The 57,671-nt window shown below is 41.2% G+C and carries 61 protein-coding genes, 1 tRNA gene and 1 pseudogene (1 of these 63 running past the window's edge); 54 read left to right on the top strand and 9 right to left on the bottom strand.

From position 1 onward, the window contains the following. The 3 genes in view from E0E32_RS00485 to rsmI are tightly spaced (each overlapping or abutting the next) and all read left to right on the top strand, a layout consistent with a single transcriptional unit that may run on beyond the window. Positions 1–90 carry the end of a tRNA1(Val) (adenine(37)-N6)-methyltransferase gene (locus tag E0E32_RS00485; RefSeq protein WP_066185740.1) on the top strand. 654 nt of this gene lie to the left of the window's left edge, so 90 of the gene's 744 nt are visible here — the last part of the coding sequence; its start codon lies off the left edge, out of view; its stop codon occupies positions 88–90. Beyond that, a complete protein-coding gene (locus tag E0E32_RS00480) occupies positions 77–379 on the top strand; it encodes a GIY-YIG nuclease family protein (protein WP_066185737.1) in 303 nt (100 codons plus the stop codon). Before E0E32_RS00485 ends, E0E32_RS00480 begins: the two co-directional genes overlap by 14 nt. Further along, positions 324–1,214 (top strand): 16S rRNA (cytidine(1402)-2'-O)-methyltransferase, encoded by an 891-nt coding sequence (gene rsmI / locus E0E32_RS00475; RefSeq protein ID WP_350308610.1) that lies wholly within the window; start codon positions 324–326, stop codon positions 1,212–1,214. Before E0E32_RS00480 ends, rsmI begins: the two co-directional genes overlap by 56 nt. 93 nt (positions 1,215–1,307) lie before the next feature. Here the strand turns inward: rsmI and abrB are convergent, their stop codons facing one another. Beyond that, positions 1,308–1,583, bottom strand: a complete 276-nt coding sequence (gene abrB / locus E0E32_RS00470; protein WP_066185731.1) for a transition state genes transcriptional regulator AbrB — start codon at positions 1,581–1,583, stop codon at positions 1,308–1,310. Between the two features lie 244 nt (positions 1,584–1,827). Between abrB and E0E32_RS00465 the strand changes: the two genes are divergently transcribed. From E0E32_RS00465 to E0E32_RS00365, 21 genes are all read left to right on the top strand, one after another. After that, a complete protein-coding gene (locus E0E32_RS00465) occupies positions 1,828–2,172 on the top strand; it encodes a hypothetical protein (protein WP_130858624.1) in 345 nt (114 codons plus the stop codon). 284 nt (positions 2,173–2,456) lie between these two features. After that, the gene (metG, locus tag E0E32_RS00460; protein WP_130858623.1) at positions 2,457–4,454 is read left to right on the top strand and encodes a methionine--tRNA ligase; all 1,998 of its coding nucleotides are present in this window, start codon (positions 2,457–2,459) and stop codon (positions 4,452–4,454) included. 69 nt (positions 4,455–4,523) lie between these two features. Next, positions 4,524–5,294 carry a TatD family hydrolase gene (locus E0E32_RS00455; RefSeq protein ID WP_130858622.1) on the top strand — a complete coding sequence of 257 codons (771 nt, stop codon included), beginning with the start codon at positions 4,524–4,526 and terminating at the stop codon, positions 5,292–5,294. Positions 5,295–5,487: 193 nt separating this feature from the next. Continuing rightward, positions 5,488–6,831: a ubiquitin-like domain-containing protein gene (locus E0E32_RS00450; protein ID WP_066185722.1), complete on the top strand. Its 1,344-nt coding sequence runs from the start codon at positions 5,488–5,490 to the stop codon at positions 6,829–6,831. A 380-nt stretch (positions 6,832–7,211) separates the two neighbouring features. After that, positions 7,212–7,973 carry a ribonuclease M5 gene (rnmV, locus tag E0E32_RS00445; RefSeq protein ID WP_350308609.1) on the top strand — a complete coding sequence of 254 codons (762 nt, stop codon included), beginning with the start codon at positions 7,212–7,214 and terminating at the stop codon, positions 7,971–7,973. Beyond that, positions 7,966–8,862, top strand: coding sequence for a 16S rRNA (adenine(1518)-N(6)/adenine(1519)-N(6))-dimethyltransferase RsmA (gene rsmA / locus E0E32_RS00440; protein WP_130858621.1), 897 nt, complete (start codon positions 7,966–7,968; stop codon positions 8,860–8,862). Before rnmV ends, rsmA begins: the two co-directional genes overlap by 8 nt. Positions 8,863–9,173: 311 nt before the next feature. Then, complete coding sequence (gene veg, locus E0E32_RS00435) at positions 9,174–9,434, top strand: biofilm formation stimulator Veg (protein WP_066185711.1); 261 nt, start codon at positions 9,174–9,176, stop codon at positions 9,432–9,434. Positions 9,435–9,631: 197 nt separating this feature from the next. Beyond that, positions 9,632–9,811 (top strand): small, acid-soluble spore protein, alpha/beta type, encoded by a 180-nt coding sequence (locus E0E32_RS00430; RefSeq protein WP_066185708.1) that lies wholly within the window; start codon positions 9,632–9,634, stop codon positions 9,809–9,811. 155 nt (positions 9,812–9,966) lie between these two features. Continuing rightward, positions 9,967–10,833 (top strand): 4-(cytidine 5'-diphospho)-2-C-methyl-D-erythritol kinase, encoded by an 867-nt coding sequence (ispE, locus tag E0E32_RS00425; RefSeq protein WP_066185706.1) that lies wholly within the window; start codon positions 9,967–9,969, stop codon positions 10,831–10,833. 58 nt (positions 10,834–10,891) lie between these two features. Then, positions 10,892–11,704: a pur operon repressor gene (gene purR / locus E0E32_RS00420; RefSeq protein WP_066185702.1), complete on the top strand. Its 813-nt coding sequence runs from the start codon at positions 10,892–10,894 to the stop codon at positions 11,702–11,704. Between the two features lie 149 nt (positions 11,705–11,853). Beyond that, positions 11,854–12,144, top strand: a complete 291-nt coding sequence (spoVG, locus tag E0E32_RS00415) for a septation regulator SpoVG (protein WP_066185701.1) — start codon at positions 11,854–11,856, stop codon at positions 12,142–12,144. Positions 12,145–12,466: 322 nt separating this feature from the next. Continuing rightward, positions 12,467–13,831 carry a bifunctional UDP-N-acetylglucosamine diphosphorylase/glucosamine-1-phosphate N-acetyltransferase GlmU gene (gene glmU / locus E0E32_RS00410; RefSeq protein ID WP_130858620.1) on the top strand — a complete coding sequence of 455 codons (1,365 nt, stop codon included), beginning with the start codon at positions 12,467–12,469 and terminating at the stop codon, positions 13,829–13,831. A gap of 22 nt (positions 13,832–13,853) precedes the next feature. Continuing rightward, the gene (locus tag E0E32_RS00405; RefSeq protein ID WP_207302256.1) at positions 13,854–14,801 is read left to right on the top strand and encodes a ribose-phosphate diphosphokinase; all 948 of its coding nucleotides are present in this window, start codon (positions 13,854–13,856) and stop codon (positions 14,799–14,801) included. 160 nt (positions 14,802–14,961) lie between these two features. Then, positions 14,962–15,594: a 50S ribosomal protein L25/general stress protein Ctc gene (locus E0E32_RS00400; protein WP_066185694.1), complete on the top strand. Its 633-nt coding sequence runs from the start codon at positions 14,962–14,964 to the stop codon at positions 15,592–15,594. A gap of 915 nt (positions 15,595–16,509) precedes the next feature. Continuing rightward, complete coding sequence (locus tag E0E32_RS00395; protein ID WP_066185692.1) at positions 16,510–17,286, top strand: ABC transporter ATP-binding protein; 777 nt, start codon at positions 16,510–16,512, stop codon at positions 17,284–17,286. Beyond that, on the top strand, positions 17,283–17,891 hold the full coding sequence (locus tag E0E32_RS00390) for a hypothetical protein (RefSeq protein WP_130858619.1): 609 nt from the start codon (positions 17,283–17,285) through the stop codon (positions 17,889–17,891). The genes E0E32_RS00395 and E0E32_RS00390 overlap by 4 nt, the downstream gene beginning before the upstream one ends. Positions 17,892–17,961: 70 nt before the next feature. Beyond that, positions 17,962–18,522, top strand: a complete 561-nt coding sequence (gene pth / locus E0E32_RS00385; protein WP_066185687.1) for an aminoacyl-tRNA hydrolase — start codon at positions 17,962–17,964, stop codon at positions 18,520–18,522. An 83-nt stretch (positions 18,523–18,605) separates the two neighbouring features. Beyond that, a complete protein-coding gene (gene fin, locus E0E32_RS00380; RefSeq protein ID WP_130858618.1) occupies positions 18,606–18,836 on the top strand; it encodes an anti-sigma-F factor Fin in 231 nt (76 codons plus the stop codon). Positions 18,837–18,986: 150 nt separating this feature from the next. Further along, complete coding sequence (gene mfd, locus E0E32_RS00375; RefSeq protein WP_130858617.1) at positions 18,987–22,520, top strand: transcription-repair coupling factor; 3,534 nt, start codon at positions 18,987–18,989, stop codon at positions 22,518–22,520. A 108-nt stretch (positions 22,521–22,628) separates the two neighbouring features. After that, positions 22,629–23,165, top strand: a complete 537-nt coding sequence (spoVT, locus tag E0E32_RS00370; RefSeq protein ID WP_066185679.1) for a stage V sporulation protein T — start codon at positions 22,629–22,631, stop codon at positions 23,163–23,165. Between the two features lie 205 nt (positions 23,166–23,370). After that, entirely contained in the window at positions 23,371–23,580 is a 210-nt protein-coding gene (locus E0E32_RS00365) for a hypothetical protein (protein ID WP_130858616.1), read from the top strand. Between the two features lie 83 nt (positions 23,581–23,663). Here E0E32_RS00365 and E0E32_RS00360 read toward each other — a convergent pair whose 3' ends face one another. Continuing rightward, positions 23,664–23,939, bottom strand: a complete 276-nt coding sequence (locus E0E32_RS00360; protein WP_066185674.1) for a hypothetical protein — start codon at positions 23,937–23,939, stop codon at positions 23,664–23,666. Between the two features lie 151 nt (positions 23,940–24,090). Between E0E32_RS00360 and E0E32_RS00355 the strand changes: the two genes are divergently transcribed. Next, positions 24,091–24,363, top strand: coding sequence for a YesK family protein (locus tag E0E32_RS00355; RefSeq protein ID WP_130858615.1), 273 nt, complete (start codon positions 24,091–24,093; stop codon positions 24,361–24,363). Positions 24,364–24,700: 337 nt separating this feature from the next. Here the strand turns inward: E0E32_RS00355 and E0E32_RS00350 are convergent, their stop codons facing one another. Then, positions 24,701–25,033, bottom strand: coding sequence for a hypothetical protein (locus tag E0E32_RS00350; protein ID WP_066185671.1), 333 nt, complete (start codon positions 25,031–25,033; stop codon positions 24,701–24,703). Positions 25,034–25,528: 495 nt separating this feature from the next. Between E0E32_RS00350 and E0E32_RS00345 the strand changes: the two genes are divergently transcribed. The 3 genes from E0E32_RS00345 (at position 25,529) to E0E32_RS00335 (ending at position 27,136) form a co-directional block, all read left to right on the top strand. Then, on the top strand, positions 25,529–25,954 hold the full coding sequence (locus E0E32_RS00345; RefSeq protein ID WP_066185668.1) for a hypothetical protein: 426 nt from the start codon (positions 25,529–25,531) through the stop codon (positions 25,952–25,954). Positions 25,955–25,997: 43 nt separating this feature from the next. Continuing rightward, a complete protein-coding gene (locus E0E32_RS00340) occupies positions 25,998–26,660 on the top strand; it encodes a hypothetical protein (protein ID WP_066185664.1) in 663 nt (220 codons plus the stop codon). Positions 26,661–26,734: 74 nt separating this feature from the next. After that, positions 26,735–27,136 carry a hypothetical protein gene (locus tag E0E32_RS00335; protein ID WP_130858614.1) on the top strand — a complete coding sequence of 134 codons (402 nt, stop codon included), beginning with the start codon at positions 26,735–26,737 and terminating at the stop codon, positions 27,134–27,136. Between the two features lie 614 nt (positions 27,137–27,750). Here E0E32_RS00335 and E0E32_RS21960 read toward each other — a convergent pair. Further along, positions 27,751–27,891, bottom strand: a complete 141-nt coding sequence (locus E0E32_RS21960) for a hypothetical protein (RefSeq protein ID WP_165444906.1) — start codon at positions 27,889–27,891, stop codon at positions 27,751–27,753. Positions 27,892–28,575: 684 nt separating this feature from the next. Further along, positions 28,576–28,797, bottom strand: coding sequence for a hypothetical protein (locus tag E0E32_RS00330; RefSeq protein WP_130858613.1), 222 nt, complete (start codon positions 28,795–28,797; stop codon positions 28,576–28,578). Positions 28,798–29,472: 675 nt separating this feature from the next. Here E0E32_RS00330 and E0E32_RS22530 point away from each other — a divergent pair. From E0E32_RS22530 to E0E32_RS00315, 3 genes and pseudogenes are all read left to right on the top strand, one after another. Continuing rightward, positions 29,473–29,556: pseudogene (locus E0E32_RS22530) on the top strand (ATP-binding cassette domain-containing protein); the annotation flags it as partial. 258 nt (positions 29,557–29,814) lie between these two features. Continuing rightward, the gene (locus E0E32_RS00320) at positions 29,815–30,048 is read left to right on the top strand and encodes an AbrB/MazE/SpoVT family DNA-binding domain-containing protein (RefSeq protein WP_165444905.1); all 234 of its coding nucleotides are present in this window, start codon (positions 29,815–29,817) and stop codon (positions 30,046–30,048) included. Then, the gene (locus E0E32_RS00315) at positions 30,048–30,407 is read left to right on the top strand and encodes a type II toxin-antitoxin system PemK/MazF family toxin (protein ID WP_066185643.1); all 360 of its coding nucleotides are present in this window, start codon (positions 30,048–30,050) and stop codon (positions 30,405–30,407) included. Before E0E32_RS00320 ends, E0E32_RS00315 begins: the two co-directional genes overlap by 1 nt. A gap of 467 nt (positions 30,408–30,874) precedes the next feature. Here the strand turns inward: E0E32_RS00315 and E0E32_RS00310 are convergent, their stop codons facing one another. Further along, a complete protein-coding gene (locus tag E0E32_RS00310; protein ID WP_207302255.1) occupies positions 30,875–31,141 on the bottom strand; it encodes a hypothetical protein in 267 nt (88 codons plus the stop codon). A gap of 115 nt (positions 31,142–31,256) precedes the next feature. After that, the gene (locus E0E32_RS00305) at positions 31,257–31,460 is read right to left on the bottom strand and encodes a glutaredoxin family protein (RefSeq protein WP_066185637.1); all 204 of its coding nucleotides are present in this window, start codon (positions 31,458–31,460) and stop codon (positions 31,257–31,259) included. Positions 31,461–31,585: 125 nt separating this feature from the next. Here E0E32_RS00305 and E0E32_RS00300 point away from each other — a divergent pair, with 125 nt between their 5' ends. Together E0E32_RS00300 and E0E32_RS00295 are read left to right on the top strand one after the other, a co-directional pair. Further along, on the top strand, positions 31,586–31,765 hold the full coding sequence (locus E0E32_RS00300; RefSeq protein WP_066185635.1) for a YvrJ family protein: 180 nt from the start codon (positions 31,586–31,588) through the stop codon (positions 31,763–31,765). Between the two features lie 95 nt (positions 31,766–31,860). Continuing rightward, positions 31,861–32,727 carry a YitT family protein gene (locus tag E0E32_RS00295; protein ID WP_066185775.1) on the top strand — a complete coding sequence of 289 codons (867 nt, stop codon included), beginning with the start codon at positions 31,861–31,863 and terminating at the stop codon, positions 32,725–32,727. A gap of 313 nt (positions 32,728–33,040) precedes the next feature. Here the strand turns inward: E0E32_RS00295 and E0E32_RS00290 are convergent, their stop codons facing one another. Beyond that, entirely contained in the window at positions 33,041–34,843 is a 1,803-nt protein-coding gene (locus tag E0E32_RS00290; RefSeq protein WP_066185633.1) for a cation:proton antiporter, read from the bottom strand. 207 nt (positions 34,844–35,050) lie between these two features. Between E0E32_RS00290 and E0E32_RS00285 the strand changes: the two genes are divergently transcribed. The 7 genes from E0E32_RS00285 to E0E32_RS00255 all read left to right on the top strand — a co-directional run bounded on the left by E0E32_RS00285 (position 35,051) and on the right by E0E32_RS00255 (position 40,143). Beyond that, positions 35,051–36,595 (top strand): putative polysaccharide biosynthesis protein, encoded by a 1,545-nt coding sequence (locus tag E0E32_RS00285; RefSeq protein WP_130858612.1) that lies wholly within the window; start codon positions 35,051–35,053, stop codon positions 36,593–36,595. Between the two features lie 16 nt (positions 36,596–36,611). Next, positions 36,612–38,063, top strand: coding sequence for a bifunctional methyltransferase/pyrophosphohydrolase YabN (yabN, locus tag E0E32_RS00280; RefSeq protein WP_130858611.1), 1,452 nt, complete (start codon positions 36,612–36,614; stop codon positions 38,061–38,063). A 12-nt stretch (positions 38,064–38,075) separates the two neighbouring features. Then, positions 38,076–38,333 (top strand): RNA-binding S4 domain-containing protein, encoded by a 258-nt coding sequence (locus tag E0E32_RS00275; RefSeq protein ID WP_130858610.1) that lies wholly within the window; start codon positions 38,076–38,078, stop codon positions 38,331–38,333. Between the two features lie 73 nt (positions 38,334–38,406). Then, positions 38,407–38,706: a sporulation protein YabP gene (yabP, locus tag E0E32_RS00270; RefSeq protein WP_066185621.1), complete on the top strand. Its 300-nt coding sequence runs from the start codon at positions 38,407–38,409 to the stop codon at positions 38,704–38,706. Continuing rightward, positions 38,703–39,257: a spore cortex biosynthesis protein YabQ gene (gene yabQ, locus E0E32_RS22785; protein WP_066185618.1), complete on the top strand. Its 555-nt coding sequence runs from the start codon at positions 38,703–38,705 to the stop codon at positions 39,255–39,257. Before yabP ends, yabQ begins: the two co-directional genes overlap by 4 nt. A 22-nt stretch (positions 39,258–39,279) precedes the next feature. After that, positions 39,280–39,657 (top strand): FtsB family cell division protein, encoded by a 378-nt coding sequence (locus tag E0E32_RS00260; protein ID WP_066185615.1) that lies wholly within the window; start codon positions 39,280–39,282, stop codon positions 39,655–39,657. Between the two features lie 75 nt (positions 39,658–39,732). Further along, positions 39,733–40,143: a S1 domain-containing RNA-binding protein gene (locus E0E32_RS00255; protein ID WP_066185612.1), complete on the top strand. Its 411-nt coding sequence runs from the start codon at positions 39,733–39,735 to the stop codon at positions 40,141–40,143. Between the two features lie 1,240 nt (positions 40,144–41,383). Here E0E32_RS00255 and E0E32_RS00250 read toward each other — a convergent pair. Further along, a tRNA-Met gene (locus tag E0E32_RS00250) sits at positions 41,384–41,457 on the bottom strand. Positions 41,458–41,909: 452 nt separating this feature from the next. Between E0E32_RS00250 and spoIIE the strand changes: the two genes are divergently transcribed. The 14 genes from spoIIE (at position 41,910) to lysS (ending at position 57,340) form a co-directional block, all read left to right on the top strand. Beyond that, positions 41,910–44,366: a stage II sporulation protein E gene (spoIIE, locus tag E0E32_RS00245; RefSeq protein ID WP_066185605.1), complete on the top strand. Its 2,457-nt coding sequence runs from the start codon at positions 41,910–41,912 to the stop codon at positions 44,364–44,366. Positions 44,367–44,441: 75 nt separating this feature from the next. Beyond that, entirely contained in the window at positions 44,442–45,176 is a 735-nt protein-coding gene (locus tag E0E32_RS00240; RefSeq protein ID WP_066185602.1) for a vWA domain-containing protein, read from the top strand. Then, entirely contained in the window at positions 45,148–46,065 is a 918-nt protein-coding gene (prkT, locus tag E0E32_RS00235) for a serine/threonine protein kinase PrkT (RefSeq protein ID WP_066185599.1), read from the top strand. Before E0E32_RS00240 ends, prkT begins: the two co-directional genes overlap by 29 nt. Before the next feature lie 125 nt (positions 46,066–46,190). Next, positions 46,191–47,615: a tRNA lysidine(34) synthetase TilS gene (gene tilS / locus E0E32_RS00230; RefSeq protein WP_165444904.1), complete on the top strand. Its 1,425-nt coding sequence runs from the start codon at positions 46,191–46,193 to the stop codon at positions 47,613–47,615. Beyond that, positions 47,608–48,153, top strand: coding sequence for a hypoxanthine phosphoribosyltransferase (gene hpt / locus E0E32_RS00225; protein ID WP_066185595.1), 546 nt, complete (start codon positions 47,608–47,610; stop codon positions 48,151–48,153). The genes tilS and hpt overlap by 8 nt, the downstream gene beginning before the upstream one ends. Positions 48,154–48,248: 95 nt before the next feature. Further along, a complete protein-coding gene (ftsH, locus tag E0E32_RS00220) occupies positions 48,249–50,276 on the top strand; it encodes an ATP-dependent zinc metalloprotease FtsH (protein WP_066185592.1) in 2,028 nt (675 codons plus the stop codon). A gap of 325 nt (positions 50,277–50,601) precedes the next feature. Continuing rightward, on the top strand, positions 50,602–51,384 hold the full coding sequence (locus tag E0E32_RS00215; protein ID WP_066185589.1) for a type III pantothenate kinase: 783 nt from the start codon (positions 50,602–50,604) through the stop codon (positions 51,382–51,384). 15 nt (positions 51,385–51,399) lie between these two features. Beyond that, positions 51,400–52,278, top strand: a complete 879-nt coding sequence (gene hslO, locus E0E32_RS00210) for an Hsp33 family molecular chaperone HslO (protein ID WP_066185586.1) — start codon at positions 51,400–51,402, stop codon at positions 52,276–52,278. 124 nt (positions 52,279–52,402) lie between these two features. Beyond that, positions 52,403–53,329, top strand: coding sequence for a cysteine synthase A (gene cysK, locus E0E32_RS00205; RefSeq protein WP_066185583.1), 927 nt, complete (start codon positions 52,403–52,405; stop codon positions 53,327–53,329). A gap of 450 nt (positions 53,330–53,779) precedes the next feature. Then, a complete protein-coding gene (gene folP, locus E0E32_RS00200; RefSeq protein ID WP_066185581.1) occupies positions 53,780–54,616 on the top strand; it encodes a dihydropteroate synthase in 837 nt (278 codons plus the stop codon). Next, complete coding sequence (gene folB, locus E0E32_RS00195) at positions 54,609–54,974, top strand: dihydroneopterin aldolase (protein WP_066185574.1); 366 nt, start codon at positions 54,609–54,611, stop codon at positions 54,972–54,974. The genes folP and folB overlap by 8 nt, the downstream gene beginning before the upstream one ends. Then, entirely contained in the window at positions 54,971–55,501 is a 531-nt protein-coding gene (folK, locus tag E0E32_RS00190; protein ID WP_066185570.1) for a 2-amino-4-hydroxy-6-hydroxymethyldihydropteridine diphosphokinase, read from the top strand. The genes folB and folK overlap by 4 nt, the downstream gene beginning before the upstream one ends. Then, positions 55,453–55,677 (top strand): helix-turn-helix domain-containing protein, encoded by a 225-nt coding sequence (locus E0E32_RS00185; RefSeq protein ID WP_066185568.1) that lies wholly within the window; start codon positions 55,453–55,455, stop codon positions 55,675–55,677. The genes folK and E0E32_RS00185 overlap by 49 nt, the downstream gene beginning before the upstream one ends. A 181-nt stretch (positions 55,678–55,858) precedes the next feature. Next, positions 55,859–57,340, top strand: a complete 1,482-nt coding sequence (gene lysS / locus E0E32_RS00180) for a lysine--tRNA ligase (protein WP_066185565.1) — start codon at positions 55,859–55,861, stop codon at positions 57,338–57,340. Positions 57,341–57,671: the final 331 nt, after the last annotated feature.

Raw genomic sequence — 57,671 nt, 5'->3', positions numbered from 1 at the left:
GATTTGCGAATGCTGCCACCGCTTTATATGTTTGATGAGCAAGGAAATTATACAAAGGAACTTGAGGGGATCATGTATGACAGACAGTAGCACACACTATGTATATATGCTCAAGTGTAAGGATCACACCTTATATACAGGATACACCAATAATATCAAACGGCGTTTAGCTATGCATGAGCAAGGAAAGGGCGCAAAATATACGAGGGGCAGGGCACCTTTTGAACTGCAATTTATCGAAACATGCCCCACAAAGTCGGAGGCATTACGCCTGGAGGCAAGCATCAAACGACTGTCTCGTAAAGAAAAAGAGCAAATGATCCATGAGCATAAAGAAAGGTATGGTGGCCATGCAAATCCAGAAGAGCTATCAAAATGACAGTGCAGGAGTATTATATATTGTTCCAACGCCAATTGGAAACTTAGAGGACATCACTTTCCGAGCGTTGCGTGTACTAGAAGAGGCAGATATCGTGCTAGCGGAGGATACTCGTAATACAGGAAAGCTGTTGCATCATTTTGATCTAAAGAAGCGGATGATCAGTTACCATGAACATAACAAGGCCACCAGACAGGATCAAATCCTTGCTATGTTAGCAGAAGGACAGACGCTTGTCCTGGTAAGTGATGCCGGAATGCCGGGTATCTCGGATCCGGGCTATGAAGTGATTCAAGCGGCTATTGATCAGGATGTTGCTGTTATCGTATTGCCGGGTGCCAATGCGGCGTTGCCGGCCCTAGTCGGATCTGGTTTATCTACCTCTTCCTTTTATTTTTATGGCTTCCTCCCCCGAAAGAACAAGGAGCGTGAACAGGCATTTGAATTGCTGGCAAGCCTGGATACGACTTTTATTCTGTATGAATCTCCCCATAGGATAACGCAAACGATGGAACAGCTAGCAGAACGATTTGGTAATCGCCAAGCTTCGATTGCAAGGGAGTTATCCAAAAAATACGAAGAATATTTGCGTGGTAATTTGCCGGAACTGGCTGCATGGATAAGCGATCACCCATTAAAAGGGGAATGTTGCATTGTTATCGAGGGCAAGCAAGAGCAGCAAGAAGTGGAGTGGTGGGAATCGCTCAGTGTAAAAGCGCATGTCGAACAGATGATGAAAGAGAGAGAATGCACCAGCAAAGAAGCGATCAAACAAGTGGCCAAAACACGACAATTACCGAAAAGGGATGTATATACGGCCTATCATATTCAATAGACATAGTAAAAGCACGGTCAAACATGATGACCGTGCTTTTTTGAATCTATAGATCTCATATCAGCTAATTGCTAGATATACCACATCGTTGAATTAATCAAGTTTTTTTTGAATTTCTTCTACAAGTTCCTTGGCACCTTCTGGACTAAGCACAAGTTTGCCATTTGCTAAAGTAAAGTTATCGTCAGAAATGTCGCCTGTAATTTGACAGGTCATATTTGGTTTGTATTTCTGAAGGATGATGCGTTCGTCATCCACGTAGATTTCAAGGGCATCTTTTTCTTCAATTCCAAGTGTACGGCGAAGTTCGATAGGAATAACGACACGGCCAAGTTCATCTACTTTTCTTACGATACCTGTTGATTTCATTAAAATTTCTCCCCTTTTGATATTTTTTCGGCATAATTCGACACCTACAGCGTTATAATACCATTAGTTCCCAGTAATGTCAAACGAAATAAGTATTTTTTTTCAAATTTTTTAAAATACTTTAAAAGTAAAGGGTTTCAAGAATGGAAATTAAAATATTATTCGACAAAAACTGTCGCCAATAATCGTTAACAGAAGCGTAAATATCGATAAATGATTAAAAAAGATGGATTGCCTGTTTGTGATGACGCCCAAAAAAGCAGGAAAACACAAAAAAGTGGCCGTCATAATCAAAATGACGCCCAAAAAAGTGAGAGGACACGAAAAAATGGCCGTCATAATCAAAATGACGCCCAAAAAAAGCGGAGAACACGAAAAAATGTCCGTCATAATCAAAATGACGCCCAAAAAAGCGAGAGAACACGGAAAAGTGGCCGTCATAATCAAAATGACGCCCAAAAAAGCGAGAGAACACGGAAAAAAGGTCGTCATACTTAGAACGACGGCTCAAGTATCTCTGAGACGTTTATCGTTTTCCTCCAGGCTACAGATTGTGGTCTTTACAGCACGTGCGGGTTTGTCAGGCTAACGCAGGTAACTGGCGAGGGTTTGCAAAATAATCACCATAGCTAAAAGTTGCTACCTATTCTGGATTAACGTCAAAGACCGACGGCATTTCTGCGTTTTTCTAAGATTAAATGATAAAATTCATGGATAAACTACTTTAATAATGGAAAAATGGTTGAAAAATCGCTACAATAAAAGCAGACTAATTTATATACAGAAAAGAAAGTAGCGAGCTTCAAACATCGAAGCTTTATTATGGTGCGCTTTTTTTATGTAAGAACTAAGAACGAATCGAGGAGGTAAAGCATGTCACAGGATAAGCAAGCATTTTATATCACTACACCGATTTATTATCCGAGTGGAAAATTACACATTGGAAATGCCTATACAACGATTGCATGCGATGTAATCGCCCGCTATAAGCGTCTGCAAGGATTTGATACCTTTTACTTAACAGGAACGGATGAGCACGGTCAAAAGATTGAAAAGAAAGCAACCGAGCTTGGCCAAACCCCGCAAGAATATGTGGACGAAATGGCTGAAAGCATTCAAGGTTTATGGAGACTACTTAACATTTCAAATGATCAATTTATTCGTACCACGGATGATTACCATGAAGAAGTGATCCAGAAAATCTTTGAAAAATTAAAAGATCAAGGCGATATTTATTTGGATCAGTATGCAGGCTGGTACTCTGTATCTGACGAGGAGTTCTTTACAGAGACTCAATTAGAAGAAGTTTATCGTGATGAAGATGGCAATGTTACGGGTGGCATTGCGCCGAGTGGAAATGAAGTGGAGTGGATCAAAGAAGAGTCGTATTTTTTACGTATGAGTAAATATGCGGATCGTCTGCTGCAGTATTATGAAGAGCATCCAGACTTTATCCAGCCCGAATCACGAAAAAATGAAATGATCAATAATTTTATCAAACCGGGCCTAGAAGACTTGGCGATCACCCGTACGACTTTTAGCTGGGGGATACCGGTTAAATCGGATCCTAAGCACATCGTATATGTTTGGATCGATGCCCTGTCCAATTATATTACGGCGTTAGGTTATGACCCTGATCTCGGCGGTTATGAAAATCAGTCAGAAAGATTTAAGAAATATTGGCCGGCTGATGTCCAGATGGTAGGGAAAGAGATTGTTCGTTTTCACACCATTTATTGGCCAATTATGTTGATGGCGTTAGACTTACCTATACCTAAGATGATTTTCGGACATGGCTGGTTATTGATGAAAGACGGTAAAATGTCTAAATCAAAAGGGAATGTCGTGTATCCAGAATTCTTAGTGGAACGCTATGGGATCGATCCACTCCGTTACTATCTCATGCGTGAAATGCCTTTTGGAAGTGATGGCGTCTTCACACCAGAAGATTTTATCTCGCGGATTAACTATGATTTGGCCAATGATTTAGGAAATCTATTGAATCGAACCGTTGCCATGATCAACAAATATTTTGACGGAACGGTTCCGGCATATCATGGGGATGTGACTACATTTGATCCATCGTTACGTGAACTGGCAGCAGAAACAGTGAACACATACGAGCAAGAAATGGATAGCATGCAATTTAACGCTGCCTTAGTCGCTGTGTGGAAATTCATTTCTCGTACCAATAAATATATTGACGAAACACAGCCTTGGATTTTAGCAAAAGAAGACGATAAGCGTGGTGAATTGGAGAGTGTCATGGTTCACTTGGCAGAAAGTTTACGTATAGTGGCCACACTTCTTCAGCCGATCTTCATAGAAACTTCTCGTAAGATTTTGGAACAATTAGGATTAGATCCAGAAGTAGATGCGACGTGGGATAGTTTGGCTTCGTTTGGTAAACTAAAATCAGGTACAAAAATCAATAAGCAAGCACCTATTTTTCCGCGCTTGGACGCTGAAGAAGAGGTACAGGCTATTAAAGATACGATGAAGGCACCGGTACAGCCTGAAGCATCAGTCGAACAAGAGACGAAAGAGGAAATCAGCTATGATCAATTTATGTCCATTGATTTGCGTGTAGCCGAGGTCGTCCAAGCAGAGAAAATGAAAAAGGCGGATAAGCTATTGCGTCTGCAATTAGACCTTGGTTCGGAAAAACGCCAAGTGATTTCAGGGATTGCCGAATATTACACACCAGAGTCACTGATTGGCAAAAAGGTGATTTGTGTTACCAATCTGAAACCTGTCAAATTACGTGGTGCATTATCAGAAGGCATGATTTTATCTGGTGAAGACGAAGATGGCTCCTTATCATTGGCCAGCGTGTCCTCTGACCTGCCAAATGGTTCGGTAGTAAAATAAAGTGGACAAACGCTTATCGAAACAGGATAAGCGTTTCCTCTTGTAGCAGGAAGAAAGGAAGGATACTCGATGTTATTTGATACACATGTGCACTTAAATGTCTCTCATTTTGATGAGGACAGAGAAGAAGTATTGAAGCGGGCAAAAGAAGCAGGTGTCGAATATATGGTTATCGTAGGGTTTGACCACGAAACGATTCCAAAAGCAATCAAGATGGCCGAGCAGTATGACCATATCTATGCAGCGGTAGGATGGCATCCGATTGATGCGATCGATATGACAGAGAAAGAATTAGTCTGGCTGGAAGAACTGGCCGATCATCCCAAGGTGGTAGCGCTTGGAGAAATGGGGCTGGATTACCACTGGGACAAATCCCCGAAAGATGTACAAAAAGCGGTATTCCGCAAGCAAATTCAATTGGCTAAAAAAGTACAGCTGCCGATCATTATTCACAATCGTGAAGCAACGGAGGATATTATCGGAGTGCTGCAGGAAGAACATGCGGAAGAAGTAGGCGGCATTATGCATTGTTATAATGATTCTGTTGATTATGTAGATACTTGTCTGGATATGGGTTTTTATATTTCATTAGGAGGACCTGTCACGTTTAAGAATGCGACTTTACCCAAAGAAGTGGCGAAATATGTACCGATGGATCGTTTGTTAATTGAAACAGATTGTCCATTTTTGGCTCCTCATCCAAATCGCGGTAAACGAAATGAACCGGCCTATGTTCGTTTAGTTGCGGAACAAATAGCTGATTTGCGTGGCGTAAGCTATGAGAAGTTAAGTGAGCAAACAACCGAGAATGCCAAGCGTTTCTTCGGCATAGAAGTGTGAAAAAAATAGGAAGTGTTTTGCTTTTTTGACCGGTGTTACATGATTGTAAATGAAATGAAATATATGTGTATATAGATAGCCAACCTCTTGATTTCAAAGGGGTTGGCCATTTTTATTAGGCAGAATAACCGTTTGACACTTGTGAAGGAACTTTATATAATACAACGGCGAGTAAAAGGAGGGGAATCTGTTCATGAAAAGATTTAGTATTCGTCGTTTTTTAAACAACACAGACTTCAAGCTTGCCTTATCTTTATTTGTTATTATCGGATTTATTTGTTTTTCCTTTTATGAATTATCCAAAGCAGAAGTCACCGTTGTGCAGGCAGACGAGAGTACCAGTATCCGCACACACGCTAATGTAGTGGAGGATGTACTGGATGAGCTATCCATTTCTATAGCAGAACATGATGACATTTCACATAGTCAAGATACATTAGTCGTCGATGGCATGCAAATTGAACATATACCGGCGAAAGAAGTTACCGTTACAATGGATGGAGAAGCGCAATCTTATTTTACAACGAGCGCAACCGTGGAAGAATTTTTAAATGAGCAAGGAATAGAAGTAGACGAAAAAGATAATCTATCCATTGCTTTGGATACACCGATTGATGATGATCTTGCCTGGTCAATCGATAAGGCATTTCAGGTAACCATCAATGATCAAGATATGCAGAAAGAAGTCTTGACATCACCTGGAAGCACGATCGAAGAGCTATTGGTAGAAGAAAGCATTGAATTAGGAAAATTAGATCGTGTAGAACCAGAAAAAGATGCCCTGATCGAAAGAGATCAAGGGATTAATATTGTGCGCGTAGAAAAAGTTACCGATGTAGTAGAAGAAAAGCAAGACTCCAAATTGGTAAAGCGTAGTGATGATTCTCTGGCAAAGGGGACTGAAGAAGTGGTCTCAGAAGGAAAGTCGGGAATCGTAGAGAAACATTATGAGGTTGTAATGGAGAATGGTGAGGAAGTCTCCCGCGAGCTAGTGAAAGAAGAAGTCACACAAGATAGTGAAGACAGGATTGTTGCTGTAGGAACCATGGAAGAGGCACCCGTTGAGGAAACGGAAGTACTAGCTGCTCAGACGGAAGAAGAATCGGCAAAACAAGAACCTAAACAAGAGAAACCAGAATCAAATGATGCAAAAGAGAAAAAGCAGGAACCAAAATCAGAACCAGTAACGACTGCCTCCGCTGAAAAAACGGAAAATGTTTCACGTGGAGGAAATGAAGAAGAAGGCAAAACACTTTACATGAAAGCAACGGCTTATAATTGGGATTGTGCTTCTTGTGATGGCCGCGGTTTAACAGCCACAGGTTATGATTTGAAGTCTAATCCTGAAGGTGTTGTGGCAGTAGATCCAAACGTGATTCCTTTAGGGACAAAGGTTTGGGTAGAAGGTTATGGCTATGCGATAGCCAGAGATACGGGCGGTAACATTAAAGGCAATAAGATTGATTTGCACATGTCTTCTCCGCAAAAAGCCGCTAGTTATGGTATGAAAAACGTTCAGGTAAAAATAATGGATTAAACGAATACCTCCAACGGTTAGCATAATCTAACTGTTGGAGGTTTTTGTTATCGGTAGAAAGCATATAACTCTGTGTATGGACCGATTTTGACTTGGAACAAATCGGCAGTCAGTATCAACTTTTGGTTAGTGGTAGGGTTTGTCCGGATTTGTTATAAGAAAGAGATGTTATCAAAATAAAGTCCATTTATGGTAAACTAAAAGAGGATGTTCAAAAAGACCAACAAAAATGACGCAGCGAATTTCTGCGTTGGCGATATAGGAACTTCTACTAAGACCGCCCACGTCCTGTAGGCAACGCAGAAGTCAACACAACCTGCGTGAGTCCGTTCCTCACGTATGAAAAGCATACGTTCCGGTACCGGGAGACTGCGCGCGCCTTGAACTTTCGACGTACAGGACGTACTAGTGTGGGCGTTGCAACAAATGGGTTCGGTGGGGCGAGTAATCGCAGTCCCAGGACGCCTGAGGTTTTAGCCAACGAGGTCCTATTTATCGGCATTTTTGAACACGCACTAAAATATGAATGTTTAGTGAGAAGTAATTGGAGGATAAACACAATGAGTGAGCCCCTGCTAAAAATAAAGGAAGTAATTGTAGTAGAAGGAAAGGATGACACCGCAAAATTGAAGCAGGTGTTTGAGGTGGATACGATCGAAACCAACGGCTCCGCGATTAATAAAGATACACTTGCTCAAATTGCCCACGCCAAAGATAAGCGCGGGGTGATTGTTTTTACAGATCCAGACTATCCTGGTCAGCGTATTAGGCAAATAATAAATCAGCATATCCCTGGTTGTAAACATGCCTTTCTAACAAGAGAAGAGGCAGCATCCAAAAGAAATAAAGATCATAGCCTTGGAATTGAACATGCTTCGTTTGCAACGCTTCGACAGGCATTAAGTCAGGTTTATGAATTAGATGAAGGACACACATCGAATCTTTCCCAAGCCGATTTGATGGACTATGGCCTGATTGGCGGACCTGGAGCTAAAGAAAGAAGGATTCAATTAAGCAAACAGCTAAGGATTGGGCATCCCAATGGGAAACAATTACTAAAAAGGTTACAAATGTTTAAAATAGACAAAGAAGAACTGGAACAAGTGATACAACAGATGATGCGGGGGGAGGCCAATGAGTGAGCAAAAGGCAATAGCAACACCGAAGCGTACGAAAGAGATTTTAGAGAAATACGGTTTTTCCTTTAAAAAAAGTTTAGGTCAGAATTTTCTCATCGATGTGAATATACTTCAAAATATCATTCAACATGCCAATATTTCCGAGGAAATAAATGCGATTGAAGTAGGTCCAGGCATTGGAGCTCTAACCGAACAATTGGCGATAGCGGCTCACAAGGTAGCGGCATTCGAAATAGATGGCCGCCTGGTACCTATCCTGAAGGATACGCTGTCAGCCTATTCGAATGTGCGAATTATTAATGAAGATATCTTAAAGGCTGATATCGCCAGTTTGTGGCAGGGTTATTTCCAAGATGATCGACCGGTAAAAGTGGTGGCTAACTTGCCTTATTATATTACCACACGAATTCTTATGCATTTACTGATGAGTCAGTTACCTTTCTCCAGTATAACCGTAATGATGCAGAAGGAAGTAGCAGAACGGATGGCAGCCCATGAAAACACCAAAGATTACGGCTCATTATCGATTGCTATCCAATATTATACCGTTGCTAGTGTGAAAATGACGGTGCCAACTACCGTTTTTATCCCGCAGCCGCGCGTAGATTCGGCTGTGTTGCATTTGGAAAAGCGTCAACAGCCACCCGTGGATCTCCGTGATGAGTCATTCTTCTTCGAGATAGTCCAGGCAAGCTTTCAGCAAAGACGTAAAACCCTCCGAAATAACCTGAATCGTCATTTCAAAGGAAAATTATCGAAGGAACAAGTGGAAGCTGGTTTTCAACATACAGCGATTGATGGAACAAGACGTGGGGAATCTTTAAGTATGCAGGAATTTGCCGATATCGCTAATTATTTTTATCAACAAATAAATAATATACCACCAAGCTAGGGAATAAGCGACCCCTAGCCTTTGTTTTATTATAAAATGAGTAAAAGGAAAGTGGAATTCATTACTCTTGAAAATAGTCCGATTTACGCAATCCGTCTTAGCGGTAGTTTGCCTGTACTAAGTAGAAAAATAAAACCAAATTTCAATTATTTCTTTTGATATACATAATTTTCTGGTAATAAGGAAAACTAATTAGCAAATATGCAAATTTTTTTGTTGACAGGTCATAAAAACTATTGTTATAATAAAAGATTTTTCATTGACTGTTGGACAAGGATATGGTATAATTATACTTAGTGAGGTGGAGTATATTGGCTAAAACATTAGTTGAGATTAAACAAGGCTTAGAAGGAAATGTGGGCAAACGTCTACGTATCAAAGCAAATGATGGAAGGAAAAAAATCGTTGAGCGTTGCGGCGTATTAGCGGAAATGTATCCTTCTGTTTTTATTGTGGAGCTTGACCAAGAAGAAAATGCATTTGAACGTGTGTCTTATAGCTATGCAGATATTCTTACCGAAACTGTGGAGTTAAGCTTTACGGAGAAACTAGAGGCGGTATCAGGGGAGTAGTAAAACAATTTACCGCTTCTGCAAGAAACCAGCTAAATAATATAAGTTAGTACAAAAGCTTTCGCTGTCATTCAATTCCTGATAGCGAAAGCTTTTGTACGTGATATGGTTTGGCAACCTTTTATTACCGAGTATCTATATGGACGTCTTGCATAAGCTATAAATGTCGTTGATACGACAGAAGGGGAGTCACTTCAATGGCTAGAAGACGCAGCATGATGTCTAATCAATTCAAAGAAGAACTTGCCAAGGAATTGGGCTTTTATGACACTGTTCAAAAAGAAGGCTGGGGCGGCATAACGACCAGAGATGCAGGGAATATGGTGAAAAGAGCTGTACAAATTGCAGAAGAAAGCATGAAAAAGGACAAAGTCTAAAGACTTTGTCCTTTTTGCGCACTTGATCCCTTTTGTGGTATCTTTAGGTAAGATGAATGAAGGTGAGTGGAAACGTGGATACACTTGCTGCTAATAATGATCTGCCGAGAAAGGCAGAGAAATGATTATTAATAAAACCAGAAGGTGAATCAATCATGTATATTTCTGAAAAGGCCCCTGCAAAAATTAATCTAACATTAGATGTCCTCTACAAAAGAGAGGATCAATATCACGAAATCGAGATGATTATGACCACTGTTGATTTATCAGATCGTCTGGAATTCCATTTACTGCAAGAAGATACCATCAAGGTGGTTAGTGAAAATCGCTTTGTACCAAATGATCAACGAAACTTGGCTTATCGAGCTGCTAAATTCCTGAAGGATCGTTATCACGTCAAACAAGGGGTGCGGATTGCCATTGATAAGCAGATACCGGTAGCTGCAGGCTTAGCAGGTGGAAGTAGTGATGCAGCGGCAACCTTACGAGGCTTGAATCGTTTATGGAATTTAGGAATCGGAACAAGCGAGTTAGCCTCATTAGGCGCAGAGATCGGTTCGGATGTTCCTTTCTGTGTATATAACACAACGGCTTTAGCGAAAGGAAGAGGGGAAAAGATTGAGGAGCTGCCACCGCCGCCACAATGCTGGGTTGTACTTGCCAAACCTGCGCAAGGTGTATCAACGCAATCTGTGTACCAATCATTGCAGCTAGATGAAATCGAGCATCCAGACACCGAAGGAATGATAACTGCTATCCAACAAGCCGATTACCAAGGAATTTGTCAGCGCCTAAAAAATGTTTTGGAAATTGTCACATTGCCTAAAAACCCAGAGGTAGAGCAAATCAAACAGCAGATGAAACAATCAGGTGCCGACGCCGTATTGATGAGCGGCAGCGGTCCGACGGTCTTCGGGCTGGTACAACAAGAGACTCGTGCCAACCGGATCTATAACAGTCTGCGTGGTTTTTGTGAGGAAGTATATATCGTGCGAATATTAGGGGTGGCAACAAACACTTGATTAAACACGTATAAAATGTTATATTTATCTCAAAATATTCGGATTTTGGGGTGTGGTAATGAAAAGAAGTGATCGTCTTGTCTCGATGACTAATTATTTGGTGGAGCATCCAATGGAATTAATCTCTCTTCCGTTTTTTTCTGAGAAGTGTGGGGCAGCTAAGTCATCGATAAGTGAGGATTTAGCCATTATTAATCGGGTGTTTCATATAGAGGGTATCGGGCAGCTGGAATCTAATTCTGGTGCATCTGGCGGGGTAAGGTATATGCCAAGGATAGGGAACGAGATAAGCGAATCCGTAGTCGCAACACTGTGTCAGCAATTGGAAGATCCAGAACGGATATTGCCTGGTGGATACCTATTTATGAGTGATATACTAGGTGACCCATCGACCATCCGAGAAATTGGCCGATTGTTTGCATCGCGGTTTGCCACGCTTAATATTGACTCAATTGTAACCGTGGCGACCAAAGGGATACCCCTTGCTTATGCTACTGCCTCTTACTTGAATGTACCCGTCATTATTGTCCGTCGTGATCCCAAAGTGACAGAAGGATCGACCGTTAGTATTAATTATGTCTCCGGTTCATCGAAAAAAATTCAAACCATGGTGTTATCCAAGCGCAGTTTACGCGCCGGTGAGAATGTGTGTATTATTGATGACTTTATGAAGGCAGGCGGAACGATTAATGGTATCAAAAGCTTATTGAAAGAGTTTGATGCCAAGGTGAAAGCGATTGGCGTATTGGCTGAGGCAGAGGATGAGGAAGAAGAACGAGTAGTTGATGACTATACATCTTTATTGCAAATTAAGAATGTTGATTCGAATAATCAACAGATCGAAGTGATTAAGGGAAATTACTTTCAATAGGAAAAGATGATGAATTTAACCACCAACCTTATATAAAAAACAATAAAAAAAGACAAAAGCTAAAAATTTTTAAAAATAAGCAGGAAATTAAAAACTTTTGTTGAATTAATGTATTACGTTCTTATATAGGGAAAAGGTGGTGAACCATAATGGAAATAACTGACGTTAGATTACGCCGCGTGAATACCGATGGAAGGATGCGAGCGATTGCCTCCATTACCTTGGACCATGAATTTGTGGTGCACGATATTCGTGTGATTGACGGAAATAATGGCAAGTTTGTAGCAATGCCTTCCAAGCGAACGCCTGATGGTGAGTTCCGTGATATTGCTCACCCGATCAATTCTGGTACAAGGGCAAAGATTCAAGAAGCTGTATTAGAAGCTTACGAACGTGCTGGGAGCACAGAAGTAACCTATGAAGAAGCAGGAGTTTCGTAGAAAAGGAAAAAAGTCTGATCATTCGATTGATTAGGCTTTTTTGTTTCTAGATAGGTGCATCCACCTGCATAACTTGCAGAGCCCATCATTGTAATTAGGCTCTTGGAACACCGGCTTAGCGCAAAAAATCTGCCCACTGTCTACTGGCAGCACCCCTCCATATTTTTCACATACTCGAATTTCCAACTATTCCTCCAGAATTTTTGAGCGGTCTTTATTGAAAATCACCTGTATTTCGTTTATATTCATAATTGGAGAGTTTTACACCTAAATGAATGATATAATAATACATGAGATAAAAGAATAGAACGGAGGAATCGGTTTGTCTAATCGATATGCAATCGTACTTGCAGCAGGTAAGGGTACCAGAATGAAATCGAAATTATATAAAGTGCTTCACCCTGTACTAGGAAAGCCAATGGTGCAGCATGTAGTGGATCAATTAAAGCCGTTGGGTCTTGAAGATATCATTACAGTAGTTGGATTTGGAGCTGAGAAAGTCCAAGAACAACTCGGTGATACGGCACAATTTGTGGTACAAGAGGAGCAGCTAGGGACAGGACATGCCGTTCAGCAGGCTGAGAAGTATCTTGGAGGCAAACAAGGCACGACCATTGTGGTTTGTGGAGACACGCCATTGCTGACAGAAGAGACGATTCAGGCGGCACTCGATCACCATGAATCAGAACAGGCAGCTGTGACAATTCTGACTGCTGTGGCAGATGACCCAACCGGATACGGTCGGATTGTACGTGATGATAGCGGACAGGTAAATAAAATCGTCGAACATAAAGATGCAACACCAGCTGAACAGGCTATTCAAGAGATCAATACGGGCACCTTTTGTTTTGATAATGAAATGTTGTTTGCAGCATTACAACAGGTGTCTAATGACAATTCTCAAGGGGAATACTATCTGCCGGATGTTATTCAAATCGCCCAGGAACAAAAGCAAAAAGTCGCGGCATTCCTGACAGATAATTTTGATGAGACAATTGGCGTGAATGATCGTGTGGCGTTGGCAAAGGCAGAGGTGCTGATGAAAAAGAGAGTGAATGAACACCATATGAGAAATGGTGTGACTATTATCGATCCTGCCAATACATATATCGGAGTGGATGTTGAAATTGCAGCAGATGTGGTAATCGAGCCAGGCACTGTTTTGAAAGGGAACACAAAAGTAGAAGCTGATGCAATTATCGGTCCTCACTCAGAAGTAAATGACAGTCATATTGGAGAAGGCACCGTGGTGCGCCATAGTTTGGCCAACGAGAGTTATATTGGAAAAAGGGTGCAAATTGGTCCATTTGCCCATATTCGGCCAGCAGCAGATATCGGTAATGACGTGAAAATAGGTAATTTTGTTGAAATTAAAAAAGCAAAAGTAGATAATAACAGTAAGGTTTCACACCTTAGTTATATTGGCGATGCGGAAATTGGTAGTGGTGTCAATGTAGGTTGTGGTACAATTACAGTGAACTATGATGGCAAGAATAAATTTAAAACGTTCATCGAAGACGATGCGTTTATCGGTTGTAATGCGAATTTAATTGCTCCTGTAAGAATTGGTAAGGGGGCACTTATAGCGGCAGGCTCTACCATCCATGAAGATGTACCTGGAAATGCATTATCGATTGGCCGAGCGAAACAAGTGAATAAAGAGGAATATGCAAAGAAATATAAATAAAGAAGCACATGGAGGTATCGAAATGTCCTATGAGGATTCATCCTTAAAAGTATTGACACTAAACTCAAATCCAAAATTGGCAGAAGAAATTGCCGCTAATATTGGGGTGGAATTAGGTAAAAGCTCGGTAACCAAGTTTAGTGATGGAGAAATTCAAATCAATATTGAAGAGAGTATACGTGGCTGTGACGTCTATGTGGTGCAGTCCACTTGTGAACCAGGCAATCAGCATATTATGGAATTGTTGATTATGATTGATGCGTTAAAGCGGGCCTCCGCAAAATCGATTAATATCGTCATCCCTTATTATGGCTATGCGCGACAAGATCGCAAAGCGCGTGCGCGTGAACCGATCACTGCAAAGCTAGTTGCCGACTTATTACAGGTGGCAGGTGCAACAAGAGTCATTACACTGGACTTACACGCACCACAAATCCAGGGCTTCTTTGATATTCCGGTGGATCAGTTGGTAGGGGTACCGATTTTATCAAGTTATTGGAGTAAGAAAGATTTAGATGATATTGTGGTGGTTTCCCCTGATCATGGTGGGGTAACACGTGCCCGACAACTTGCGGAAAGATTGAAGGCCCCCATTGCTATCATCGATAAACGCAGACCGCGTCCGAATGTCGCAGAGGTCATGAACATTGTTGGTAATATTGAAGGGAAGACAGCTATCCTTATCGATGATATTATCGATACGGCAGGTACGATTACGTTAGGAGCAAACGCCTTAATTGAAAATGGTGCCAAAGAAGTATTCGCCTGCTGTACACACCCTGTTTTGTCAGGACCGGCGATTGAACGCATTGAAAATTCGAAGATCAAAGAGTTAGTGGTAACGAATAGTATTCCGTTAAGTGAGGAGAAACAAATAGATAAGCTGACACAGCTATCTGTAGCACCGTTAATCAGTGAAGCGATTATCCGCGTGCATGAACGCCAGTCTGTTAGTATCTTATTTGATTGATAGGAGCTTAAGCAGCAAAGTAACGCCATATCGTAGTCCATTCGAACATGATGCATGAAATAACGATCTATCATTTTTAAGCGAAAAAATAGGTTTAACCTGCCTTATTCGCGGGAAATATAAAACGGTATAAGTGAATAATTATGGAGGGTGATTTACAGTGGCAATAGCGTTAAAAGCAAATAAGAGAGAAGATTTAAAAATTTCAAATACAAAGGCATTAAGGGCCTCAGGAGAGGTTCCTGCCGTTATCTATGGCTACCAAGTTGAGCCGCAGACTATTTCTGTTAATAGTATTGAACTATTAAAAACCGTTCGAGATGAAGGGAAAAACGCCATTATCTCATTGCAGGTGGATGGCGGTTCAGTAGATGTTATGCTGCATGAATATCAAGTCGATCCATTGAAGGATGCTTTAGTACATGCTGATTTCTATGCAGTGAATATGAAAGAAGCAATGGAAGTACAAGTACCGATTGTGTTAGAAGGAGAAGCGATTGGTGTGAAACAGGATAATGGTGTATTACAGCAGCCATTATATGAACTTTCTATCTCGGCTAAGCCAAGTGACATTCCGGAACAGATAACCGTTGATGTTTCTGAACTGGGCATTGGTGACAGCATTATGGTGTCGGACTTGAAAGCAGGAAGTAACTTTGAAATTGTCGAAGATGGTGATACGGCAGTAGTTTCGATCCTGGTTCCGGATGAAGAACCAGAAGAAACCACCGAAGAAGAGCCAACCGAACCGGAAGTAATCGGTGAGAAATCAGACGACAGTGAAGAAGAATAAAATAGTGCAATGAGGCGCAACGAACGTGGTTGCGCCTTTTCGTCATAAGCAAAAAAAATAATAGTTTCGACTACAATGGCTGTGAAAAGTCATTTAGCAATAAACGTCACTACTAACCAAGGTGCCGGTACTGTGGGTTATGTAAAACGCATTTCTCTGTGGACTGAGTATGACTGTTTGTTATGTGCAAGACAAGTCGCTGTGGGAATATGCTGCGCGTTCCATGGGAGCGGCTTCAGCTAACTAAAAAGAAGAGCACTTTTTAGCGGAGCTTCAGCACGTCATGCGATGCACAAGACGTGCAAGTGCAGGTGTTATGACAGGAAAAGTCATGGGTTTAGCCTGCGAACCGTTTAGGAGTCTCCGCACATTCCCTCCGCTATGTGATAATACTACAATGTTTATCACTGTAAGTATCAAATACCCTAAGTACATCAACTACTATTTATCAGGATGAATATAGTAGTGAGATAAGTGCTTCACACTCTACAACCATTGCATTACTAAATAATGTGCTACATTCAGGTATTGTAACGAACACATGCTAAGGAACGGTTTTTTTATTCATAGGAGTCCTAGCAAGATGAGTGAATCACTCGAAGAAAAAGTTATATGACTACATTGTCGTGTGGTAACTAAGGTTATTCTTTCGTTTAGAACAATTTAGCTGAAGCCGTCCCCATGGTATAGGAAACACGATGAGAGCGTTCTTTGCTTGAATCGCATGTTGACTTATGCCCTGTGGGTAAAAGCGGAGTGGTTGGCCGGAGCGTTAGCCTTGCACACATAACATCTCAAAATAACTACAAGTTACTTTACATAACCCACATTATCGGTAGCCTCTATTTAGCAAAGTTTTGTGTTAACATATTATGTTCTAATATAAGATTTAAGATAGAGCAAAGAGGTGAACGTATGACCATAGCTTTACAGCTTGAACAAGTGACCAAGCAAAGGGATCAATTTATGTTGAAGATTCCTGGCATAACAGTTGAAAAAGGTGAGATTCTCGGTATTATCGGAAACAATGGTGCAGGTAAATCCACGATGATTCAACTGGTGCTTGGATTGATCCGACCGACAAGCGGTGCGATTTATCGTTATATAGAAGGAAATCTGGCTTCTTCGTTACAGGAATGGAAACGCGATGTAGGCTTTGTTTTTGATGATTTATCCGTATATGATGATTTGCATTTATCCAAACTTTCTGCGCTATTAAGCGAGGTTTATACGGGCTGGGATGAAGCCTATTTCTTTTCCATGTTACATACATTTGAAGTGGACGCTAAGAAAAAAGTCAAGAAACTTTCGCGAGGGATGCGTATGAAAGCAGGTATTGCGGTGGCACTTGCACATCATCCCAAGCTATTATTGCTAGATGAACCAACATCCGGTCTGGACACCAAGTCTAGAAAACAAATGATTGCCCTTTTGAAAAAAGAACATAAAAATAGTGGAACGACGATCATTTTTTCTTCTCATATTCTGTCAGACATGGAGCAGCTCGCTACTACCGTATGGTTGATGGACAAAGGAGAAATTCTCCTGCATGGAGCTGTAGAGGAATTGCAAGCGAATCATGTCGTGGCTGATGATGGTACCATACATAAAGACGCCGTTTCCAAAGAAGGAATGAAGCGTGCCACACTGGAGGATTTACATGATTATTACTTAGGTGGTGACGTCGATTGATAACGCTTATAAAGTTCGACCTTTGGCTGATGCGATGGGGCTTGCTTTTTCTTGTTCTGTTTGCCCCGATTGCAGGAACATTTTTTTATACCGATTTTTCTGTAACCGGCTATGTATTAGTTTTTGTTATGAGCTTGTCTCTGACGCAAATGGACGAAAAACAACATGTGAGAAGATTTATGTTATCATTACCCTTGCCACTGCAAGCATTTTTCCGAGCAAGGACTTTAGGTGTGCTCTTTATCGGTGTTGTCTGGTTATTGCTTGAGTCCATCGGTAGATTCATCGGTTTTAGTGATGTTACTTTTGCAGATTCATTCATACAAATCATCACAAGATTAGCTACGATGATGGTTCTGGCACCAATCGTCATTGCCATGTTCACTATGCTGTCTCATCCCGTCTTAAAATGGGGACTAACCATTACCGCATATATGGTGACGGTGATGATTGGAGGGTTATTAGGGGCTTTTATGGAAAGTCTGACATACTTAGGAACGATAGGTTATGTATTTATTATTGCCTATCTCCTTCTTGGGGCAGGCATGTGCTGGTTGATTTTATGGCTTGCCAATAAAATTCGGGCACGGGGTGACCTTGTTTGATGTTCATGGATCACCTTTTTGTGTTACACTATAACTTAAGAAACTTTAGGAAAAGGAAGTAGTAGGAATTATGAAGTGTATCGTAGGATTAGGAAATCCAGGTTTGAAATATCGCAAGACAAGGCATAACATTGGCTTTATGGTGATCGATGAAATAGCGAAGCGCAATGGCTGGAAACTGGATAAAAGTAAGTTCAACGGACAATGGACCGTAGAGACAGTAGGTACAGAGAAGATTATCCTGCTTAAACCACAGACATATATGAATTTATCTGGCGAATCTGTAAAGCCATTAGTGGACTATTATGACATAGCGCCAGACGAAATAACCGTTATCTATGATGATTTAGATTTGCCTACAGGTAAGATAAGATTGCGTCAAACAGGCGGACACGGCGGACATAATGGGGTGCGTTCTTGTATTGATCAATTAGGAACCAAACAATTTAACCGCTTGCGATTCGGTATCGGCAGACCAGATGGTCCCATCCCGGTTATTGATTATGTATTAGGAAAGTTTGCCAAGCAAGATCGAGAGTCAGTCGATAAGTCCATCACGATCGCCGCTGAGGCAATGGAGACATGGATGGATAAACCTTTTCCGAAGGTAATGAATGATTACAATAAATAAGGATTGTCTGTTTTTTTTCGTTGCATAGTCTTTGTGAGTAATGGTTAAGCTAGTAGTAAACTCACAAAAAAGGAGAGGCAACGATGACGATCACTTATAAGTGTAAGCACTGTGGAACGAAGATGGCTAGTATTCAGCCACACATGCTCGATTTCGATAAGATTGGCTGGTCTTTTTTATCGGACGAGGAACAGAGGGAGCTGCTTCGTTACCATCCTCAACAGCAGGTGACGCTATTTGCCATTTGCGAATATTGTCAGCAACTATTAGAACAGCATCCACAATATCATGAAGTAGATCATTTTATTCAATAATATAACCTAGGTAAGAAAGCTTTGGTAGCTTAACCAAAGCATTTTTGCGTGACTATAAGAGAAATGAACCGTATAGCACAAGGCCGAAGCACGAATGTCCTTGTTGCTGCATAAAAGAAACTATCATGTTAGGAGAAGTAGGGGGAGCTTATGTACGAGTTAAAACAAGCCTTGAAGCAGCATGATGATGTCCATTCGGTCATCGATGGTATTGAATCTGGTTTGAAAGAACAGTTAATATCCGGCTTATCTGGTTCGGCTAGAGGAATCTTGGCGACTATATTAGAGGAGTCTACCAAAAAGAAAACATTGATTGTAACACATCAACTCACACAAGCGCAGCAATTATATGATGATATCACGGAGTTTTCCGAGCATGCTCAAGTCTATTTATATCCGGTCAATGAACTATTAGCAGCGGAATTGGCGGTATCCAGCCCAGAGCTACTAAGCCAGCGTATTTCTGCCTTGACCCAATGGCTTTCCAGTGAGGAAGGGATTCTGATTGCGCCTGTCGCAGCCTTGAAGCGAATGTTACCACCGTTAGCCTACTGGAAGGAATACCAACTGTCGTTTACATTGGGACAGATTTTGGAGATAGATCAGGTGTTAACAGAGTTAGTCGATATGGGTTATGTCCGGCAGAACATGACATCAAGTCCGGGCGAATTCAGTTTGCGTGGCGGCATTATTGATATTTACCCATTAACGGAAAAACAGCCGATTCGTATTGAACTATTCGATGATGAAGTAGATTCGATTCGCTATTATGATGCCGAATCACAAAGATCGTTAGAAAAACTAGAGATGGCTCAAGTCTTACCAGCTACTGAATTACTGCTGAAGGAACATGACTTAGTAGCTGCAGCACAGAAACTGGAAGAGGCTCTGTCTTATTCGATCAAGAAAATCAAGAATCAAGCCGATCAGCAAACCTTAACAGAAACGATTCGTAGTGATATCGATCGTCTGCAGCAGGGAGAGCGTTTTGAAGGGATGAAAAAATATATGTCCCTTTTCTATGACGAGCATTATAGTTTACTAGATTATCTGCCAGCAGATGGATTGGTAATGCTGGATGAGATGAGCAGGATTCAAGAGACGGCTGCCCATCTCGATGCAGAAGAACAGGAATGGTTCAAAGATCACTTGCAACGGGCCAAAGTGGTACATGATGTGAATTTATCTTTTGATTGGCATGCCGTATGGCAAAGTATGAAACAAACGCGTATCTATATGTCCGTATTTTTGCGTCATATTCCTAATACAGCACCGGCCAACATTGTAAGTATCTCCTGTCGGGCGATGCAGCAGTTTCATGGTCAAATGAACTTATTGCAAAATGAGATGGAACGATGGCATAAGGCCAACTATTCCGTGATTATTTTAGCACCTGACCCTAAACGGATGGAAAAAGTACAATCCGTTCTGGATGATTATCAAATGAACGTGGCGATTCAGGAATCACTCCCGGCATTGCCTATTGAACAGCCAACCGTGACGATTGGAAATATAAGCGGTGGTTTTGAGCTGCCTATGCATAAGTTAGCTATTATTACCGAGAGTGAGTTATTTAAACAACAGACTACCAGAAAGAAACGCAAGCAAAAAATTTCTAACGCCGAACGAATTAAAAGCTATCAAGAATTAAAAGTCGGCGACTATGTGGTACATCAGAATCATGGCATCGGTCGTTATATCGGCATTGAAACATTGGAAATCAATAAGATACACAAAGATTTTATGCTGATTAAATATTCGGGTGACGATAAACTATTTGTGCCGATTGATCAGATCGATTTGGTGCAAAAATATGTTGGTTCCGAGGGTAAAGAACCTAAGATGTATCGCTTAGGCGGCAACGATTGGAAAAAAGTAAAAAGCAAGGTGCAGTCCAAGGTCGAAGATATTGCCGACGACTTGATGAAGCTTTATGCAGAAAGGGAAGCAGCCAAGGGTTACGCCTTTGATGGGGATACAGAATTGCAAAAGGATTTTGAAATGGCCTTCCCTTATCAGGAAACCGACGACCAGCTTCGTTGTGTTGAAGAAATTAAGCAGGATATGGAGAGCGAAAAACCAATGGATCGCCTGCTTTGCGGGGATGTAGGCTATGGCAAGACGGAGGTAGCTATTCGAGCTGCGTTCAAGGCAATTGCAGATGGCAAACAAGCGGCTATCTTAGCGCCAACCACGATCTTGGCACAGCAGCACTATAAGACGGTAATGGAACGATTTCAGGATTATCCGATCAATATTGGTTTGCTCAGTCGTTTCCGTACTAGAAAGCAGCAAACCGAAACATTAAAAGGCCTAAAAACAGGTGGTGTCGATCTAGTCATCGGTACGCATCGTCTGTTATCCAAGGATGTTGTCTATAAAGATTTAGGTCTGCTTATTGTCGATGAAGAGCAGCGCTTCGGTGTAAAACATAAAGAAAAGATCAAGCAATTAAAAACGAATGTTGATGTACTGACGCTTACGGCTACACCGATTCCACGTACATTGCATATGTCGATGTTAGGGGTGCGTGACCTATCCGTCATTGAGACGCCGCCAGAGAACCGTTTTCCGATCCAGACGTATGTGATGGAATATAATGCACCACTAGTGCGAGAAGCGATTGAGCGTGAATTAGCCAGGGGAGGGCAGGTCTATTTTCTATATAATCGAGTAGATTCGATTGAACGAATTGCCCAGGAAATCCAGGCTCTGGTGCCTGAATCACGTGTGTCCGTTGCGCATGGACAAATGAATGAGACGGAACTAGAGAATGTGATGTTCTCCTTTTTAGAAGGAGAGGCCGACGTACTTGTCAGCACCACCATTATCGAAACAGGCGTGGATATTCCCAATGTCAATACCCTAATTGTTGACAATGCCGACCATATGGGGTTAAGCCAGCTGTATCAGCTCCGTGGACGTGTGGGACGTTCTAATCGAGTGGCTTATGCCTATTTTACCTACAATCAGGATAAAGTCTTAACAGAAGTGTCCGAGAAACGATTGCAGGCCATTAAGGAATTTACGGAATTAGGCTCTGGCTTTAAGATTGCTATGCGCGACCTATCCATCCGTGGTGCCGGTAATATTCTCGGGGCCCAACAGCATGGTTTTATCGACTCGGTCGGCTTTGATATGTACTCGCAAATGCTGCAAGAGGCAGTGGAAGCGAAGAAACAAGGGAAGACGATTGAAGAAGTCCAACCATTTGAGGTAGAACTTGATTTGAAACTAGACGCCTATATCCCTGATTCTTATATTGCGGATGAAAAGCAAAAGGTGGATATGTATAAACGATTCCAATCTATTTATTCCCAAGAGGATATTCAAGACTTGCGTGATGAATTAATCGATCGCTTTGGCGACTATCCAGATCCAGTAGAAAACCTGCTTCAAGTAGCGGCGCTGAAAATGATGCTCAAGAAAGAACGGGTGGAATCGGTGACGGAGCGGAAGCAGACAATGGAGGTCATCATGGAAGAAGAGAGCAGTAGAGCACTCGATGGGGCGAAGTTGTTTGAGTTGGCTAATCAGTATGGCAGAATGATTCAATTAGGCACAGAACAGCAGAAATTGAAGGTGGATTTCCGTTTTGATAAACAACAATATGCCAAGCGTTATGATATATTGGCAGAGTTTATCGAGGCATTAGACGGTATGAAAGCTGCCTCGGTCAGCTAACGGAAAAAAATCCCCGAAAAAAGGTATAGTTTCCATTTTAATTCATCATACTAACCTTACAACATAATTATCTTATGCTGTATGAAGAGAAAGTGAGGTTAATGATGAATGAAAGCAACAGGAATCGTACGTCGTATTGATGATTTAGGCAGGGTGGTCATCCCAAAGGAAATTCGTCGGACACTTCGGATACGAGAGGGAGATCCACTAGAGATTTTTGTCGATCGAGATGGGGAAGTGATTCTGAAGAAATATTCACCCATTAGTGAGCTTGGCGATTTTGCCATAGAATACGCAGAGGCATTATTCGACTCTTTACATGTGTCGGTACTTATTAGTGATCGGGATGAAATCATCGCTGTCGCAGGAGAATCAAAGAAAGATTATTTAGGTAAACATATCTCCAAGCAAATGGATGAGGTAATGGATAAGCGTCAGCCATCCAGCCAATCGAGCTCTACGGAATTAGAAATGGTGGAAAGCAAGGAGGAAACCGTAAGCTCCTATGTGATCCAACCGATTGTGGCCAGTGGTGATCCGATTGGCTGTGTAATCCTGTTCAGCAAAGAGAAAAAAACATTTGGCGAACTGGAAGAAAAAGCGGCCCAAACCGCAGCAACCTTTCTAGCGAAGCAGATGGATTAAAGAAAAAGCCCCTTAAAGTAAGCGGAAAGCTTATGTTTAAGGGGCTTTATGGTGGTTAGGGATGATCACTGTGGCAAGCCAGATACAAGCACTTTTGTGTAAATAATACTAGCTTAATCGAAAGGAAATCGACCCAGCGAGAATGGAACTGCTGTATGGTTTTTTTGATACGTATTTGCAACTAAACGAAGAGGAGGAAAAACAAGTGCTGAAGGAAATCGAGAACCTAGAAAACTTATCGGAAGAGGAGAAAGAAGTGGTCCGTCATCTTCCTAATTCCTATTATGAAATGGGGATGAAAGAAGGACAGCAAGAAATAATTATGAAGTTGCTAGCCAAAGGAATGTCGATCAGTGAAATCGCTGATGTAACAGAGCTTAGTAAGGAGAAAATTAAAAAGCTTGCGAATCAGTAAGCCATCACGTATACGATGAAAAGTGGGTCTGCTGATAGGAAAGAGGCTCACTTTTTTACGTAACACATCGTAATGAGGTGCAATTAGCATACGGAAACTTTTCCTTTGCGTATTTCGGCATTTATCCCATCAATCGTATTTTTCCCTTTCTCACAATTTTGCTTATTTTCCCATTCTACGATATAGTTTCCCCATCTTTTTTGAATCGATAATATTTTTATTTCCCCTGTATTACTCATATGCTCCTCAATAACCGTGTTTACCGCCTCTTCTTTTGAAATCTCAGGTTCTGCATGCCAACGCCAAAATAAAAAGATGGTGATAGCAATGAAAAGTATGATAAATATTATTTTCTTCACAAAACTCCCCCCTATTTCTGGCAGTATTTAAAGCTATTTCAGCTTGAGAAAAACAAACCGTAGAATTAATCCCTTCTTGGGAAGCGTTTACTTATATGATAAAATAGTAGCATAGAAAACGCAACTTTCGGTCAGGAGGGGAGGGGTGAGGATGTTTATAAAACCATTACTTATTGCCAGTATTCCTGGGATTGCTCTGTTATTGGCAACGGGTATACTGAGGAAGGTAAGTGATAAAACCAAGTTGCATATTATCCCTGCCATCCTGGGTGTGTTGACGACAGGTATATTGGGCTATATAGGACTGGTAGAGATACGAGGCTTTGAAGGGGCTGCATATGCTATCTTGGCGATGTATATTCTGATCTTTTCGTTCGTTTCCGTGATGATGGTGGTACTGGGAAAGCCGCGTCTGTCCCAGTAATTTTGTATCATAGATGGCTTAGAGGGAACAAATGATAAACGATTAGGAGGCTATCCCATTCTACTCAAAGGGCAGAGTTACCTAACAAAAACAGGCTTTATTTTCTTAATTATGGGTGCTGCTATTTGGATGGTAAGTGGTCCGTCATTAAGCACAACAGATATGGTTGGCATCATCATGTGCGTGGTGGGAATCATGTTAATGGTGATTGCGAATGTCCTCAAGATAAAGAAATCACGGTAGTCTAAAAATCAGGGCGGTATTCATAATTGAAGGATCATAGCATGGGAAAAAGAGAAATATGGTTCATGAAGAGGTTATGGAAGATAGTCATATATTATTCGCTCTCAAACCACTCGTTATAATTTTTCCATTCCAAGTTCAACTGATCAATATAAGAGACTAGATCGCCAGAGGTAATCTTATACTTTTTTCCACGAACGGAGACATATTTGCTGTCGTAACTAAAGAGGTGAGAGTCATACCCCGTTTCTACGATTAAGCTATAATCCAATGAGTCTTTATTGTTAAATAGCGTTCGTCTTAGTTCCATTTCCGGTAATTGACGGAATAGTTTATCGAGGGGCATCTGATTATCCATAGTAGCCACAAGGGTTTCTGTTCTACTTCTGTTCTCTATCATAATCCGTGTTACCTTTTTATCATCCAAGTTATGGATGACCACTTCACGAAACGTAGTTGTGGGTGAGAAGGAACGATTTGAACTACCCCCACTTAATTTTCTAATGAAAATTTGAAGTGGGAGATTCCTGCGAACACCGGTGCATCCACCAGTTTTTTAGCAAGCTAACCCCGTCATCCCAACGGTTCGTGCTTTATATCTTGTACGCCCGACTCGCCACACGTCCTACTTTAGCTTGATTTTCGCAACTTCGGGTCGTGTGGGGCGACTGAACGTTGAAGATTTTACGTTGCAGACGATTTTCCTGCAACAACCTCCTATCTTCAGTTTTCAAAGAGCAACTTACAATCATATCACAGCACAAATGTTCGCTGTTTTCAACTATTTAGGATACTACCGACATTCATCTCCCACCTACTCATCGGGCTATGCCCTTCACATTCCTTGAGGTGGGAGTCTTCTGTCGGAGTTTGATAAAAGAATAGCTAGTAATACGAGCAAACAGACAGCAGAAATAGAGATTTGGCAGGATACGTTGTCTATCAAAAAAACATTCGAACCGTAACCTTGAAGGAAGTGTTTACCGAGAACATTGCTGCCACAACAGACGATATCCAGAGTATAGATATCTATCGAAGGGAAGATTCCGATGATGTTGCATCGAGCCATGCATATATTAAGATTAACGATAAACAAACAATGGAAACCATCATGAAGAAGTCTGCCGATATGACACTAAAGCCAAGCCGTTCATCATCACCCATGAATTATATTATAACCATTCATACAATGACAGAAAAAAAGCCCAATTTTAACGCTCTGGAACAACATCACATGGATTTTGGCGATACGTTTATAACGATGAATCAAAAATCATATGAAATAATAGGAGAGAACAAGTTGAAAGAAGCGATAGAGACGTTAGATCTGGAATGGACACAAGGGTAGAAGCACTCCATCACAAACGCAACATCAATAAGGATGATAAGAAATGAAACTGTTATTTATCTATCTAATCGGCCTACTATTTGGCGCGATATGGTACGCACTTACAAAATATTTTATCCAAGAATCAAACGAAGAAAAAAGAAAAATTATCGTAGGCGGGAGCGGTCTGGTCTTTGTGATTGGTGGATTTATCATTGGTGGATTTGTGGGAATGCCGATCTCATTGATTGGAGCAGGTATCTTCACGGTTGGCTGTTTGTTATGGTTTGTAGGAAATAAATCGTTACGAAAGAAAATAACGCTGGCCGCCATCGTTGTGGTGGCATTAGCAGGTATGTCCTATATAGGCTTGGAAGAGCTTAATGGCCGTAGTTTTACCGTGGCTGCAAAAGAGGAAAGCCTAGATCCTGATTTGAAAACGTATTATGAGCATCTGCAAGAACATCCGGGGATCGAGGGGTTTAAAACTTTCAATACATATGGGGATGACAAGGCGATGATCCTGTCTCTAGGTGAAGAAAAAGCAGGGAATAGTATCGAGGTTTTATCGGTTGAACGTAAGAGTGCTCGAATGATCGTACATGTGCGCACCTTTGAGAACCAGTCCACCGAAGCCAATCCTTCTATTATTATTTTACTGGATTCCTTAGAGCCTAATGTGGACGTTATGGACACCGATGGAACCCTTTATCATGAACTCCCATAAAAAGGTAAAGTCAATTATAGTCAGTGTAGCAGGAGAATCGTTTCTCTTCAATGCTACATGGAGAGGGGATAAACATGTTTATTGTGCTGTGCCTCATTTTACTGCTTTTGCTCGGTTTATTATTGAAGGAATCTGCCATGTTTCCTATAGTGATAAAAGCACTAGTGGTTTTGTATTATATGGTTGTTACCCCTATATTCATCACTGGTTATCATCGCATTCATGAAAAATATAATATGAATGATGGCCCTGTCATTCCAGAAGGGTGGGATGTTAGTTCGGATTGGACATTCTCCTTTAGTTTTGCTTTTATTATTCCCATTTGGCTTCTTGTGATCTTTGTTTTATTTCGAAAAATGAAACCGACGAGAGGAAAAAATAGCTGGCTTGATTTTATCGTAGCATGTCTGTTTAGTGGTGCGATATTGTTTATTCCATTTGTCATTTTTAACTTGGCTTACGGGATGAGCCCTTGAATCAATAGTATGGGGCATGCTAATGGATTAATTGCAATTTCAGATTTTCCGAATGAGAAAGCCCATGCAGGGCGTTAGCCCGTCTTTAGACATGGGATGAGAATGAGGTCGGAAACGGTGGGCTATTTGGCCACATCAAGTTTCCGAAATATGCCATACTTGATCTAGAGACAAGTAAAAGTCTTTAAAACACCCATTCGTTCCTTGAAAGTGGAATAGAGTATGAGGTTAGATAGCTCAACTCATGCTATCTGTAAAACGCTATGTGTCGTCAAGAACAAGACGCTAAAACATGTAATGAAACCATCTGTACGGCATGGTAATAGTGCCGTAGCCATACCTGCTATATGCACTGGGTATGGATGGGAGTGTCAATAAGAATAAACATTGTATTTTGGGGGAAACTAATGATACCTTTATTAGCTAAAAATGAACATGGTAACAGGGAAGTATTATAGACAATTGACCTGTTGACATCATTTCATTTCTAATTTAAAATAAAGGTGTAAATTAAATTGCGATACGTTACTGACGAGAAAGAAGTTGGAGTGGTTACCAACTTCTTTTTCTTTTTTTTAAAAGACCACCTTCCATGGGAAGGAAGGTGGGAAACATTATTGGAAAAACGTTTTGATAAAGTAGTAAACAGCTTTTAAGCCGTTCGCCACAACGCTAACAAGGCTTGTTAGGTGGTTAGTTGTAGCTACTTTCTTTGCCTGTCTTTCCAGTTTCTTTTTTTGCTTGCGACACGTCACTGATGTCACCTCCTCTTCTGGAGGTAGTTGTACAATAACGCAATTGTTATGTACGGTAATAGTTTAACATAAAATAGCACATTTGTTTGCCTATTTTAGAAAAATTATTTTTCATAGTAAACTCGATTTTGCATTATTTTTTCAATTATTTACACATAAGCGCTTTTGCTGTATTAATAAAGTTTTGTAGTTCCAAACGAAAAAAGATTCCGTTATGCAAGATTGTAAGTACCAAATAGAAAAGAAATAAGTGAAGAAAGCAAATTAGAATTTGCGAAAGGTTGTAAGCAAAACTAGGTTGGGCATTCTTCTTTAGTTTTGCTTTTATTATTCCTATTTGGTTTCTTGTGATCTTTGTTTTATTTCGAAAAATGAAACCGACGAGAGGAGAAAATAGCTGGCTTGATTTTATCGCATGAATTCTACCACATAAACTTCAAGAATATTGTAAGTGTACGCGAAGGAGACGACAACAAGAAGCAAACTTGATATCAGTTGCATGTTGTCTGTTTTATTCTTCGTATATCTATACAAAAGCACATACCATATTAAAAGCAACACAGCGGGTGTTCCTAGAAATACCCATGTGGGGACATCTCATTTGGGAGAGGGAACAAGGTAGTTAGCAATAAACTATATACTATAAAAATACTAGGAAGAAATAAACTGACAAATGCCTCATTTTTAGCAGGGGGGGATTAATCGTATCTTTTCGGTATCTGGTTTCATACTTAGAAACCGCCAAATATAATCGACAATCCACGACACACTGAATACAAGTGGAACCACCAATATAAATAAATTGATTGCCCCACCAAACGCCATTCCGAATAAAAAGAAATAAGTGAAGAAAGATAAGCATACAAGTGCCATAAAATAACCCAAGTGAAAAATTACTAATTTCATCGTATTTGGTCTCCCCTTTTTAAAAACAATCTTCTGTTTGAGTTCATTTAATCCTGGTATTCTGTAGTTTATTATCTTCTATGAAAACGCTATATCATTTATTATAGTTCTAATAGCTTAAAATATAAAGACTGCTTAGCGTTAATCCTTTTTGATATTTTTTTCACCAATGTTATGCTGAAGATGAAGTTTACAGGTGAAAATTTGTACTGAATTTGTTAGGGAAGACTACATTCTTATTCCTAGGAGGTTTCTTATATGCAAATCAATAAAGTTGGATCGTTCTCATTGGCAGTATCATCCCTATTATCCTTTTTTTGGGCGCTATGTATCTCCCAGTCATAACGGATTGGCTCAAGTTATGGGGGCCGCTGTTTCTTGCCGGGATCTTAGCTGTTTATGCTTATACGAAGGGTTTGAAAATAACTTCTTTAATAGCTCTTACTGTGATCATTCTTAGTGCTGTTTTTATGGTTTTTGTAGCTCTTATGACAGGTATGGGGGATCCACCCGCTTAAAAAAGAAGTAGTTATAAACTTGGAAGAAGTACTATGGAAAAAGTCTTCACATGGAAACGTTTTATCGCTAGTACTGTTCTTTGGAATGTGGATTCCGATTTTAAGTCCGGCTGCAATTCCATTTAATTTTGGTAGGGACAGCAATAAATTTAGTGATAAAGAATATTCATTAGGAATGAATCGGCGCTTAAATATTGCTCAAGCCTTGTTTGAAAAATCGAATATTATTTTATTAGATGAGTCTAAATACAGAGTTATTCACTACTTCATCTCTTTGAAGTTTTTCACGCAATGAACTGAATTTTAACATTCAATGCTTTTGTCCCATAAAAAAGAAGTACTTTCCTACATTGACTGGTTTTTAAGGTAAAATAGAAAGAAAATTAACTTTAACCTTATGTAAAAGGTATCATTTTGAATCATTTTGTATAAACTAGTATATACAAAATGATAAGGATGTGATACAATGGGGGAAAATCATCATAAGGGAGTGTATATGATGTCTGTTACAGCAAAAAAGTGGGGGAATAGTATTGGAGTTCGCATTCCATTCAAAATCGCTCAAAAATATGGTGTGGAAAACGGCACAGAATTAGAAATTTTTGATACTCAAGATGGAATAATGCTCAAAGTATCCAACAGACCTACGTTGGATTCTCTTCTAGCTCAATGTGAGGGAGAAAATCCAGTCGAGGAATTATTTAGTAATACAGTAGGGAAGGAAGAAATATAATGCAAGTACCGGCTAGAGGTGATCTTATTTATTTAGATTTTAATCCACAGGCAGGGACTGAGCAGGATGGAAGAAGACCTGCTCTTGTTTTATCTCCTCAAAAATTTAATCGTATTACTGGCTATGCCACTGTTTGTCCAATTAGTCGAACGCAAAAAAAATGGGGGTTTCATATTTCGATTCCTGAAGGATTAGATATGGAAGGTGTCCTTATTGTGGATCAAATCAAAAATTTGGATTGGAAAACAAGAAATTCGGAGATAAAAGGAAAAGCGCCTAATGACCTTGTTAATAAGGTTGTTCAAGTAGTACATACATATATTTTTGAAGAATATGAAGAAAGAAATGGTGGCTTTTAAATATATTTTTGTATTTTGTTTTTATAATGGTATTTGGTATTTAATAGAGACGAAAGAGTAGAATCCTTATTCTGGTCCTTAACAGAGAACATTTGAATATTTGCGATTCTATCAATTTTTAAAGAAAGGACTATGGATATGAACTATACCATGATTGCTTCTTATGCTATTCGTGTTATGGGTGTTTATTATACCTCTTTTCTTCTGGAATACACCTTAATTGTTCTGTGGAGGCATTATGTTGGCAGCGGATATTGTACAGATATTGGCAATATATAAAACAGATAGAGACGTTAAGACCAAATTACGCTTTAATTGGATAAACACAACAATCATTTGTTGAGGTTTTGTTTCCCGAACTTTCATACTCTGACGCCGAGTCTCTTCAAAAGTTAATATTCATTAACCTTTTTCCCCACTTGATATCTGTCATCTACTTTAAATATGATCTATAAAGTTATATCATACTATTTGGTAAGTGCTACAAGTAATGAACCTAAAAAAGCACCTATTATAATGACCAGTGCAAAAAAAGCATTACTTAGAATTACCCAACCATCAGGGATCAAAAAGATAGATATAATCATGCCCAACACAACTATAACAGTTACTACTATAGGTGGAATCATAAAAGTATATGACTTCTGTTGTTTATTTTTTATACTGCGACAAATAAAGAAGGAAAGGATAACAGATATTAGACCAACTATGAGAAATACTTCTAAGCCATTCATCATTAAAATCGTTCCTTTCTGTTACCTTTATTTTATATTAAGAACTACTGACACACAATTGTTGGTGGAACATCGTGAAGGAAAATGCTTCCCAACGATTGAGTCCTATCATGTATTAGTGGATTAAATCTAACGAATACGAGAGGACTTTAAAAACAGTGAGAGGAGTACCTGTTCCGTCCAGTTCGAAGAATTCCTCTCGATATTGTTCGTTTTTCTGGATATCCTTCTCTACAAAATCCACTCCCAAGCTTTCTAGGAATGCCTTCTGCTTTTGACAGAAAATATATAGGTCTGTTGAATATACGATAATCTCCATTTCTCAGCCCTTCTTTCTAACGATTAAAGAGAAGTGCAGACAATAAAATGAAAGGATGAAGATAAAACCTTTCATTTTCTCCACTTTTTTCTCTTTATTACGTAGGAAGGAAAGGAGGGGAGCGTATGACACCAGAAACAGTTCCTTTGTGGGTAACCTTGATCGGTAATTTTGGCTTTCCCATTGCTATAACGATTTATTTATTTGTACGATTTGAGCGCAAATTAAAAGATCTGGAGTCTGTTATTATCGAGTTATCTCATGTGATCAAGCGGATAGATAAGCAGAATTCTCGCTCGGAATAAACACGTACGGCATCCATGTTTACTATTTTTTCATAAGGTGATACAGTAAGATAGGTTTCTTAACCGTGATTAGTGAAAAGAAAGGAACACAGCAAATGAAAAAGTGGTATACAACGAACGCTTGGAAAGAATATATATACATTATTATCGGGGCAACAATCGTGGGGCTTGCCTATAATATCTTCTTCCTCCCGGCGCGTTTAGCGGCTGGGGGGATTTCGGGGGTCAGTACGATCCTTTATGAACTATATGCCGTAAATCCGGCTATCGTTCAATTGGCGATTAATATCCCGATTTTCTTTATTGGCTGGCTGGCGCTTGGCAAGGATTTTAGCCTGAAAACGTTAGTCGGTACTTTTTGGGTGCCGCTTACGATTTATCTATCTGCTGATATACCGGTTGAGGTGACCAATCCATTTCTCAGTGCCCTATATGGTGGTTTAATTCTTGGGGCCGGTCTCGGCGTTGTCTATAAAGGAAATGGTTCGACGGGTGGTACGGCGGCGATTGCCCAAATCGTTAAGAAGTTTACCGGGATATCCAGTGGTTATTCGCAGTTTATCGTAGACGGGCTGGTTGTGATCACCTCGATGGTGGTATTCAATATCGAGCTCACCTTGTTTGCGTTGATGGCGATCTATATTAGCGGTAAGGCAATTGACTTTGTTCAATTGCGCACCGCCTCGACGAAGCTGATTCTGATTATTACCGAAGAAGAGGAGAAGGTTCAGCGCTTGATTCAGGATGGCATTGACCGGGGCATGACGAAGATTCGCTCGGTTGGCGGCTATTCCAAAATGGATAAGACGATGATTCTTTGTGTCGCGGAACAACCAGAGGCCGTACAGTTAAAAAGGTTGCTGCAGGAAGAAGCACCAGAGGATTTCACCATTTTTATGAATGCCTCTGAAATTCTTGGCAGAGGTTTTTCACTCGAACGTTATTATGGGCAAAAACTATAAAGGAGAGCGGGAAGCTGTCGGCCACCCCGCTCTCCTATTATTTTATATAAATAAGAAATGCACTATCATAGGATTTAAACGTGAACTAATCAGACGATCGATAAGCTGAATTGTGTAAGTTTTTCTAGTCGTTATTTTGAGCGTTAATGTGTATGGGTGCTTTATGATGAACTCAGCCAAATCTTCTTTTTTTCATAGCGTTTGACTCGTACAGGAAAGAACCTAAAAAATGGCTCTATTGTACAAAAACATCTTATAGCAGTTTCCAATCGAGCTTGTCTGAAAGGACTGGGTAAACTTCTCCCTGATTTTTCTACTCAGAGCTACCCTTTCGCAGCACGATCAGCTGATCTCCCTCATCCAGGGTGATTTTACGTCTCAATGTTACAAATTGTACAGCTGTCTTTTCCTTTTTCACGAAAAGAGGAATCGTATCATCTGGTAAGGATTCTCTTTCTATTTTCTCTTTTTGCTGGTATGGCAAGGTTTGTATCGTGTAGCCGGTATTGATTCGTTTATTTAACTCGGTAAAAATCGCCTCTTCATCAAATAGCAAGTGGGCCTTTCTTGCGGTAGGTACCGCGCTTTGTTTCCCTTGTTTATAGTTGCGGTTCGGCAGAGAAAAGGTGTTGTTATAACCAAATCTGGGTGCATACGACTGACTGACGAGCGCATTAAGGGAAGGATCCCCTGTCATCGATAAAATGGTTTCATATGGAGTCAGGTCTACCTCATACTCACTGTGCTCGGCCAGAATATGTCCTTGATGGGTCGGAATTTGTTGGTGAATGGCCGGCAGCAGCTGGGTAGCGGATGGATCGCTGATTAATACAGGGATGCCAAGTTTTTGTAAATGTCCAGCTAGTGCAATCGAAAAGCTGTTAGCCCCAACGATTAGAATTCCGGGTGGTGCATCATTGGCCAGTTTGAGCGCCTTAGCCACCGGCCCTAATGAAAATCCATGCGCGCAGACGGTGATAAACACTAGCGCAAAGGTTAGGGTGGTCAAGAGTTCTGCCCCTTCATGTCCATCATTCAGCAGGTTAGTGGCAAAGTATCCCGAAACAGACAGTGCCACAATACCCCGAGGTGCCACCCAGCCGATCAGCCCTTTTTCTGCATTGGAAAGCTCCGTTCCGAAAGTGGATAGCCAAATTGACAGTGGGCGTACGATAAAGAGCATTACTAGAACAAAGCCAATAATCGGCCATGTAAACATTTCAGCAATCGTCTCTCGGGACAAGGAAGAGGTCAGCAAAATAAAGATGGTCGATGTAAGCAAGACCGATATATTCTCGACAAAATGGCTGACATCATGACCAAGGGACGAGATATAATGCTTTGTCCTCGCAACCGTTAAACCCATTACCGTAACGGCAAGCATACCTGTCTCATGCATGACAACCTCTGCCAGAGTAAAGCAAAGTAATACAAAGGCAATCATAATTGGTGATTTCAAATATTCCGGAAACATGCCTTTGCCAATCATCAAACTGACTAGAAAACCAATCACATAACCGAAAATAATGGCAATCACGGCACTAATAAAAAAATTCAGCATATAATCGGCTTGCAGTGTCTCAGTGGTCAGTACCTTGATGACCTCATAGGCAAACAAGGCAAGCAATGGCCCAAACGGATCGACGATAATCCCTTCCCATTTAAGGACAGCTGCAGTTCGAGGTTTGAGCTTAGCATTGCGGAGTAAAGGAATGATGACCGTTGGCCCAGTTACAATAAATAGCCCGCCAATAATAAACGATATTTCCAGACTCAACCCTGCGATAAAATGAGCCGCAAGTGCCCCGCCAATCCAAGCGAGAAAGGCCCCGAACGTGACAATACGAAAGACGGATTTGGACACCCCTTTAATTTCACGTACATCAAGACTTGAGCTCCCTTCAAATAAGATAATTGCCACGGCAAGGGAGATTAATGGACTATAGAAATTTCCTAGCGCTTCTTGTGGATCAAATAGTCCAAAGACCGGTCCAAGTAACAAACCGGCAATTGACATAATCACAATCGATGGCCACTGTATGCGCCAAGCCAACCATTGTGAGAAGATACCTGCCACCACGATTGCGGCAACACTGATTAATGCGATATTTTCCATATGTACATCTCCCGCTTCTTTTTATGTATGTTAGCAGTTTATCAATTTTACCAAGATTTGTCGCCTATTTTGCAAGACTTTTTAGCAAGGTGGTTTTGTATGTGATATAGTTTCCCTAGTTGCCGGTTTGTTATGCTTTACTTGTAGGAGCGGGTTTCTTTGTATTATGGTATAATGACAATTAATTTAACTTAAAGGAAGTACCGCATGACACGAGTAAAAAAAATCTATACAGGTGCCTTTGCCTTAATGATTGCTGGATTGCTCAGCAAGGTGATTAGCGCCTTTTATCGCATACCTTTACAGAATCTCACGGGGGATGTTGGGTTCTATATGTACCAACAGCTTTATCCGCTCCTTGGGATTGCTTCGATGCTGGCTTTATACGGATTTCCGGCGGCGATTTCAAGATATTTGGCTGAGTGGCCGTCTGCCAAAAATAAACAGAGCTACCGCCGGATTTTATGTATGATGATCGGCTTTTGTGTTGTCATTGCCTTGTTGATCCTTTGGGCCAGTCCGTTGATAGCAGGGATGATGGGGGACGAACAGCTAATCCGTGCGCTCCGACAGCTGGGATGGGTGTTTCTACTGGTTCCTTTTGTGGCATTATTACGAGGGGTGACACAGGCGGGGCACTGGATGGAACCGACCGCTTATTCACAAATGGTAGAGCAATTGTTTCGCGCTTGCTTACTTATTGCGACAGCCATCTTGATTTTCTATCAGCACTTAGCCGTCCACCATATTGCAACGGGCGCGATTGTGGCGACTGGATCGGGTTTGTTGCTGGCCGCTCTGTTTCTATGGCCATTCTATCAGCGCTATACGAGGAAACAGATAGAGCCAAGAACCTCTCTGACTGGGCACAGCTTCCGTTTTTTAGCCCGATCGATCATCTTATCTGGTGTCGTGATTAGTCTTAATCATATGCTGCTGTTAGTCATGCAGTTAGCCGATGCCTTTACCATGGTTCCTGCCTTATCTGCTTATGGGTTCACGTTGGAAGAGGCTAGAGAATGGAAAGGGATCTTTGACCGAGGTCAGCCGCTTGTCCAATTGGTGACGGTTTTGGGCTCTTCACTTGCCTTGGCTCTGGTTCCTCAAGTGACCAGCTTGTCGTGGCAGATGGACCAGCAAGGCACATTGGAAAAAATACGGAGCACGATCAAATATGCGGTCTTATTATCGGTTGGGGCGACGGTTGGTTTGTTGCTGTTACTTCCAGAGATTAATCAGCTCTTTTTTCAAAATCAGAGCGGGACAACCGCATTACGTATCTTAGCGCTTGCGATTCTATTCTCTTCTTTAGCTGTCACCCTTGCCGCGATATTACAAGGATTTGGTTATATGCGATGGACGGCCGCGATTTTGCTCGTTGGACTGCTGCTGAAGCTAGTGTTGAATGATCTATTGATCACCAGGTTGGGAGTGAATGGGGGTGCAGTGGCCACGGTAGTGACGCTCGCTGCTATTGCCTTAAGCTATGATCGCCTATTGCGGGCACGAATCAAGGTAGACCGATTTCGCGTCCTGCCTTGGAAACAACTCTTGCTTGCTAGTGGTGTGATGGCACTGCTTTTATACACCCTGCAGTTGCTGCTGCCCGTAGTGGATGATCGGTTTTATTTATTCGTCATTGTGCTTGTAAAAGTGGCAGCAGGAGCAGCTGTCTATGGCTTCGTACTGATCAAAACCGGTGCATTGAATCAAAGAGAGCGAGAACAACTGTCTGTACGCAAGCAGAAATAAATCAGGGGGTATACTTATGAAACCAATTATAGAAATTATCGGCCTTGGCGGCGGTGATATCGATCAGCTGCCTCTCGGTATCTATAAAAAAATAAGGAACGCAAAAAAGGTAATGGTACGCACCTTGGATCATCCCGTCGTTCAAACGCTAAGTATAGAAGGGGTTCATTTTACTTCGTTTGATGCCGTGTATGAGCAGCATGACCAGTTTGAAGAGGTCTATCAGCAGATTGTGAAGCAACTAGTGGAACAAGCGAAAATAGCTGAAAAAATCGTTTATGCCGTGCCAGGTCATCCGATGCTAGCGGAGCAAACCGTACAGTTGCTTCTCGAGCAAAGTGAGATTGAGGTGAAGATTGCCGGAGGTCAAAGCTTTCTGGATGATTTGTTTGCGGCATTGCAAATCGATCCTATTGAAGGGTTTCAATTGGTTGATGCCACTGGCTTCCAACGTCATCAGCTTTCCTACGAGCAGCACCTTGTTTTCTGTCAGGTCTACGATGGTTTTATCGCCTCCGAAGTGAAACTTACCTTGTTAGAGGATCTGCCGCCAGAGCAGCTAGTAACGATTGTAGAGGCGGTGGGCAGTAAAGAGGAACGATTGCAGCAGATTCCTCTAGTAGAGCTGGATCAGCAAGTTTCGTTGAGTAATCTCACAAGTGTGTATGTCGCCCCGGTTGCCAAGGAACAATTAAATCATCAATTCCACCGCCTACAGGAAGTGATTGCCATTTTAAGAGCGCCTGGCGGATGCCCGTGGGATCGTAAGCAAACCCATCAGACACTAAAAAAATACTTGATTGAAGAGGCGTATGAAGTCATCGAGGCAATTGATCAAGAGGATGATCAAGCCATCGCTGAAGAACTAGGTGATGTGCTCTTGCAAGTCATGCTGCATAGCCAAATCGGCACAGAGGCAGGATTTTTTACCATCGATGACGTAATATATAGTATTACCGAAAAAATGATTCGCAGGCATCCGCATGTGTTTGCTGATATAGAGGTAGAGGACGAACAAGAAGTGGCTCGTAACTGGGCGACCATTAAGCGTGAGGAGAAAGGCGGTCAACCAACTAGTCTCCTTGCTCATCTCACGGAAGGTCTGCCTGCCCTTTTACTAGCGGAAGAGATACAGAAGAAAGCAGCCAAGGTAGGCTTTGATTGGTCAGAGCCTGCTCCGATGTGGGACAAAGTCTATGAAGAGCTCACCGAGTGGAAGGAGGCGCTGGAGCAAGAGACGGTAGCAGAACAGGAGAAGGAGTTTGGAGATATTCTATTTGCAATGACGAATCTAGCAAGATATTATAAGATTAACCCAGAGATCGCCTTAATCAAATCCAACCATGTTTTTAAGCAGCGGTTTGAACATGTGGAACAACGAGTAAAAGAAAGCGGACAGCCATGGAAGGCCTTCTCGTTAACAGAATTAGATCGTTTTTGGGAAGAAGCCAAGCAGCTGGAAGACTAGGAGGAAAACGCTATGCGCTTAGACAAATTTCTAAAGGTATCACGTCTGATTAAACGAAGAACACTAGCAAAGGAAATAGCCGACCAAGGTAGAATTCTCGTAAACGGCAACACGGCCAAGGCGTCTACAACGATAGCAGTTGGAGATGAGCTGCAGATTCAATTTGGCCAAAAGATCGTAACACTAGAAATTAACGAGTTAAAAGAAGCCGTCAAAAAAGAGGAAGCCGCCCAATTATATACGACGAAAAAGGAAGAATATAAGCAATAATCGTGAGTCTCCTTGTTCTAAACTTGTCCCTTTATTCATAGATTAGTAATGGATAAAAGGAGGGAATAAGGAAATGAACTATTATGAAAAGAAGCCAACGCCGACATCACAATTGGACCATCAAGTTAAAATGACGAACCGCCGATTGCTAGAGATAGATGGAGTCAAAGAAGTAGATAGCTTTGATAGTGAGGAGTTTCTTTTGCAAACGGTGATGGGCTATCTTGTCATCCGTGGGGAGAACTTACAAATGAAGAATCTCGATGTGGAGTCAGGGATTGTGTCGATAAAAGGGAAGGTATATGAACTGACTTACTTGGACGAGCACCATGGGGAGAAGGCTAAAGGACTGTTTAGCAAGCTGTTTAAATGACCTTAAGCACCCAATTTATTACCCTATTAACGATGCTCTTATCCGGGGTTTATGTTGGCGCCGCCTATTTTACTTTTAATCGATTGGCACCTATATGGAGGAACAGCATAACCTGGAAGTACCTGCTGGAAATCTTATTTTGGTTTATACAAGCCATGGTCCTCTTTACGGTTCTTTTTGTGGTAAATGAAGGCATTGTACGTTTTTATCTGTTTTTGGCTGTTTTATGTGGATTTGCTATGTTTAAAGCATTGTTTGAACGTCTCTTCAGCCGGGTATTGGAGATATGTATACATGTCATCAAACATTTATATCGATTTTTTTATCAATTGATACGCATACTGCTGGTTCGACCTATTGTGTGGATCGTTACGGTCATAGTCGTGATCCTGCTTAAAATAGTTTCCCTATTGCTGACTATTTTGAAGTGGGTATTTTTTCCAATCACCTGGCTGTTCCATAAGGTCAGAAAACTTTTGCCAAAAAATGCGCAAAATTATCTACATCTTTTTCATCGGTTTTATAGTAAAATAAGAAGAAAGCACAAATGAGCATAAGGAGGAAATGGTTCATATGGCTAGACGAAACAAAGTATCCCGTATCAATGAAGCCTATATAGAACAACAAGATGCACAGGTCAAACGCCAAAAACGTCGTAAGCAGAAACTATACAGAAGATTAATGATGTTCGGTATAGTAGCTGCGGTTATAATGCTTGGCCTCATTTCCTTTCACGTGAATCAACGTATCCAGCACCATAATATGCAGCAGGAGTACACCGAGCTGTCGGATGAATTAACCAATCTTGAAAAGCAGGAAAAACAACTAGAGGGCGAAATAGAGTTATTAAATGATGAAGATTATTTATTACAAATTGCGAAAACCAATTATTTCTTCACAGAAAAAGGCGAAATTGTCTTTAAACTGCCTGAAGAAGAGCCATCTTATTGACACCGCTTTACTTGCTTGGATATAATATAGTTGTAATATATATTTTTTTACATTCTAAGGAGGAGCAATTTTTTTATGTCAATCGAAGTAGGCAGCAAGTTACAGGGTAAGGTAACGGGTATTACTAATTTTGGGGCGTTTATTGAATTACCAGGAGGTAAGACGGGACTCGTCCATATTAGTGAAGTTGCCGATAATTATGTAAAAGACATTAATGAACACTTAACGGTTGGTGACGAAGTAACGGTGAAGGTTCTTAATGTAGAAGATGATGGGAAGATTGGTTTATCTATTAAAAAAGCAAAAGATGAATCCAACTCATCCAATCGTCGCAAAAGTCAAGGGAATGGAAAAAATAACCGTGACAGAGGCGAATCATTCGAACAGAAGATGAATCGTTTCTTAAAAGATTCGGAAGATCGACTAGCAACATTGAAAAAGCATACAGAATCTAAACGCGGCGGACGAGGAGCGAGAAAAGGATAATAACTTGCTGTCTATAATCGTAGAAGATGGATGTGACTCGTGAAGATATAAAAGAAAAAATGCCCTCTCTTATCATAAGTGGATAAGGGGAGGCATTTTTTATAAAAATCGTGCATTTGTAAGCGATTACTTAATGGGTGCAGATGTGTCAAGCTTTCATCAACTTTGACGGATTTTTTCTTGTAAGATAGGAAAACGTATAATGAGTACCGATAAGATGAATTATGTAAAACATTCGAGCTGTTATTTTGAGAGAATATATGTGCATAACAACGCTCCAGCCAACCACTCCGCTTTCCGCAGGCACGGCTTCAGCTAACTTGAAAAAGAAAAGCACTTTTCCAAGTGGATCTTCAGCTCGTGCTGTTCCTGCTGGAGTCTGCGTGGTTGGCTTACGCTAGGGAATAGTTCTACACCTCTAGCAAGAATTAGCATGGTGATGATCTGAAACGCCCCCCCTTTTACATCCATGATATTTTGCTGAAGATAAGTGATTAGCCTTTATCATATCTGGACTAGTCAAAAGAATGAGCAAAAAGTTATTCTCTTACCGATATGTGGAAAAGTTTTGCGTGGATCCATCACTAGTCTGAGATACAACTTATTCTTCAAGTATAAAAAAGAATAGGACGATGGAGCGGACCAAAGAATCATTATATTATACTGCTTTGAACTACTTTCATGCCTAGAACCCTTCATGCATGCAGTGATAACCATTGTAGTACTACTACTCGGCGGAGAAAATAGGTGGAGACTCCATAAAGGTTCGCCTGCTAAGATCGCAACGTCCTGGGACTGCGGTTACTCGTCCCACCGAAACCATTTATTGCAACACCTGCACTTGCACATCCTATGCATCGAAGCGGAACCTATTTCCACAGCGCTTCTTAGCACAAACAAACAATCAACTTTGCTACACGGAATAGGTGGATCTGCTGTTTTACATAACCCATCTTATCGGCAGTTATGTATTTAGCTTAGTTTAACGTGAAGGAACCGGGGATTATTTTTGATTGGATTGTTATCAATAGGAAATGAATATATACAAATATAGTAGAAAATGAGGTGATGCTTCGTGCAATATGTAGATAGCCATTTTATCATTGGCTCGCCTTTATGGTTGATTGTTCCTGTGCTTATCATTCTCTTTTTGGTGCTGGGGATAGTGATGTACAGGCTCAAGAAAAAGTCATAAGAAAAAATCCTTGCTCCATTTTCGTGGAAGCAAGGATTTTTTTGATAGCGGCGGAGGGGATCGAACCCCCGACCTCACGGGTATGAACCGTACGCTCTAGCCAGCTGAGCTACACCGCCATAAGTTAAGTATCTTCGAAAGACACAAGGAATATAATACAATAGCTTGTCCGTTATGTCAATGATTTTTGTAAGAAGCCTAGAAATATATAATCGCCATGAACAGTCTATATGCTTGCGTTTCCTTTTTAATGTAGATGAATGTTGTACACATATTATCTAAGCGAAAGAAGGATTCTGTTCATCATGCAGAAAGAAGCAATTCGATAAGCTCTTCATGAGTCTTCTAAGACTAACTATCACTCTTTTATGATCCCAGCAAAAAAATCGTCCTTGTTATCTCTACAGGGTCAGCCAAAAATAGGGAAGAAATGAAGGATAAATCATAAGGAATCTGTCGCTTTCCTGTATATTTAAGGAATGCCGTCGAACTTTTTAGAACGGCACTTTGCTTGTTTTGACAAAAAATAGAGGGATCTTATGATTTAATGGGGTGCAGAGGAGTGATATTAATGGACACATATACGGAAAATAAACCAAAATCATTGTTTACAGGCGCACAAGCAAGTATGAAGGAAACAAAACACAAGCTGGCGAAAAAATGGACAACCTTGATGCTTGAAAAAGGACTACTCATTTATATCATTGGCTTCTTATTAGGGAGAGCGGTTATTCTATCAACGTTGTCACCGTTTGTTATTGCCTTTGTCGCTGCTGTATGGTTTTTGCGTCGGGACAAGGTATTCCCTTTGTTTATTTCTACGATAATAGGGGCACTTACATATAGCGCCATCCATAGTTTCTATATCCTGTTATCTTTAGCTATATTTTTCGTTATTTCGCTGTTTATCCAACAAGTGAAGTCCTTAGACAGGATTTTGCCCGTTGTTGTTTTTCTGGCGGCAAGTATTCCGAGAGTAACCATGTATGCGCTGCAAGTACAGCTCACCTATACGGAATGGGTGATTGCTTTTGTGGAGGGATTACTAGCCGCCGTCTTATTACTTATCTTTATGCAGAGTATGCCATTATTATCACCAAAAAGATATAAACCGATTCTAAAAAATGAAGAGATTGTCTGTTTTATCATTTTACTTGCCTCGATTATGACAGGTGTGATTGGGGTGGAGTTCTATCAAGCACATATGGAACAGGTATTAGCAAGATATCTCGTCTTACTGCTGGGCCTTGTTGGCGGGGCAGCTATCGGCTCAACGGTTGGAGTGGTAGCAGGGTTGATTTTAAGCCTGGCTAGCATCTCTAATATGTTTCAGATGAGCCTGCTTGCCTTCTCCGGGCTGTTGGGCGGCCTGCTCAAGGAAGGCGGAAAGCTGGGCGTGAGTATAGGCTTATTGGTCAGCACCTTATTAGTCAGCCTATATAGCGGAGCAGGCGATTATTGGCTGCTTGCCCTGTGGGAGTCGTCGCTTGCTTGTTTATTGCTATTGCTCACCCCTCGTTCCTTTATCAAACAGGTAGCCAAGTATATCCCTGGAACCGTCGAGCATACACAGGAGCAGGAACAATATCTGCAGAAGGTGCGAAATGTAACGGCTCATCGAGTAGAACGTTTTTCCAATGTATTCAAGGCATTATCCCATAGTTTTCAAACAACCTCTCACCATTGGCAGGAGCATGATGTGGAGGTGGACTACTACCTAAGTAATGTGACGGAAAAAACATGTCAAACCTGTTTTAAAAAAGAAACCTGCTGGGTGCAGCATTTTGATAAAACCTATAACTTAATGAAGGATGTCAAGGATCAGCTGGAGACGGATGACCAATTAAATAGCATTACTAACCGCCAGTTCGAGAATCACTGTATCAAATCACGTAAAGTCATCGATACCATGCAGCAGGAATTATCCTTTTTCCAAGCGAATAAACAATTGAGAAAACAAGTATTAGAGAGCCGCCGTTTTGTAGCAGATCAGCTTCAAGGTGTATCCGATTTCATGCAGAATTTCGCAGAGGAGATTATGAAGGAAAAAGAAAATCATGAACAACAGGAAGTCGAGATCGTGGCGGCATTGAAACATGTCGGCATAGAGTTAGAGAAACTGGACATTTACAGTTTAGAACCTGGAAATATCGACGTTGAAATGGTGATCGTTTTTCAACAGTATCATGGAGAGGCAGCCAAAATCGTGGCGCCAATCCTGTCGGACATCTTGGAGGAAACTGTTATTGCTGTAACGGAAGATGTCTCCCCATTAGCAAAAGGGTATAGTTTCTTTACCTTCGGATCCGCGCGGAAATATGAGGTACAGACTGGAGTGGCGCATGCTGCAAAAGGAGGGGGGCTGGTATCCGGTGACTGCTATAAAGCAATGGAGCTGGGAACAGGCAAATTCGCCCTGGCGATCAGTGATGGTATGGGTAATGGCAATCGTGCGCATGAGGAAAGCACAGAAACGTTGCGGTTATTACAGCAAATTCTCGAATCCGGTTTTCATGAACAGGTAGCGATTAAGTCGATTAACTCGATCTTGGCACTGCGGACGAATGAAGAAATGTATGCTACTCTCGACTTAGCGATGGTGGACTTGCATCATGCTCGGGTGCAATTCTTGAAGGTTGGCTCCACACCTAGCTTTATTTTACGAAATAATCATGTAGAGAAAATAGAGGGGAGTAATTTGCCGATTGGCATTATTCAGGAAGTGGACGTGGATGTAGTCAGTGCTCAGCTTCAAGCTGGTGATCTATTGATTATGATGAGTGATGGGATCTTTGAAGGCCCAAAACATATTGAGAATGTGGACTTGTGGCTGGAACGTAAATTGCTAGAAATGGAAACCAATGATCCACAAGAAATGGCTGATATTTTATTAGAAGAGGTCATTCGTACACAAAGCGGGGAGATTGGTGATGACATGACGGTGCTGGTCGCCGAAATCAAGGCAAATCAGCCGCAATGGGCTCCGATTCGTTCATTCCGTCATTTTCAAGAAGAACATATTAGTTGAGCAATTGAAGGTATATTTCCTGCTTCCATTGGTGAAAATAGAATTATCATCATTACCAATTGGAGGAGGAATAATATGCAAGCCGGAACATTAAAGCAAGTTCTTTTAATTACAGATGGTTGTTCGAATCAAGGGGAGGACCCATCTATGGTAGCTAGTTTCATAGCAGAGCAGGGAATTACAGTCAATGTGATTGGTATTTTGGAAGACACACAAAGTGAACAGCCTAGCGGATTAGAAGAGGTCGAGGATATTGCAGCGAATGGCCAAGGGGTAAGTCAAATCGTCTATCAACAGGCATTAACACAAACCGTGCAAACGGTCACCAAGCAAGCGATGACAGAAACCTTGCAAGGAGTGGTGAATGGCGAACTAAAGCAAATATTAGGGCAGGATACCACAATGGAAGAATTGCCGCCGGAACAGCGTGGCGAGGTTATGGAAGTCGTGGACGAACTCGGAGAAACTTGTTCCTTGGAGGTACTGGTTTTGGTAGACACTAGTGCTAGTATGACGAATAAACTCCCGTCTGTACAAGAAGCCCTCGTGGACTTATCGATTAGTATGAATGCAAGAATGGGGGATAATCGTTTTGCGATTTACCAATTTCCCGGACGCAAAAAACCGATTCAAAAATTGGTAGACTGGACGTCCAAATTAGAATCGATCTCTGCCATTTTTTCCAGAATATCGAGTGGTGGAGTAACTCCGACTGGTCCTGCATTAAGAGAAGCGATGTATCAGTTTGGCAAGAAATCATTACGAAGGAGATGGAGGAGAGATGACCTCACCGACATCGAAGAAGCCTGATATTTCTTTGAGAAGGGGCATGTTAGTGAAAGGGAAATGGCATGGCCGTTCCTATCAAGTGATCCGGAAGCTGGGCAGTGGTGCTATCGGGACCGTGTACCTATGTCAGTATAAAAACAGCTATGTTGCCCTGAAGATAAGTAAACAAAGTGCATCGATTACATCGGAAGTCAATGTGTTAAAATCCCTGCAAGTGGTTCAAGGTCATCACCTTGGGCCTTCTTTGATGGATGTGGACGACTATATCACAGCCAACGGTCATCGTTATTCGTTTTATATTATGGAATATGTCTCTGGTGATACACTTCCTCATTTTGTTCGTCAACAGGGGAAGCAGTGGCTGTTGACGCTGCTGATTAGTTTCTCCAAGGATTTAGAGGGATTGCATCAACAAGGTTATGTATTTGGTGATTTAAAACTGGAAAATTTAATCGTCGCTCGAAGACCTGTCCGTTTACGTTGGGTGGATGTGGGTGGTACGACGTTAAAGGGACGGGCGATTAAGGAGTATACCGAGTTTTACGATCGCGCTTATTGGGGGTGTGGGAGCAGGAAGGCGGATCCAGGTTATGATGTATTTGCGCTGGCCATGGTTATCTTACGGATTTATTATCCCAACGGCTTCTCTCGGGGAGCCGATCCCCAAAAGACCTTACGGAAAAAGATTGATCAGGCGGTGGATATAGAGCCACTTCAACATGTTTTAAAGCAAATGGTACAGCAAACGATTGTGGACGCTGGTCAGGTCCATACAGCCTTGCTTTCCCATAACAGAAAAAGACGATCGAAGAAAAAAGACAAGCAAACCGATGATGCACTTCATCCGGTTATCGAGATGGTAAGCATTCTAACCGTTGGTGCGGGCTATTGTCTCTTTTTATGGCTGTAGGCACTCTGCCTTCTGATATTTTCTATTATTTTTTTCTTGAAATGAAATCAAGCGGTGTGAAATATGTTAAAATAACAGAGGGAACGAAGATAACATATCAAGGTGATTGAATGAGGTGGTGGTTTGTGAATCAGTCCAGCTTAGAGAAGCAGGTATTGCCGTTTATGGAACGGCATCAGTTAATACACCGTAACGCAACCGTTGTGATTGGTGTGTCAGGCGGTGTGGATTCGTTGCTTCTGCTAAAATATTACACGGTGCTGCAGCAAGAGTGGCAGTTGCATATCATTGCGGTTTCGATGGATCACGGTTTGCGTGGAGACGAAGCGGCTCGGGACGTAACGTATGTGGAGCAGATTTGTAAGGACTGGGGTGTCCCTTTTGTTGGAAGGAAGATTGATGTCAAGGAGCGGAAGCGGCATCATAAAGAAGGGACACAACAAGCGGCTAGAATATTAAGGTATCAAGTGTTTGAAGAGATAATGAAGCAATATGATGCAGATTATTTGGCATTAGCACATCATGGTGATGATCAGGTAGAGACTGTCGTTATGCGTATGCTTCGTCAAAACAATCCGTCGGCATTAACAGGTATTCCAATTAGTCGAGCATTCGCCTCCGGTTTTATTGTACGTCCTTTCTTATGTTTATCCAAGGCAGAGATCTATCAATACGCTCATATATATGGGCTCCAGGCACGCGAAGACCCTTCTAATCAATCATCGCAATATACGAGAAATTATCTGCGCAATCAAGTATTGCCACTGTTGAAAAAGCAAGAGCCGCAATTACATAGACATGTGCAAGAAATGACAGAACGATTAACGGAAGACCAACTATACTTAATGAAGCAAGCGGAAAAAATGATGGCAGAAACGATCACACTTGCGCCGCAATCGGCCTCTTTCCAAATAAATGAGCTTCAGTCCTATCCGATGGCTTTACAAAGAAGAGTCTTTCATCTAATATTGAGTTATCTGTACCATAAAGTACCTTCCGCGATGACATTACAGCACGAAAAAGATTTCTTTCATTTATTACATACGGATAGAAGTAGTGTGACGATCGACTTCCCAATTGGCTTAAAGGTAACCAAGAGCTATACGGTGATAAGCTTTCATTTTCTTACCGTAGATCATTCGCAATGGGAAGGTCGCCAACTGAGCAAGATACCCGATACAATCTATTTAGCGGATGGGGCTTCATTACAAATAAGGTATAGCGCTTCTTATGTGAAAGACGATACAAATACCTTGCATATCCCAGTGGAACTCACCTCTCTTTTTCCTTTATCCGTAAGAACCCGAAAACCTGGGGACAAAATAAGGATAAAAGGTTTACAGGGAAGGAAGAAGGTGAAGGATATATTTATAGATGAGAAAATCCCTTTAGAACAACGGGACAACTGGCCTATTGTAGTAGGATCAGATGGACAGCTGCTCTGGCTAGTTGGCTTAAGAAAGGCTGAAATTACGCCATTATATGAAGCAAGCGAATATGTAGTATTACATTACATAGAAACAAATAACAGGAGGCACCATGATGCATAATGAAATCAAGGAGACATTAATCTCTGAGCAGCAGATTCAAGAGAAATGCAAAGAGATAGGAGCGCAACTAACAAAGGAGTATGAGGGCAAATTTCCGCTTGCTATCGGGATTTTGAAAGGAGCCTTGCCTTTTATGTCTGATATTCTTCGTCGTATTGATGGACATCTGGAAATGGATTTTATGGATGTATCCAGCTATGGCAACGAAACACGCTCATCCGGAGAAGTGAAGATTGTCAAAGATTTAGATACGAAGGTAGAAGGTAGGGATATTCTCATCATTGAGGATATTATTGACAGTGGTTTGACGCTAAGTTATTTAGTGGACCTGTTTAAGTACCGGAAGGCGAAATCAATCAAAATTGTTACACTGTTGGACAAGCCTGAAGGCAGGACGGTTGATATTAAGGCCGATATTGTTGGTTTTCAAGTGCCAAACGAATTTGTCGTTGGGTATGGACTGGACTATCAAGAGAGGTATCGCAACCTTCCATATATCGGTGTGTTGAAGCCGGAAATATATAGTGAAGAGGCATAAGATTTTTTTCATTTGCCAGTTGTAATTAGTTGTCACAAAGTCTTTGGTTATGGTACTATTTAATATAGTTTTCTCGTTTCGGGAGGAGGTAGGCAATGAATCGGATTATACGTAATGTGATCCTTTATTTCGTAATCTTTTTGGTATTGATTGCGATTATACAAGTAATTACAGGACAAAACAATCAAGCAGAAGAGTTAAATCTTCAAGAGTTTGAACAAGCATTAGAAGGTGACCAGCTTAGTGAGATGGAAATGCGTCCTTCTCATGGCGTTATACGTGTTTCAGGTACGATGAATGAAGGTGAAGAAGAAGAAACATCTTTTTTATCCAATATACCTAATACGGTGACAATGATTGACTATGTCACAGACAATGCTCCGGAAATTTCCGTGCAAGAAGAGGAAAGGCCAAATGGATGGGTTACTTTTCTAACAACAATGATTCCATTTGTGATCATATTTATTCTATTTTTCTTCTTACTTAATCAAGCCCAAGGTGGCGGCAGCCGAGTCATGAACTTCGGTAAAAGTAAAGCAAAAATGTACAGCGAAGAGAAAAAGAAAGTTCGTTTTCGCGATGTTGCTGGTGCAGATGAAGAAAAGCAAGAATTGGTGGAAGTGGTTGACTTTCTTAAGGACCCACGTAAGTTTGCGGCTATTGGTGCGAAAATACCTAAAGGTGTGTTATTAGTAGGACCTCCGGGTACAGGTAAAACCTTGCTCGCTCGTGCCGTAGCAGGTGAAGCAGGGGTGCCGTTCTTCTCCATCAGTGGTTCGGACTTTGTGGAAATGTTCGTTGGTGTTGGTGCTTCACGTGTGCGTGACTTATTTGAGAACGCCAAAAAGAATGCGCCATGTATCATTTTTATTGATGAGATCGATGCAGTAGGTCGTCAACGTGGTGCAGGTGTTGGCGGTGGTCACGATGAACGTGAACAAACCTTGAACCAGCTCTTAGTAGAAATGGATGGTTTTGGTGAGAATGAGGGAATTATCATTATTGCTGCAACCAACCGACCAGATATTTTAGACCCTGCATTATTACGTCCAGGACGTTTCGACCGTCAGATTACTGTTGACCGTCCAGACTTAAAAGGGCGTGAAGATGTACTTGCTGTGCATGCGCGTGATAAGCCTCTAGCTGACGATGTGGAGTTAAAAACGATTGCTATGCGTACGCCTGGATTTTCTGGTGCAGACTTAGAGAATCTTTTGAATGAAGCAGCACTAGTGGCAGCCAGACATGACAAAGAGAAGGTCGATATGGAATCTGTGGATGAAGCGATCGATCGTGTAATTGCTGGACCAGCTAAGAAAAGCCGGGTTATTTCTAAGAAAGAACGTAATATTGTCGCCTACCATGAAAGTGGCCACACGATTATTGGTATGGTACTGGATGATGCAGATATGGTCCATAAGGTAACGATTGTGCCGCGTGGTCAAGCTGGTGGTTATGCTGTCATGCTGCCTCGGGAAGATCGTTATTTTATGACAAAACCAGAGTTGCTTGACAAGATTACCGGGTTATTAGGCGGCCGTGTATCCGAAGAAATTATTTTCGGTGAGGTAAGTACTGGTGCCCATAATGACTTTCAACGTGCAACCAGTATTGCGCGAAAGATGGTTATGGAATACGGTATGAGTGATAAGATTGGTCCATTGCAGTTTGGCAGCAGTGGAGGTCAAGTCTTCTTAGGTCGAGACATGCAAAATGAACAAAACTACAGTGATGCGATTGCGTATGAAATTGACCAGGAAGTACAGAACTTCATTCAAGAATCCTATCACCGTGCGAAAGAAATTTTAACGGAAAACCGTGATAAATTAGAATTAGTTGCTAAAACTCTGTTAGAAGTGGAGACATTAGACGCGAGTCAAATCAAAGGTTTATTTGAGGAAGGCAAGCTTCCTGATCCTGTGGTGTCCGAACAAGATGGCAAGCCGTCTGGACAGAATGAAGGAAAGGAAGAGGATAAGACTAACGAAACCAAAGAGGATGATAAGTCATCTTCAGAAGTGAAAGTTAATATCCAGCCTCAATCCGATCATAAAGAATCTAATGCCGATGAGCAGACAGAGGATAATGAGACTAACGAAAATAAAGAGAATAAAGAAGATTAATAACGATACAGGCTGTCTTGAAGGCTCAACACCATGACCTTCAAGGCAGCTTTTTTCCACTATAGGCGTTGGTAGATGTAGACTTGCTTTTTCTTGTAAGGTAAAAAAGTTTATTATTGATATAATAGGATTTGGAACAATTTGACCTTAAATGAACCGGCAGTTCAGTGAGTGACTACTTTGAGTGGTCGCTAAAGGATCGAGCAGGTTTTTCCTGCTTTTTCTTAAGCAGGGCAAGGAGACAATTAACTTGCGGGATAGGTCATGCAAACTATACAATATGAAGGTAAGGAGAACTAATGACATATATATAGTGGAGGGTGCCATGATTTTTGTAATAGATGTAGGGAATACGAATACCGTTCTAGGTGTTTTTCAAGACGATCAGCTCGCCTACCAGTGGCGTATGCAAACAGATAGACAGAAGACAGAAGATGAGTATGCAATGTTTATTCATTCATTACTGGACTACGAAGGGTTGTCCTTTTCGGATATAAACGGAATGGTGATTTCATCGGTTGTGCCACCTATTTTGTTCGCTCTGCAGCGGATGGCCGATAAATATTTTCGCTGTAAGCCAATGGTGATCGGCGAAAAGCAAGTAGACCCGCATTTACAGATCATCTATCCTAACCCGAAAGAACTAGGGGCCGATCGAATTGTAAATGCAGTAGCTGCCATTGAGGAGTATGGGGCTTCTTGTATTATTATTGACTTTGGCACGGCGACGACATATTGCTATATTAATGAGCAAGCCCAGTATGAAAGTGGTGTGATCACTCCAGGAATTAATATATCATTGGATGCTTTGTATCAAAATGCAGCCAAGTTACCGAAGATTGAGTTGAAAAGACCAGAACAGGTACTAGGGCACTCCACTGTAGAGGCTATGCAAGCAGGTGTATATTTTGGTTATGTGGGTCAGGTGGACGCTGTCGTGCATAGGATTAAGCAGGAGATCAATGCTAATCCTAGGGTGATTGCGACCGGAGGACTAGCTACACTGATCGCCAAGGATTCATCCGTTGTAGACATTGTAGATCCTTATCTTACGTTAAAAGGATTATATTATATTTATCAAAAAAATGAACAAACATTTAGTCATTAGAAAGGAAGACGCCATATGGGTGATTATTTATTAAAAGCGACCGGATTTAACGGGGAAGTAAGAGCCTACGCCATCCAGTCAACTGATACAGTAGAAGAAGCACGGCAAAGGCAAGATACATGGGCTACAACCTCTGCTGCTTTAGGAAGGACGATGACGATTGCCACCATGCTTGGTGCGATGTTAAAAGGTGATGATAAGTTAACCGTTAAGGTTGAAGGAGACGGTCCTGTAGGTGCAGTCATTGCAGATGCAAACGCTATGGGGGAAGTGCGCGGCTATGTGGTGAACCCGCACGTTGACTTTGAATCAAATCAGCACGGCAAACTGGATGTAAAACGGGCGGTAGGAACAGAAGGAACCTTAAGTGTGGTGAAAGATGTTGGGCTCAAAAACCACTTCACTGGACAAGTGCCGATCGTATCAGGAGAAATCAGTGAGGACTTCACCTATTACTTAGCAAATTCAGAACAGGTTCCCTCTGCCGTAGGTGCAGGTGTATTGGTCAATCCAGATCATAGTGTGCTCAGTGCGGGCGGTTTTATTGTGCAAATGCTGCCAGGTGCAGCGGAAGATACGATTACGAGTGTGGAAGATAATATTTCCTCCATTCCTGCTATTTCCCAATTAATCCAAGAGGGAAAAACACCGGAAGAAATGCTGGGGTTATTATTAGGTGATGGCAATTTCACAATTCATGAGGAAGTCCCTGTCCAGTTTTCTTGTCCATGTTCCAAAGAGAGGCTGGAGACGGCGATCCAGGGCTTGGGGAATAAAGAAATCGATGCGATGATCCGTGAAGACCATGGTGCCACGGCTTCTTGTCATTTTTGTAATGAGACGTATACCTTCACAATCGACGAGTTGCGTGCCTTAAAAAGAACAGAAGCGTAATATAGCACGTCTTAAGATGTAAGAAGCTAGCAGCAATTCCCAGATAAGGATTGACAATTACCTTTATTTCATGTAAATTAGTAATTAAACCAATAATATTACTTGGGATTAAGGAGGAATTAGGATGAAAGTGGCTCAAAATATTGCGGAACTAATCGGAAATACCCCTATTGTTAAATTAAATCGTACAGCTGACCCTGAAGGTGCAGAGATTTATGCAAAGCTGGAATTCATGAATCCAGGCAGCTCTGTAAAGGATCGTATTGCACTTGCCATGATTGAAGCGGCAGAAGAAGATGGCAATTTGAAAGAAGGAGATACGATCATCGAACCAACTAGTGGGAATACGGGGATTGGTTTAGCAATGGTAGCAGCTATTAAAGGTTACAAAGCTATTCTTGTTATGCCGGATACGATGAGTATGGAGAGACGCAATCTTTTACGCGCTTATGGTTCGGAACTTGTATTAACTCCAGGTGCGGAAGGTATGAAGGGTGCTATTGCTAAAGCAACCGAGTTACAGGAGCAACATGGCTATTTCATGCCACAACAATTCAATAATGCAGCAAATCCTGCCGTACATGCGCGTACTACAGGTAAAGAAATTGTGGATCAAATGGGTGATCAATTAGACGCCTTTGTATCTGGTATCGGTACAGGTGGAACAATTACTGGGGCAGGTAAAGTATTGAAGAATCAATATAAGGATATCAAGCTTTATGCTGTGGAACCAGCTGATTCGGATATATTGTCTGGGGGAACACCAGGCCCGCATAAAATCCAAGGGATCGGTGCTGGATTTGTGCCAGAGGTACTGGATACAGAGGTATACGATGAAGTTATTACCGTAACGAACGATCAAGCATATGAAACAGCTCGGGAAGCCGCTAAAAAAGACGGACTGCTCGGCGGTGTTTCTTCAGGTGCTGCCATTTATGCCGCGAAACAAGTAGCGAAAAAACTAGGTAAAGGCAAAAAGGTGCTGGCGGTTATCCCAAGTAATGGGGAACGTTATCTATCCACTCCGCTTTATCAGTTTGACGACGAATAAATACTGGAAGAGGCCATCTATTTATAGGTGGTCTTTTTTTGTGAGGTAAGAAAATATAAAATTCTGATTATCATAGGCATTGAAACGAATTTGATCCGGTAATAGGAGACGATATCTGAAAATAAACATCAAAATACAGATAAGATAGATTATGTAAAGTCAATCACTTTTGTGGGCAGTTGACTTATGCCCTGTGGGTGAAAGCGCAACCTATTTTCGGAGCGCTTCCTAGCACATAAAAAACGTTCAACATGATCACTTGGAATAGTCTGTTACTTTACAATACAGACAAGTAGCCAAACTTACTACAGAGAAAACATAAACAGTGCACCTAAACGTCCTGATTTAAAATCATGAAATTTCTACTAAACTTTTTATAGAGATATATGTTATAATAATTTGTTATTGAATACTTACTTTTCATAGGCTTGAATACAAGGGTGGATGATGATGGAAAAATGGTTGCGTACAAAAGAAAGGAATTATTACTATCCAGATAAAACGTTAATCATGGGAATTTTAAATGTCACACCGGATTCTTTTTCAGACGGTGGGAAATATAATTCCCCACAGCCTGCAATAGACCAGGCATTACGCATGGAAGCAGAAGGTGCAGATATCATAGATGTAGGTGGAGAATCGACTAGGCCAGGTTACACACCGGTATCAGAGGAAGAAGAGCTTGCCAGAGTGATTCCTGTAATCAAGGCATTGAGCGGGCAAGTGAACATTCCGCTTTCTATCGATACAACAAAGGCCAATGTAGCTCGAGCGGCGATAGAAGCAGGTGCATCCATTATTAATGATATCTGGGGCGCTAAGAAAGACCCGGAAATGGCAAAGGTTGCCGCTGATTTGCAGGTGCCAATTATTTTAATGCACAATCGTAACCAGATCCCTTACCAATCATTAATGGAAGATATATTAGCGGATGTGCAGGAAAGCATTGATATTGCCTTAGCTGCAGGAGTGAAGCCGGAGCAGCTAATTATTGATCCTGGCATCGGTTTCGCCAAAACGTATGAAGAAAATATCGCTGTTATGCAGCAGATGGAAAGATTTCGTGAGCTAGACCTCCCGTTATTATTAGGTGTATCTCGTAAATCGGTTATTGCCAAAACAGTCGATTTACCTGCTGATCAGCGTGATGAGGCAACAGGAGCAGCTGTTTCTTTTGGCATCACGAAAGGGTGCGAAATCGTTCGGGTACACAATGTGAAATTACATGCTCGAATGATAAGAATGTTGGATAAGTTAATGAATAAAGGCAGGGATGCACATGGATAAGATACAATTGAATCAGATGTCCTTCTACGGCTTCCATGGCGTTTTTCCGGAAGAAAAGAAACTAGGGCAACGTTTTATTGTGGATGCTGTTTTAGAAGTGGATTTACGCCAAGCGGGCAAGACAGATGATCTACAGTATTCGATTGATTATGGCCTTGTTTATCAGCTGACAAAAGCAGTGGTAGAAGGACCGTCAAAAAATCTAATTGAAGCAGTGGCGGAGCAGGTTGCAAGTGAATTATTATTTCATTTTGAAGCATTGATGGCTTGTCAAATTCGATTGATTAAGCCTGACCCACCCATACCAGGACACTATCAATCCGTTGCTGTGGATATATATAGGGAGAAATCAAAATGAATAAAGTCTATATCGCGTTAGGCTCTAATATTGCGCCGCGGTTCAATTATCTGTATCGGGCGATTGACATATTACAGCAGCACGAGGATATTGAAGTGGCCAAACAGTCTTCCGTATATGAGACGGATCCAGTTGGGTATACAGATCAGGAACAATTTTTAAACATGGTGATCGAGCTAGAAACCACGTTAGAGCCCATTGCCCTTTTAAATGTGTGTCAAAGCATTGAACGTAAATTAGGAAGGAAACGTGATATTCGATGGGGGCCAAGAACGATTGATCTAGATATTTTACTGTATAATCAGACATCTATTGTGAACGACCGCTTGGTGGTACCGCATCGGAGATTGCATGAAAGAGCATTTGTATTAATACCATTAGCAGAAATTCATCCTTCTCTTTATATAGAAAGTCTTGAACAAAGCATCTCAGAATTAGTCGGTCAACTACCGTTACAAGATAAAGAAGGAGTAGTAAAATGTCAACCAACAGAAGGGGTAAGAGAATCAAAGCCTTTCGGAAGCTAAAGGGGTATACTCAAGTTGCCTTTGCGAAAACTATCGGTATGTCTATTTCGCAACTTGGCGAAATAGAAAGAGGCAGAAAAGAACCGTCACCCGATCAATTAATGACGATAACAGAACAACTGGGGATTTCATTGGAAGAATTAGACCCAAATGTTAAAGGAAAACAGGAAGAATAGATAGAGGTAATCACCACCGATAACCATTCCAGTGACAGGATTAACCAACGCTTGGAGAATAACTGGTATAACGGATTACGGTGAAGGTGAGGAATGAAGGATAATTTGCTAACGCGATTGCAGTAGCCAACTTAGCTGAATAATCACGAAAAAATTTGATATTTATATTGAGGTGAAGAGAATGAGCGAAGAAACAAACGAACAAATGCAAGTTCGACTAGAAAAAATGGAAAACTACCGCGAACAAGGAATAGATCCGTTTGGTGATAAGTTTGTTCGTACAGATTTGGCAGCAGACTTATTTGAAAGATATCAAGATTGGACAAAGGAAGAATTAGAAGAGCAGAAAATTGAGACAACGGTGGCAGGCCGGGTGATGACGAAACGTGGTAAAGGAAAAGTAGGATTTTCTCATATACAAGATTTAAGCGGGCAAATCCAACTCTACGTGCGCAAGGATCAAATTGGAGAAGAGACATACGAAATTTTTAAATCAACCGATTTAGGTGATATTGTAGGCGTTACAGGAATCGTTTTTAAAACTAAGGTGGGCGAACTTTCTGTAAAAGCAACTCAGTTTACCATGTTAACGAAATCGTTACGACCATTACCAGAGAAGTTCCATGGTTTAAAAGATGTAGAGCAGCGTTATCGCCAACGCTATCTTGATTTAATCACGAATATGGATAGTAAACATACGTTTATTCTTCGTAGTAAAATTATTCAGTCTATGCGCCGTTATTTGGATGATAAAGGCTATCTAGAAGTAGAGACACCGATGATGCATAGTATTCCTGGGGGAGCCTCTGCGCGCCCTTTTGAAACACATCACAATGCACTGGATATTCCGTTATATATGCGAATAGCCATTGAATTACATCTTAAACGATTGATCATAGGTGGTATGGAGAAGGTATATGAAATAGGACGTGTATTCCGTAATGAGGGTGTATCCACTCGTCACAACCCGGAATTCACCATGATTGAATTATATGAAGCTTATGCCGATTATCATGATATTATGGAGCTAGTGGAGGAACTGATCGCACATATTGCCAAAGAAGTAACCGGATCAATGATTATTACGTATGGAGAACATGAAATAGATTTAACACCAAGATGGACAAGACTGCACATGGTAGACGCTATTAAAGAATATACTGGGGTAGATTTCTGGCAGCAGTTGACCGACGAAGAAGCAAAAGCATTGGCAAAAGAACATGGGGTAGATGTAGAGGATAATATGACATATGGTCACATTGTTAATGAGTTCTTTGAACAAAAAGTAGAAGACAAATTGATTCAGCCTACCTTTGTATATGGACACCCAGTAGCGATTTCACCATTAGCCAAGAAAAATAAAGAGGATGAACGCTTTACGGATCGTTTTGAGTTATTTGTCGTGGGGCGTGAACATGCCAACGCCTTTTCGGAATTGAACGATCCGGTTGACCAAAGAGAAAGATTTGAAGCGCAAGTAAAAGAAAAAGAGCAAGGTAACGATGAAGCGCACGAGATGGATGAGGACTTCTTAGAGGCATTAGAGTATGGTATGCCTCCTACAGGTGGTCTAGGTATCGGAATCGACCGCCTTGTTATGCTATTAACCAACTCACCATCGATTAGAGACGTACTATTATTCCCGCAAATGCGCAATAAATAAAGGCAAAAGCTATGTTCTTGATCAAGGACATAGCTTTTATGAAAAAAGTTATTGACACTCTATTTTGTTTTATGGTATATTATTAAACGTCGCTGAAACAGGAAAGCAAACAACGAATTTATCAATGAAATAATTATTGAATAAAGTTATTGACATTGGCCAGCATAAGCGATATAATATAAAAGCTGTCGAAAAAAGCAGCCGAAACATTGATCATTGAAAACTGAACAAAACAACCAGTATGTGTAAGAAGAAAAGCAAAAAGCTAGCTTGTCAAAAGCGAGCACAAGTACAAACTATATTGAGAGTTTGATCTTGGCTCAGGACGAAC

It is taken from the genome of Gracilibacillus phocaeensis (assembly GCF_900626275.1).
Classification (GTDB): Bacteria; Bacillota; Bacilli; order Bacillales; family Amphibacillaceae; genus Gracilibacillus; species Gracilibacillus timonensis.
This window is presented reverse-complemented; position numbering and strand designations above follow the sequence as displayed.

What these genes read in the sequence shown, in the direction of transcription:
- E0E32_RS00320 (WP_165444905.1), top strand. Translation starts at nt 29,815, where the DNA reads ATGTCTGTTACAGCAAAAAAGTGGGGGAATAGTATTGGAGTTCGCATT.
- pth (WP_066185687.1), top strand. Translation starts at nt 17,962, where the DNA reads ATGAAGTGTATCGTAGGATTAGGAAATCCAGGTTTGAAATATCGCAAG.
- E0E32_RS00305 (WP_066185637.1), bottom strand. Translation starts at nt 31,460, where the DNA reads ATGGAGATTATCGTATATTCAACAGACCTATATATTTTCTGTCAAAAG.
- hslO (WP_066185586.1), top strand. Translation starts at nt 51,400, where the DNA reads ATGGGTGATTATTTATTAAAAGCGACCGGATTTAACGGGGAAGTAAGA.
- E0E32_RS00255 (WP_066185612.1), top strand. Translation starts at nt 39,733, where the DNA reads ATGTCAATCGAAGTAGGCAGCAAGTTACAGGGTAAGGTAACGGGTATT.
- E0E32_RS00430 (WP_066185708.1), top strand. Translation starts at nt 9,632, where the DNA reads ATGGCTAGAAGACGCAGCATGATGTCTAATCAATTCAAAGAAGAACTT.
- E0E32_RS00465 (WP_130858624.1), top strand. Translation starts at nt 1,828, where the DNA reads ATGACGCCCAAAAAAGCAGGAAAACACAAAAAAGTGGCCGTCATAATC.
- folP (WP_066185581.1), top strand. Translation starts at nt 53,780, where the DNA reads ATGGAAAAATGGTTGCGTACAAAAGAAAGGAATTATTACTATCCAGAT.
- E0E32_RS00215 (WP_066185589.1), top strand. Translation starts at nt 50,602, where the DNA reads ATGATTTTTGTAATAGATGTAGGGAATACGAATACCGTTCTAGGTGTT.
- E0E32_RS00285 (WP_130858612.1), top strand. Translation starts at nt 35,051, where the DNA reads ATGACACGAGTAAAAAAAATCTATACAGGTGCCTTTGCCTTAATGATT.
- purR (WP_066185702.1), top strand. Translation starts at nt 10,892, where the DNA reads ATGAAAAGAAGTGATCGTCTTGTCTCGATGACTAATTATTTGGTGGAG.
- E0E32_RS00185 (WP_066185568.1), top strand. Translation starts at nt 55,453, where the DNA reads ATGTCAACCAACAGAAGGGGTAAGAGAATCAAAGCCTTTCGGAAGCTA.
- E0E32_RS00315 (WP_066185643.1), top strand. Translation starts at nt 30,048, where the DNA reads ATGCAAGTACCGGCTAGAGGTGATCTTATTTATTTAGATTTTAATCCA.
- E0E32_RS00240 (WP_066185602.1), top strand. Translation starts at nt 44,442, where the DNA reads ATGCAAGCCGGAACATTAAAGCAAGTTCTTTTAATTACAGATGGTTGT.
- E0E32_RS00335 (WP_130858614.1), top strand. Translation starts at nt 26,735, where the DNA reads ATGTTTATTGTGCTGTGCCTCATTTTACTGCTTTTGCTCGGTTTATTA.
- E0E32_RS00290 (WP_066185633.1), bottom strand. Translation starts at nt 34,843, where the DNA reads ATGGAAAATATCGCATTAATCAGTGTTGCCGCAATCGTGGTGGCAGGT.
- E0E32_RS00310 (WP_207302255.1), bottom strand. Translation starts at nt 31,141, where the DNA reads ATGAATGGCTTAGAAGTATTTCTCATAGTTGGTCTAATATCTGTTATC.
- rsmA (WP_130858621.1), top strand. Translation starts at nt 7,966, where the DNA reads ATGAGTGAGCAAAAGGCAATAGCAACACCGAAGCGTACGAAAGAGATT.
- prkT (WP_066185599.1), top strand. Translation starts at nt 45,148, where the DNA reads ATGACCTCACCGACATCGAAGAAGCCTGATATTTCTTTGAGAAGGGGC.
- E0E32_RS00295 (WP_066185775.1), top strand. Translation starts at nt 31,861, where the DNA reads ATGAAAAAGTGGTATACAACGAACGCTTGGAAAGAATATATATACATT.
- spoVT (WP_066185679.1), top strand. Translation starts at nt 22,629, where the DNA reads ATGAAAGCAACAGGAATCGTACGTCGTATTGATGATTTAGGCAGGGTG.
- E0E32_RS00450 (WP_066185722.1), top strand. Translation starts at nt 5,488, where the DNA reads ATGAAAAGATTTAGTATTCGTCGTTTTTTAAACAACACAGACTTCAAG.
- cysK (WP_066185583.1), top strand. Translation starts at nt 52,403, where the DNA reads ATGAAAGTGGCTCAAAATATTGCGGAACTAATCGGAAATACCCCTATT.
- E0E32_RS00330 (WP_130858613.1), bottom strand. Translation starts at nt 28,797, where the DNA reads ATGAAATTAGTAATTTTTCACTTGGGTTATTTTATGGCACTTGTATGC.
- E0E32_RS00405 (WP_207302256.1), top strand. Translation starts at nt 13,854, where the DNA reads ATGTCCTATGAGGATTCATCCTTAAAAGTATTGACACTAAACTCAAAT.
- spoVG (WP_066185701.1), top strand. Translation starts at nt 11,854, where the DNA reads ATGGAAATAACTGACGTTAGATTACGCCGCGTGAATACCGATGGAAGG.
- E0E32_RS00355 (WP_130858615.1), top strand. Translation starts at nt 24,091, where the DNA reads ATGTTTATAAAACCATTACTTATTGCCAGTATTCCTGGGATTGCTCTG.
- E0E32_RS00340 (WP_066185664.1), top strand. Translation starts at nt 25,998, where the DNA reads ATGAAACTGTTATTTATCTATCTAATCGGCCTACTATTTGGCGCGATA.
- yabQ (WP_066185618.1), top strand. Translation starts at nt 38,703, where the DNA reads ATGACCTTAAGCACCCAATTTATTACCCTATTAACGATGCTCTTATCC.
- fin (WP_130858618.1), top strand. Translation starts at nt 18,606, where the DNA reads ATGACGATCACTTATAAGTGTAAGCACTGTGGAACGAAGATGGCTAGT.
- lysS (WP_066185565.1), top strand. Translation starts at nt 55,859, where the DNA reads ATGAGCGAAGAAACAAACGAACAAATGCAAGTTCGACTAGAAAAAATG.
- yabP (WP_066185621.1), top strand. Translation starts at nt 38,407, where the DNA reads ATGAACTATTATGAAAAGAAGCCAACGCCGACATCACAATTGGACCAT.
- E0E32_RS00455 (WP_130858622.1), top strand. Translation starts at nt 4,524, where the DNA reads ATGTTATTTGATACACATGTGCACTTAAATGTCTCTCATTTTGATGAG.
- metG (WP_130858623.1), top strand. Translation starts at nt 2,457, where the DNA reads ATGTCACAGGATAAGCAAGCATTTTATATCACTACACCGATTTATTAT.
- E0E32_RS00480 (WP_066185737.1), top strand. Translation starts at nt 77, where the DNA reads ATGACAGACAGTAGCACACACTATGTATATATGCTCAAGTGTAAGGAT.
- E0E32_RS00275 (WP_130858610.1), top strand. Translation starts at nt 38,076, where the DNA reads ATGCGCTTAGACAAATTTCTAAAGGTATCACGTCTGATTAAACGAAGA.
- yabN (WP_130858611.1), top strand. Translation starts at nt 36,612, where the DNA reads ATGAAACCAATTATAGAAATTATCGGCCTTGGCGGCGGTGATATCGAT.
- spoIIE (WP_066185605.1), top strand. Translation starts at nt 41,910, where the DNA reads ATGGACACATATACGGAAAATAAACCAAAATCATTGTTTACAGGCGCA.
- ftsH (WP_066185592.1), top strand. Translation starts at nt 48,249, where the DNA reads ATGAATCGGATTATACGTAATGTGATCCTTTATTTCGTAATCTTTTTG.
- folK (WP_066185570.1), top strand. Translation starts at nt 54,971, where the DNA reads ATGAATAAAGTCTATATCGCGTTAGGCTCTAATATTGCGCCGCGGTTC.
- rsmI (WP_350308610.1), top strand. Translation starts at nt 324, where the DNA reads ATGAGCATAAAGAAAGGTATGGTGGCCATGCAAATCCAGAAGAGCTAT.
- E0E32_RS00260 (WP_066185615.1), top strand. Translation starts at nt 39,280, where the DNA reads ATGGCTAGACGAAACAAAGTATCCCGTATCAATGAAGCCTATATAGAA.
- mfd (WP_130858617.1), top strand. Translation starts at nt 18,987, where the DNA reads ATGTACGAGTTAAAACAAGCCTTGAAGCAGCATGATGATGTCCATTCG.
- E0E32_RS00395 (WP_066185692.1), top strand. Translation starts at nt 16,510, where the DNA reads ATGACCATAGCTTTACAGCTTGAACAAGTGACCAAGCAAAGGGATCAA.
- hpt (WP_066185595.1), top strand. Translation starts at nt 47,608, where the DNA reads ATGCATAATGAAATCAAGGAGACATTAATCTCTGAGCAGCAGATTCAA.
- abrB (WP_066185731.1), bottom strand. Translation starts at nt 1,583, where the DNA reads ATGAAATCAACAGGTATCGTAAGAAAAGTAGATGAACTTGGCCGTGTC.
- E0E32_RS00300 (WP_066185635.1), top strand. Translation starts at nt 31,586, where the DNA reads ATGACACCAGAAACAGTTCCTTTGTGGGTAACCTTGATCGGTAATTTT.
- folB (WP_066185574.1), top strand. Translation starts at nt 54,609, where the DNA reads ATGGATAAGATACAATTGAATCAGATGTCCTTCTACGGCTTCCATGGC.
- ispE (WP_066185706.1), top strand. Translation starts at nt 9,967, where the DNA reads ATGTATATTTCTGAAAAGGCCCCTGCAAAAATTAATCTAACATTAGAT.